General features: G+C 30.3%; 59 protein-coding genes (2 of these 59 running past the window's edge). 15 read left to right on the top strand and 44 right to left on the bottom strand.

The genetic code is table 11. From position 1 onward, the window contains the following. Positions 1-196, top strand: the 3' end of a protein-coding gene (locus HW276_RS03145) for a prolipoprotein diacylglyceryl transferase (RefSeq protein ID WP_178937380.1). The gene continues 590 nt to the left of window position 1, outside the view; 196 of the gene's 786 nt are visible here — the last part of the coding sequence; its start codon lies beyond the left edge, outside the window; it ends in the stop codon at positions 194-196. Between the two features lie 35 nt (positions 197-231). Here HW276_RS03145 and alr read toward each other — a convergent pair whose 3' ends face one another. From alr to HW276_RS03035, 22 genes are all read right to left on the bottom strand, one after another. Beyond that, positions 232-1392 carry an alanine racemase gene (gene alr / locus HW276_RS03140; protein WP_178937379.1) on the bottom strand — a complete coding sequence of 387 codons (1161 nt, stop codon included), beginning with the start codon at positions 1390-1392 and terminating at the stop codon, positions 232-234. A 16-nt stretch (positions 1393-1408) separates the two neighbouring features. Next, positions 1409-1930, bottom strand: a complete 522-nt coding sequence (locus tag HW276_RS03135; RefSeq protein ID WP_178937378.1) for a hypothetical protein — start codon at positions 1928-1930, stop codon at positions 1409-1411. A gap of 60 nt (positions 1931-1990) precedes the next feature. Next, positions 1991-2584: an XTP/dITP diphosphatase gene (locus HW276_RS03130; RefSeq protein WP_178937377.1), complete on the bottom strand. Its 594-nt coding sequence runs from the start codon at positions 2582-2584 to the stop codon at positions 1991-1993. 45 nt (positions 2585-2629) lie between these two features. Further along, a complete protein-coding gene (locus HW276_RS03125) occupies positions 2630-3376 on the bottom strand; it encodes a 1-acyl-sn-glycerol-3-phosphate acyltransferase (RefSeq protein WP_147003140.1) in 747 nt (248 codons plus the stop codon). Between the two features lie 46 nt (positions 3377-3422). Next, positions 3423-4049 (bottom strand): regulatory protein RecX, encoded by a 627-nt coding sequence (locus tag HW276_RS03120; protein WP_255460301.1) that lies wholly within the window; start codon positions 4047-4049, stop codon positions 3423-3425. After that, complete coding sequence (gene recA, locus HW276_RS03115) at positions 4021-5145, bottom strand: recombinase RecA (protein ID WP_178937376.1); 1125 nt, start codon at positions 5143-5145, stop codon at positions 4021-4023. The genes HW276_RS03120 and recA overlap by 29 nt, the downstream gene beginning before the upstream one ends. 122 nt (positions 5146-5267) lie before the next feature. Continuing rightward, on the bottom strand, positions 5268-5945 hold the full coding sequence (locus HW276_RS03110) for a thymidylate kinase (protein ID WP_178937375.1): 678 nt from the start codon (positions 5943-5945) through the stop codon (positions 5268-5270). A gap of 239 nt (positions 5946-6184) precedes the next feature. Next, positions 6185-6565, bottom strand: coding sequence for a type II toxin-antitoxin system PemK/MazF family toxin (locus HW276_RS03105; RefSeq protein WP_178937374.1), 381 nt, complete (start codon positions 6563-6565; stop codon positions 6185-6187). Continuing rightward, positions 6565-7056 carry a Panacea domain-containing protein gene (locus tag HW276_RS03100; protein WP_178937373.1) on the bottom strand — a complete coding sequence of 164 codons (492 nt, stop codon included), beginning with the start codon at positions 7054-7056 and terminating at the stop codon, positions 6565-6567. Before HW276_RS03100 ends, HW276_RS03105 begins: the two co-directional genes overlap by 1 nt. 201 nt (positions 7057-7257) lie before the next feature. Next, positions 7258-8526, bottom strand: a complete 1269-nt coding sequence (gene murA / locus HW276_RS03095; protein WP_147003132.1) for a UDP-N-acetylglucosamine 1-carboxyvinyltransferase — start codon at positions 8524-8526, stop codon at positions 7258-7260. Then, on the bottom strand, positions 8519-9118 hold the full coding sequence (locus HW276_RS03090) for a DUF1694 domain-containing protein (protein WP_147003131.1): 600 nt from the start codon (positions 9116-9118) through the stop codon (positions 8519-8521). The genes murA and HW276_RS03090 overlap by 8 nt, the downstream gene beginning before the upstream one ends. Before the next feature lie 142 nt (positions 9119-9260). Continuing rightward, the gene (locus HW276_RS03085) at positions 9261-9680 is read right to left on the bottom strand and encodes a phospholipid phosphatase (RefSeq protein WP_178937372.1); all 420 of its coding nucleotides are present in this window, start codon (positions 9678-9680) and stop codon (positions 9261-9263) included. A gap of 4 nt (positions 9681-9684) precedes the next feature. After that, positions 9685-10635, bottom strand: a complete 951-nt coding sequence (locus HW276_RS03080; RefSeq protein ID WP_178937371.1) for a tyrosine-type recombinase/integrase — start codon at positions 10633-10635, stop codon at positions 9685-9687. Further along, positions 10611-12290 carry a DNA repair protein RecN gene (gene recN / locus HW276_RS03075; protein WP_178937370.1) on the bottom strand — a complete coding sequence of 560 codons (1680 nt, stop codon included), beginning with the start codon at positions 12288-12290 and terminating at the stop codon, positions 10611-10613. Before recN ends, HW276_RS03080 begins: the two co-directional genes overlap by 25 nt. Before the next feature lie 240 nt (positions 12291-12530). Further along, positions 12531-13361 (bottom strand): NAD(+)/NADH kinase, encoded by an 831-nt coding sequence (locus HW276_RS03070; protein ID WP_147003127.1) that lies wholly within the window; start codon positions 13359-13361, stop codon positions 12531-12533. 442 nt (positions 13362-13803) lie between these two features. Then, entirely contained in the window at positions 13804-14259 is a 456-nt protein-coding gene (locus tag HW276_RS03065; protein WP_178937369.1) for a hypothetical protein, read from the bottom strand. A 54-nt stretch (positions 14260-14313) separates the two neighbouring features. Further along, a complete protein-coding gene (locus HW276_RS03060; RefSeq protein ID WP_315345327.1) occupies positions 14314-14694 on the bottom strand; it encodes a DUF956 family protein in 381 nt (126 codons plus the stop codon). A 41-nt stretch (positions 14695-14735) separates the two neighbouring features. Then, the gene (locus tag HW276_RS03055) at positions 14736-15980 is read right to left on the bottom strand and encodes an RNA-guided endonuclease TnpB family protein (protein ID WP_178937367.1); all 1245 of its coding nucleotides are present in this window, start codon (positions 15978-15980) and stop codon (positions 14736-14738) included. A gap of 232 nt (positions 15981-16212) precedes the next feature. Then, complete coding sequence (locus HW276_RS03050) at positions 16213-16398, bottom strand: hypothetical protein (RefSeq protein WP_178937366.1); 186 nt, start codon at positions 16396-16398, stop codon at positions 16213-16215. Between the two features lie 614 nt (positions 16399-17012). Further along, on the bottom strand, positions 17013-17927 hold the full coding sequence (locus HW276_RS03045; RefSeq protein WP_147003124.1) for a PTS system mannose/fructose/sorbose family transporter subunit IID: 915 nt from the start codon (positions 17925-17927) through the stop codon (positions 17013-17015). Positions 17928-17945: 18 nt separating this feature from the next. Further along, the gene (locus HW276_RS03040; protein WP_147003123.1) at positions 17946-18770 is read right to left on the bottom strand and encodes a PTS mannose/fructose/sorbose transporter subunit IIC; all 825 of its coding nucleotides are present in this window, start codon (positions 18768-18770) and stop codon (positions 17946-17948) included. Between the two features lie 15 nt (positions 18771-18785). After that, positions 18786-19775, bottom strand: a complete 990-nt coding sequence (locus HW276_RS03035; protein WP_178937365.1) for a PTS sugar transporter subunit IIB — start codon at positions 19773-19775, stop codon at positions 18786-18788. A gap of 441 nt (positions 19776-20216) precedes the next feature. Between HW276_RS03035 and HW276_RS03030 the strand changes: the two genes are divergently transcribed. The 12 genes from HW276_RS03030 (at position 20217) to cbiB (ending at position 32597) form a co-directional block, all read left to right on the top strand. Next, entirely contained in the window at positions 20217-20783 is a 567-nt protein-coding gene (locus HW276_RS03030; protein WP_147003121.1) for a LemA family protein, read from the top strand. 22 nt (positions 20784-20805) lie between these two features. Continuing rightward, positions 20806-21837, top strand: coding sequence for a DUF2207 domain-containing protein (locus HW276_RS03025; RefSeq protein ID WP_178937364.1), 1032 nt, complete (start codon positions 20806-20808; stop codon positions 21835-21837). A gap of 103 nt (positions 21838-21940) precedes the next feature. Further along, positions 21941-23077 (top strand): cysteine desulfurase family protein, encoded by a 1137-nt coding sequence (locus tag HW276_RS03020; protein WP_147003119.1) that lies wholly within the window; start codon positions 21941-21943, stop codon positions 23075-23077. Positions 23078-23092: 15 nt separating this feature from the next. After that, positions 23093-23884 carry a Cof-type HAD-IIB family hydrolase gene (locus tag HW276_RS03015; protein ID WP_178937363.1) on the top strand — a complete coding sequence of 264 codons (792 nt, stop codon included), beginning with the start codon at positions 23093-23095 and terminating at the stop codon, positions 23882-23884. Positions 23885-23955: 71 nt separating this feature from the next. After that, entirely contained in the window at positions 23956-27531 is a 3576-nt protein-coding gene (gene dnaE / locus HW276_RS03010) for a DNA polymerase III subunit alpha (protein ID WP_178937362.1), read from the top strand. A 41-nt stretch (positions 27532-27572) separates the two neighbouring features. Then, a complete protein-coding gene (locus tag HW276_RS03005; protein WP_178937361.1) occupies positions 27573-28343 on the top strand; it encodes a hypothetical protein in 771 nt (256 codons plus the stop codon). Between the two features lie 92 nt (positions 28344-28435). Continuing rightward, on the top strand, positions 28436-28990 hold the full coding sequence (gene rsmD / locus HW276_RS03000) for a 16S rRNA (guanine(966)-N(2))-methyltransferase RsmD (RefSeq protein ID WP_178937360.1): 555 nt from the start codon (positions 28436-28438) through the stop codon (positions 28988-28990). Between the two features lie 50 nt (positions 28991-29040). After that, positions 29041-29262 carry an exodeoxyribonuclease VII small subunit gene (xseB, locus tag HW276_RS02995; protein WP_010128471.1) on the top strand — a complete coding sequence of 74 codons (222 nt, stop codon included), beginning with the start codon at positions 29041-29043 and terminating at the stop codon, positions 29260-29262. A gap of 12 nt (positions 29263-29274) precedes the next feature. Next, entirely contained in the window at positions 29275-30162 is an 888-nt protein-coding gene (locus HW276_RS02990; RefSeq protein WP_178937359.1) for a polyprenyl synthetase family protein, read from the top strand. A gap of 43 nt (positions 30163-30205) precedes the next feature. Continuing rightward, the gene (locus tag HW276_RS02985) at positions 30206-31009 is read left to right on the top strand and encodes a polyphenol oxidase family protein (protein ID WP_178937358.1); all 804 of its coding nucleotides are present in this window, start codon (positions 30206-30208) and stop codon (positions 31007-31009) included. Positions 31010-31030: 21 nt separating this feature from the next. Next, entirely contained in the window at positions 31031-31588 is a 558-nt protein-coding gene (locus HW276_RS02980; RefSeq protein ID WP_178937357.1) for a hypothetical protein, read from the top strand. Between the two features lie 67 nt (positions 31589-31655). Next, positions 31656-32597 carry an adenosylcobinamide-phosphate synthase CbiB gene (gene cbiB, locus HW276_RS02975; RefSeq protein ID WP_178937356.1) on the top strand — a complete coding sequence of 314 codons (942 nt, stop codon included), beginning with the start codon at positions 31656-31658 and terminating at the stop codon, positions 32595-32597. A gap of 62 nt (positions 32598-32659) precedes the next feature. On the opposite strand, the gene speB is transcribed toward cbiB, so the two are convergent. From speB to HW276_RS02910, 14 genes are all read right to left on the bottom strand, one after another. Beyond that, on the bottom strand, positions 32660-33520 hold the full coding sequence (gene speB, locus HW276_RS02970; protein WP_178938510.1) for an agmatinase: 861 nt from the start codon (positions 33518-33520) through the stop codon (positions 32660-32662). A 41-nt stretch (positions 33521-33561) separates the two neighbouring features. Then, a complete protein-coding gene (locus tag HW276_RS02965) occupies positions 33562-34809 on the bottom strand; it encodes an RNA-guided endonuclease TnpB family protein (RefSeq protein WP_178937355.1) in 1248 nt (415 codons plus the stop codon). Between the two features lie 440 nt (positions 34810-35249). Beyond that, the gene (locus HW276_RS02960; RefSeq protein WP_080680096.1) at positions 35250-35366 is read right to left on the bottom strand and encodes a MarR family transcriptional regulator; all 117 of its coding nucleotides are present in this window, start codon (positions 35364-35366) and stop codon (positions 35250-35252) included. 154 nt (positions 35367-35520) lie between these two features. Further along, positions 35521-36366, bottom strand: coding sequence for a polyamine aminopropyltransferase (gene speE, locus HW276_RS02955; RefSeq protein ID WP_178937354.1), 846 nt, complete (start codon positions 36364-36366; stop codon positions 35521-35523). 65 nt (positions 36367-36431) lie between these two features. Beyond that, the gene (locus HW276_RS02950) at positions 36432-36962 is read right to left on the bottom strand and encodes a glycoside hydrolase family 108 protein (RefSeq protein ID WP_178937353.1); all 531 of its coding nucleotides are present in this window, start codon (positions 36960-36962) and stop codon (positions 36432-36434) included. Between the two features lie 154 nt (positions 36963-37116). Then, positions 37117-38580 (bottom strand): aminotransferase class I/II-fold pyridoxal phosphate-dependent enzyme, encoded by a 1464-nt coding sequence (locus tag HW276_RS02945; protein ID WP_178937352.1) that lies wholly within the window; start codon positions 38578-38580, stop codon positions 37117-37119. A gap of 53 nt (positions 38581-38633) precedes the next feature. Then, positions 38634-39527: an adenosylmethionine decarboxylase gene (gene speD / locus HW276_RS02940; protein ID WP_147003097.1), complete on the bottom strand. Its 894-nt coding sequence runs from the start codon at positions 39525-39527 to the stop codon at positions 38634-38636. Between the two features lie 230 nt (positions 39528-39757). Continuing rightward, the gene (locus tag HW276_RS02935) at positions 39758-41002 is read right to left on the bottom strand and encodes an RNA-guided endonuclease TnpB family protein (protein WP_178937351.1); all 1245 of its coding nucleotides are present in this window, start codon (positions 41000-41002) and stop codon (positions 39758-39760) included. 221 nt (positions 41003-41223) lie between these two features. Then, positions 41224-41349, bottom strand: coding sequence for a hypothetical protein (locus HW276_RS11725; protein ID WP_255460299.1), 126 nt, complete (start codon positions 41347-41349; stop codon positions 41224-41226). An 84-nt stretch (positions 41350-41433) separates the two neighbouring features. Continuing rightward, positions 41434-41550 carry a MarR family transcriptional regulator gene (locus HW276_RS02930; RefSeq protein ID WP_178937350.1) on the bottom strand — a complete coding sequence of 39 codons (117 nt, stop codon included), beginning with the start codon at positions 41548-41550 and terminating at the stop codon, positions 41434-41436. A gap of 140 nt (positions 41551-41690) precedes the next feature. Then, positions 41691-42566 carry a hypothetical protein gene (locus HW276_RS02925; protein WP_178937349.1) on the bottom strand — a complete coding sequence of 292 codons (876 nt, stop codon included), beginning with the start codon at positions 42564-42566 and terminating at the stop codon, positions 41691-41693. Between the two features lie 12 nt (positions 42567-42578). Then, on the bottom strand, positions 42579-43142 hold the full coding sequence (locus tag HW276_RS02920; RefSeq protein ID WP_178937348.1) for a hypothetical protein: 564 nt from the start codon (positions 43140-43142) through the stop codon (positions 42579-42581). 275 nt (positions 43143-43417) lie between these two features. Beyond that, the gene (locus HW276_RS02915; protein ID WP_147003090.1) at positions 43418-44383 is read right to left on the bottom strand and encodes an AEC family transporter; all 966 of its coding nucleotides are present in this window, start codon (positions 44381-44383) and stop codon (positions 43418-43420) included. A 69-nt stretch (positions 44384-44452) separates the two neighbouring features. Then, positions 44453-44575 (bottom strand): hypothetical protein, encoded by a 123-nt coding sequence (locus HW276_RS02910; protein WP_255460298.1) that lies wholly within the window; start codon positions 44573-44575, stop codon positions 44453-44455. A 298-nt stretch (positions 44576-44873) separates the two neighbouring features. Between HW276_RS02910 and HW276_RS02905 the strand changes: the two genes are divergently transcribed. Continuing rightward, entirely contained in the window at positions 44874-46193 is a 1320-nt protein-coding gene (locus HW276_RS02905) for an MATE family efflux transporter (protein WP_178937347.1), read from the top strand. A gap of 83 nt (positions 46194-46276) precedes the next feature. Then, a complete protein-coding gene (locus HW276_RS02900; RefSeq protein ID WP_018498149.1) occupies positions 46277-46588 on the top strand; it encodes a helix-turn-helix domain-containing protein in 312 nt (103 codons plus the stop codon). Positions 46589-46712: 124 nt separating this feature from the next. Here the strand turns inward: HW276_RS02900 and HW276_RS02895 are convergent, their stop codons facing one another. From HW276_RS02895 to HW276_RS02860, 8 genes are all read right to left on the bottom strand, one after another. After that, the gene (locus HW276_RS02895; protein WP_178937346.1) at positions 46713-48473 is read right to left on the bottom strand and encodes a hypothetical protein; all 1761 of its coding nucleotides are present in this window, start codon (positions 48471-48473) and stop codon (positions 46713-46715) included. A gap of 122 nt (positions 48474-48595) precedes the next feature. Then, a complete protein-coding gene (locus HW276_RS02890) occupies positions 48596-50455 on the bottom strand; it encodes a hypothetical protein (protein WP_178937345.1) in 1860 nt (619 codons plus the stop codon). A gap of 360 nt (positions 50456-50815) precedes the next feature. Further along, positions 50816-52465 carry an Hsp70 family protein gene (locus HW276_RS02885; protein WP_178937344.1) on the bottom strand — a complete coding sequence of 550 codons (1650 nt, stop codon included), beginning with the start codon at positions 52463-52465 and terminating at the stop codon, positions 50816-50818. Between the two features lies 1 nt (position 52466). Continuing rightward, the gene (locus tag HW276_RS02880; RefSeq protein WP_178937343.1) at positions 52467-53264 is read right to left on the bottom strand and encodes a hypothetical protein; all 798 of its coding nucleotides are present in this window, start codon (positions 53262-53264) and stop codon (positions 52467-52469) included. Between the two features lie 13 nt (positions 53265-53277). Then, on the bottom strand, positions 53278-53874 hold the full coding sequence (locus HW276_RS11960; protein WP_178937342.1) for a lysozyme inhibitor LprI family protein: 597 nt from the start codon (positions 53872-53874) through the stop codon (positions 53278-53280). 400 nt (positions 53875-54274) lie between these two features. Continuing rightward, the gene (locus tag HW276_RS02870; protein WP_178937341.1) at positions 54275-54994 is read right to left on the bottom strand and encodes an amino acid ABC transporter ATP-binding protein; all 720 of its coding nucleotides are present in this window, start codon (positions 54992-54994) and stop codon (positions 54275-54277) included. Further along, entirely contained in the window at positions 54991-56523 is a 1533-nt protein-coding gene (locus HW276_RS11715) for an ABC transporter substrate-binding protein/permease (protein ID WP_178937340.1), read from the bottom strand. The genes HW276_RS02870 and HW276_RS11715 overlap by 4 nt, the downstream gene beginning before the upstream one ends. A gap of 499 nt (positions 56524-57022) precedes the next feature. Next, positions 57023-57671 carry the 3' portion of a 2,3-butanediol dehydrogenase gene (locus HW276_RS02860; protein ID WP_026231251.1) on the bottom strand. It continues 392 nt past the right edge of the window, so the window shows 649 of its 1041 coding nt (coding positions 393-1041); the start codon falls outside the window, past its right edge; its stop codon occupies positions 57023-57025.

Genomic DNA, 57671 nt, shown 5'->3' with positions numbered 1-57671 from the left:
TAAAGGAAAGCATGCTTTTGAACTGTATATTGTGCTTTATGGAATAATAAGATTTATTTTAGAATTTTTTAGATATGATAGTTATAGAGGGATTATTTCAGGTTTTTCAACATCACAATATATTAGCATTTTTTTAATCCTGTCAGTTTTGTTTTTTCTTCTTTACAAGAAAAAGCAGATTAAAAAAACTTTTTAAAAAAAATAAAAACAGTAAAAAGATTTAATTCCAAATCAGCTTACTGTTTTTTTTATTCCTCCAAATTTTGTTAAAACATCATCCTGTATTGTCCCCGCCCATCTTGCTACTTGCCTCAACGTTATTTTCTCAACAATTCCATTCTCAGCATTTTCTTGGCTTCCAATAATCACAACTTCATCATTCATTTTTACATTTTCTATATTAGTCAAGTCAACAAAAATCATATCCATGCAAATTTCCCCAATAATCTTGGCTTTTTGCCCATTTACTAAAACATATGCTTCCCCTGAATTTTCAATCTGCTTTTGAAGTCCGTGAGCATAGCCTATTGCGACAATTCCTATTTTAGAATCATGCTTCACAATTCCTTTACTTCCATAGGAAACCTTGTCATTTTTCTTGACATTTCTAATATTTATGATTTTTGACTTTACTGTTATTACATCCAAAAGGCTCATATCAGTTGACAAAGGCTCCATTCCATAAAGTGCCATTCCAATTCTTGCAAAGTCATAGTTGTATTTTTTGCCATATTTGAAAAGAAGCGGGCTTGCTTGAAGATGGCTGTATTTGTACCTTACATTATTTTGAGAAAATATTTTCAGGATTTTTTCATATTTTTCAACTTGCTTTTCTGTTTCAGACTGATTTTCTGCATCGGAAATATGCGAAAAAATCGAGATTATCTCTAATCTATTTTTTGATTTATTATTCAAATTGTATTTTTTTACTATTTTAACCAATTCCAAAATCTCATTTTCATCAAATCCAAGCCGATTCATTCCACTATTTACTTTTATATGGATTTTCAATGTCATATTTTCAAAAAATTCATCCAAGATTTTTAAATAATCAAGTAACTGCGAAAAGTTAAAAACCGTTAATTCAATGTTATTTCTTATTGCATATCCTACATTTTCAGGCTTTACATAATTAAGAGACATAACTTTTATTTTGCTATTCTGATTCTTTAATTTTAAGTTTTCGAGCAGTTTCTGGATTTTTACCGCCTCTTCAATATATGCCACTGCAAAATAATCACATTTATTCTCCAGAAGTATTGGCAGGATGTTCTCAATTCCTAGGCCGTAGGCATTATCTTTGATTACGCAAATAAGATTTTTATTAATGGAACGGACTATTTTCAGATTTTTTTCCAAATTTGATTTATTTATTTCCAGATTTACCAACATTATATTTCTATTCCCTTTAAACTGTAAAGATTACTGGAGCAACGATTCCTAAAACTATAACTAATCTTAAAAGCAAGATTTTACGATAAAGTTTTTGATATTTTATTTCAGGAATTCCTTTATCCTTTAGGAAAAATCCTATTGCTGTGATTTTATTAGATGTATCGCTTCTGCTATATCGGTTTACATAAGGTTCAAATAAAATTTCCTGTCCATCTACTGTAAAATGTATTCTTGGTGTTCCCACATATTTATCCATATACCCCGAAACATTTTTTTTATCTAAATTCTCCTTGTTTAGCGAAAGTTCTCCCTTTTCCAGTTTTAGCCTGTCGATTCGCAAAAAAATAAACAAAATCCAGACAACAATGGCAGCAACTGGCAAAAATGCCACAACAACCTGCATATGATAAGTCTTCTCTATAATCGAAAATACCGCTCCATACACAACTGACAATACCGCCATTAATATCAGAATTTTACCCACTCCCTTGTGAATCAGTCCATTCAGTTCAATTTTTTCATCAGTAAGTTCCATAACAAGCTCCTTTCCAGCTTTTTTCTAAATAATTTAAAAATTTGTAATACCTTGAAAATACTATTTTTCTTTAAGAAGTCCTGAATCAATCAGTTTTCTAAATGCCCTAGCCCTATGACTAACCTTTTTTCTTTCCTCATCATCAGCTTCTCCAAATGATTTTTTCAGCTCATACGAATAAAATAACGGATTATACCCAAATCCATTGCTTCCTCTCAGCTCAAACAAAATTTCTCCATTTACTTCGCCACGAAACGAATGAATTTCCCCATTTGGAAAAGCAATACTCACAACAGATACAAAATGTGCTTGCCTATCTTTTTTCTTTACATCCTTCATCACTTCAAGCAATTTTTCATTTCTCTCTCTATCGCTCGCATTTTCCCCAGCAAACCGTGCCGAATACACTCCAGGCCCTCCATCCAGACAATCCACACAAAGCCCCGAATCATCAGAAATTGTCACAATTCCAGTATAATCAGTTATTTCCTTAGCCTTTTTCCTAGAATTTTCCTCAAAAGTATCTCCATCTTCCACAACATCAGGAATATCCATCCCATCCAGAATAGTCACAACTTCCAAATCCATTTCCTCAGTCAATTTTTCAAAATCTTTTATTTTCCCTTTATTTTTAGTTGCCAAAAATACCTTCATAACTTCACCTTCCTTCCTTTAAACTTCAATTACACTTTTATTTTCTTAAAGATTTTTTTCTTTTGCATAATTATCCTTTATAATTTTATTTACAACATTATGCACATCTTTTTTTTCTTCCCTTGACATATTTTTCAAGTCAACTGGTTTATCTACAATAATTTTTATATTTTTATTTGGCGTTATTTTCAAACTTTTACGGCTTTGAACCTCATAAGTCCCCACTATTGCAATCGGCAAAATCCTAGCATTTGTATCAGTCGCAAGCTTAAAACTTCCCTTTTTAAATTCTCCAATTGTTCCATCCTTGCTTCTGCTTCCTTCAGGAAAAATCACATAGGAATGTCCTTTTTTTATTTTGCTTATCGCATCCTTCATATCCTTCATCCCTTGCCTAGCATTCTTCCTGTCCAGAAAAATACAGTCAAACGAACGCATCCATCGCCCAATAGCAGGCCATTTTTTCATTTCCTTCTTAGCAATAAACGAAAAGTCAAGCGGCAAATACCCAAGCAATGCCGGAATGTCAACATTACTCTGATGATTTGAAATTAATATGACAGCTTCATTATTTTCTCGTATTTTCCTTACTTCCTCTTCACTTCCATTTTTATAAATAACATTTACTTTACTTCCAGAACCCCATATTAAATTCTTCCCCCAATTTTTTGCTACCCTGCACACATATCTGTATCTTTTTTCACCCCTATTAAATATTAGATACCAAATATGAAAAATACTTCCATAAATAAAAGTACCCACAAGTACAAGATGATAAAATATGGTTCTCATATAATTTTCCTCCTTTACTATTATTTTTTTGTATAACTGCAATTCACTATTCATAATTTCCCTTATATTCCTTCAATTTCTTAAAAATCTTGTCAAGAGAAAATCCCTGTCTTGCTAAATACTGTATAAGTTTCTGCTCTTCCTTTATTTTTTTTTCATCCCGCTCATTATTTACATTAACTTTTTTACCTTTTTTTTCAATTAGTTTTTCTAATTTTACATCTTCAATATTTTCTTCCTTTTCCTCATCCAAAGTCAAATACGCCTTTTCAACTACATCTTTACTGATTCCCTTTTGAAAAAGATTATAGGAAATACGGTTTTTCCCATACGTTCTACTTTCAATATAAGACATTGCATAATCCAAGTCATTTAAATACCCAAATTCCTCCAGTTTTTCTATTGCCCGTAAAATAGCTGCCTTATTTCTATATTTTTCCTCTAATTTTAGCCGCACTTCCTTTTTTGTCCTGTCCTTTAATGAAATTAGAAAAATCCCCTTTTCAAGAGAGGCTTCATAAGAAACCTCATCATAAAACCTCTCAATATCATCATTTACCTTCAAATCATATCTTTGCCTTATAAGCGGACTTACATCCATAATTTCCCCAGTATCAAGATATATTTTATTCCGATAAATTCTATTAATTTTCATTGCCTTCCATTTCGCCATTTTCATCATTTTGAATTCGGTCATTTTCTATATTTTCAGGGTTTTCCTGTTCATTCTCTTTGTTTTTAGGACGAATGGCTTCCAGCACATCTCTTTCCAGTCTTTCGTAAAGCTCCTTATTTTCCTTTAGCATATTTTCCACATTTACACGACCTTGTCCTAATCTCTCTTCTCCATAACTGAACCAAGCACCAGCCTTTGAAGCGATTCCTAAATTTATCGCTGCATCCAGCACTTCTCCAATTCTAGAAATTCCCTGTCCATACATAACATTAAATCTAGCTTCTTTAAATGGCGGAGCAACTTTATTTTTAGTAACTTTTACCAGAACTTCATTTCCAATAACATCGTCCCCTTGCTTCACAGAACCTACTCTTTTCACTTCCATTCTAACTGTTGAGAAGAATTTTAATGCACGTCCTCCTGAAGTTGTTGTCTGTGGACCTGGAGTAAATGAAAATCCTCCAATTTTTTCTCTTATTTGGTTAATAAAAATCATAACCGTATCAGATTTTGCAATGCTTCCTGTCAATTTTCTAAGCGCTTTTGACATAAGTCTTGCCTGAAGTCCCATTTGCTGATCTCCCATTTCCCCTTCAATTTCAGCTTTCGGAACAAGCGCCGCAACTGAATCCACAACAATTACATCCATCGCCCCGCTTCTTACAAGCATGTCTGAAATTTCAAGTGCCTGCTCCCCAGTATCAGGCTGTGAAATTAAAAGTTCATCAATATTTACTCCAAGAGCCTTTGCATAAACTGGATCAAGAGCATGTTCCGCATCAATAAATGCCACAGTTCCTCCAGCCTTTTGTGCTTCTGCAATAATATGAAGCGCAAGAGTAGTTTTCCCCGAAGACTCTGCTCCATAAATCTCAATAATTCTCCCTCTTGGAACTCCACCAACCCCAAGTGCTATATCCAAATTCAAGCTTCCTGTAGAAATAGCCCTGATATTCATTTTTTGATTTTCACCAAGTTTCATTATAGCACCTTCACCATAATCTTTCTCGATTTGCTTCAGTGCCAAATTAAGCATCTTCTCTCTTTCACTTAATTTTTTATCATCTTTTTCTTCTGCTTTTTTTCTAGCCATCATACCCTCTCCTTATTTTAACATTTTTGCTTCGAGTATTATTATACCATAATTTAATTGCTTTTTATATGTTTTTGTTATTTAAAAAATATTTATTTTATTAAATTTCAATTTCTAATAAATTATATGCTCTTCAATATTATTTCCAGCATCTCATTATTTATATCCTCTATTCCCCTCAATTCATTCTCATTTACACAAGAAATTACATTCCATCCATATTTTACTGAAAGCCCCTTCGCCACTTCATAAGCATTTTTCAAATAATTTTTATCTCTCTCATGAATATCCTTTTCCTTCTTCCCAGTTATCTTATTTTCCCTGTCTTCCATAAGCTTCTGGCTAATTTCAAAAGGAATATCCAAAAAAAATACAACATCTGGCTTCGGTATCCCAATTTTCCCCCACTCTAAATCTGTAAGCCAATCTAAATATTTTTCTCTTTCTGCTTTATCCTGAATTTTCGGAACTTGATGAATCATATTTGAAATTGTATATCTGTCACTAATCACAATCCCTCCATCCTCATAAAACTTTTCCCATTCAGTCTTAAACGAAGCAAACCTGTCAACCGAATAAAGCACCGAAGCCGCATAGGCATTAACGCTTTCCACAGTTTCCCCAAATTCACCTGCAAGATACATTTTTACAGGCTCTGAAGCCTTGCTTTCATAATTTGGGAAAGATATTTTTTTTACTTTCCCTTCTCCTTTTATTTCCTTCAATTTTTTACACAGCAATTCTGTCTGCGTCTGCTTCCCGCTTCCATCTGTTCCCTCTACAATTATTAATTTTCCCATCTTATCAATTTCCTTTATCTTTTTCTAGTAAATATAAAAAATAAGAAAAAAGCTCTCATAAATTCAAGAGCCTTCAACTTCTCAAATTTTATTTATTTGAGCTCATTTTTAAAGTAATTTTGCTATATTTATCATATGTTTATTTTACCATAAATGACTTTAAAAGACAATGCAATTGAAAATTTTTATAACAAAAAATCACAGTTAATCTCTCAACCATGATTTTTTTATTATATTTTCTACTCCAGCAATCCTTCCATTATTTCATTATGAAATTGCTCTACTTTTTCTACTATTCTTAAAAATAATTCTTCATAATCTGATTTTAAATCACCTATTATAATGCTTGAATCTATTTGTTGTATCGGTATTGAAACCATTCTGTGAGTTCTAATATAAGATATTCTTGTCAGATTTATTTTAGAAAACTTTGCAGGATCTATTTCAATATCGTATGTTGGATTCACGTTTATTCTATTCGGAATTGTTGAAATAGGCAAAACTACATAATCATCATTTTCAGGACTTTTTAATACTAATGCTGGTCTTGATTTAATAGAAATTCTCTGTAATTTTGCATCGTAATACTGAGTCAAACATCTAACAATTTTGCCTACCATTAAACCACCGCTTCATAGTCTTCAAATTCATCATAGTACATATCCCATGCATAATCGTAAGGTCTTACTTTTTTTGCATCTTCTTGGATATCTTCATTTTTAATTTTTACTCTTCCATTCTCTTCTTTTTTCAATCCTTTACGTGAATTAAGCCAAGAAATTTCTCTATGTATCAATGCACTTAATTTCCACGAAGCCAAAGCTCCATACTCATGAATTATATTATTTATTATGTACTTACTTTCACTTTTTATTTCTTCTATATCTGCATTCATTCCATCTTCAGTAAAAACAGTTCTAACTTCCCTAGAAACAGGTCCATACTTCCATCCTTCAAATACTTCAGCAAAAAGAGGTTTATTCAAAATAGCAAATGTTTCTCTTTGAGAAAAATATAATAATTTCTGTAATTTCATTTCATCAATAATCTCTCCTGCTACTCTTTTATATTCACTAAAAATATATTGAGCAACATCTATTATTCTTTCCATATTTGCCATCTCCTTTTGTTACTCTCTGATAATAAAATTATACCTTTTTTATTTTAAAAATTCAATATTTTTCTTATTATTTAATTCTATTTTTATCAGTTTATTCAAAAAGAACTGCACTTCCCATCTTGTTTATTTTCAAGATTTTAGATACAGTTCAAAAAAGCTTTTTAATTTTTTTAAAAAATACTCACAGACTCACTAAATATCCAATTTAATTCTTTCGATTTGAGCCCCGACAGTATTTAATTTTAATTCCAATTTATCATATCCTCTGTCAATATGGTAAACTCTATTTACAACAGTCACGCCATCCGCTGCAAGTCCTGCAAGCACCAATGCCGCTCCAGCTCTTAAATCTGATGACATTACTTCTGCGCCTGTTAAAGGCAATCCTCCATTTATAAAGGCTACTCCATGTCTTATTGTAATATCTGCTCCCATTCTGTTAAATTCAGGCACGTGCATAAATCTGTTTTCAAATACAGTTTCCTCCATTGAGCTTCCGCCATTTACAAGCACTTGTAATAACATCATTTGAGGCTGCATATCTGTTGGAAAGCCTGGATGTGGTAATGTCTTTATTTTTGACGGTTTTAGATCTCTTGCTTTTCCTATTACGCTCAAAAGTTCTCCATCTTGCTTAAATTTTACTCCCATCGCTTCCAGTTCAGATTTAAATACTCCAAGATCTTCAAGTCTTGCATTTTGTATTTTCAAATCTCCTTCTGTAACTAATGAAGCAATTACATAAGTTCCAGCTTCAATTCTATCTGGCATAATCGAATACTCCACAGCATGAAGTTCTTCAACTCCTTCGATTTCAATATTTGGAGTTCCAAGTCCTGTAATTTTTGCTCCCATTTTATTCAAAAAGTTTCCTAAATCAACAATTTCAGGCTCTCTTGCCGCATTTGAAATAACAGTTTTTCCAGGTGTTTTTACTGCCGCCATCATTATATTTTGAGTAGCTCCTACGCTTGGAAATCCTAAAGGAATTTCAGCACCTCTCAATTTATCCGCTTTTGCATGTACATATCCATGAACTCTTGTAATATCCGCTCCTAACAGCTCAAATCCCTTTAAGTGCAAATCTACAGGTCTTGAACCAATCGCACACCCTCCAGGAAGCGACACAACCGCTTCATCTAAATTTGCAATCATAGGTCCCATTACAAGAAATGAAGCTCTCATTTGTTTTACAATTTCATAACTTGCTTCAGTTCTTTTAAATCCGTTATTTATTATTTTATAAGTATTCTCATCTAACTTTTCTGTTTCCATTCCCAAATCTTCAAGCAGTCTCATTGTTACTCTAATATCTCTCAAATTCGGCACATTTCTTAAAATATATTCTCCCTTTGCAACAAGCGTCGCTATAATTATTGGAAGTGCGGCATTTTTAGCGCCACTTACTTTAATTACCCCATTTAATGGAGTTTTTCCTTTTATTCTAAATCCATCAACCACGTTTTTTTCCTCCTAATTTTTGACATATCGGACATTTTGAACCAAATAATTTGTCCATAAAAGTCAATTCCTTATAATTTTTTGCATATTCAGGCATTTCTTCTTTTATTATATTTAAATGAAAATCACAAATTGGACTTTCCATAGCTTCATAATATATATCTGGCAAATGTTTCAAATGACACATTTCCAGTTTTGAAGTTACAACAATTTCATCTCCAGCTTCATGCTCAATAGCATCCTTTGCCACGACGACAAGTGCAATATCTCCAGAACAAACTAGACTATCTATCATTTTATATGGTATTTTTTTCTTTTTAGCTATTTCAATATATTTTTTTATATCTTCAAACTCAGCATGACGTGAAATAACCATTTTTGCCACATCTTTATTTTCCAAAGCCTCTTCTATTTCATAATAAATCCCCTTTTCCTTTATTTCCTCAAAAGTAAGAGCCTTTATAATTCTTTCCTTATATTCTCCAAGAAATAAACTTTTTTCAACTTGCGCATTAACTGCTCTATCTGTAACATCTTCTACACTTTTCATAACATCTGTTCCATTATTTCTATTAACACTATTAGTTTTCATTTTTTATTTCTCCAATTCATCTAAAACATTAATTTACAATATTTTTTCATTATACTACTTTTTTATACATTTCTCAACTGTTTTTTAAACTTTTATTTATTTTTAATAATCTTTATTTTAAGCATCCTTTCAGCAGTAACTTTTAAAAAAGCAGCATTGACAGCACAAAAACAACTTTAAATATTAAAAATATATTCACAAATCTTATTATTTTAGGAATCTCTTCCCTTCCTTCATCTTTTCTTATTGAAAAAATCAAAAGCGAAAATAATACAATATATGCAATCGCACCTAGCAACGAAATATTTCCTGTAAATAAATAGATAACTTCCAGAAAAAGAAAGGCATATACTTTAAAAGTTGTTCTCTTACTTGTAAAAAACATATTTATCAGATTGTAGTTAGCATACATATATAGCAGAATCAGCATAATGATTCCCAGATATTCTGTTATTATTCCTATTTCTGTCAATATGAAAAATACAAAATATGCTATAACCGTAGCCATAAGTATTTTCAATTTTTCATCCTTCTGCTTTCTTAATTCACTTTTTTCCTTCATTTCTCTAGTCATCTCCCAGTTTTATATTATTATATATCTTTTTTAATTTGGATTTTTCAACATGTGTACAAGTTTCCATTGTCGTAATGCTTGCATAGCCAAATATCTCCTGAACTATCTGTGTATCAGCATTATCTCCAAGCAAAATCTCAGCAAGCGAATATCTAAAAATATGCGGATAAACATTTTTTTCAATCCCAGCATTCTTTGCAATATTTTTTAAATCCTTCCAGAATTTTTCCCTTCGTGCATTTGGAAAAATCTTAAAACTGTCATTTGCATTTTTTAATTTTGGTCTATAAACATCCAAATAGTTTTTTATTTCATTTTCAAGGCTGTCATAAATCGGCACTATTCGGTATTTTGAATCTTTCCCAAGCACTTTAATAAATTCATACTTCTTATTTTCCAGATCTTTTATTTCCAAATTTAAAATTTCCGATATTCTAGCACCTGTAGCAATCAAAAATTTAATAATAAGCCTATTTTGCATTCCCTCAGGCATATTCGGACAACTATCAACAATTTTTTTTATCTCTTCCAATGTCAATATTTCAGGTGATCTATACTCCCGTTTTAAAGATCTAACCATCCCCGCCGGATCTTTTTCCACTGCCCTGTTCAAATAACAGAACTTATAAAAAGCCTTTATTGCTGAAACCTTGCTTAACACTGAATTTTTTTTCAGTTTTCCACTTATATATTCAATATAGCCAAAAACATCCTGCTCTTCAATTTCATTATAATTTTTCTCAGAAAACAGGAAAAACTGTACCAGATCACGATTATATCCATTAGCCGTGCTTCGAGAACTTCCCTTTTCATATTCTAAAAAATCAAGAAATTTTCTAATTTGCATTTTATTTTCAAGAGATATGTCTTCTTTTACTTTCTTTTTCCGCTTTTCCTTATTTTTTACTTTCAGATTATCTATACCAATACTTTCTTGTCCCATAGTCCCATTATCTCCTTGGCATGATTAATAGATGCCTCTGTAATATTGTCTCCTGAAATGATTCTTGCAATTTCCCTTATTCTTTCTTCAGTGTTCAATTCGTGAACTTTCGTTTCTGTAAAGTTATTTTCTATTTCCTTCTTAATGAAAAACTGCTGCTGTGCCTTTCCTGCAATTTGCGGAGAATGTGTTACACATATAATTTGAGTATTTTTTGAAAGTTCTCTTAATTTTTCTGCCACTCTTCTCACAGTTTCACCCGAAATTCCAGTATCAATTTCATCAAAAATAAGCACAGAAATATTATCAACTGCTGAAAATACAGTTTTTAAAGCCAGCATTATACGTGAAATTTCTCCTCCTGAAGCTATTTTAGCAAGTGGCTTAAATGTTTCCCCCACATTTGCTGCAATCATAAATTCTGCATTATCCATCCCGTATATTGTTATTTCCTGAGTTTTTGTAATTTCCACTTTAAATTTTGCATTTTCCATATTCAGGTCATCCAACTGAACATCAACTGTATTCTGTAAATTTTCTGCAATTTTTTCACGAATTTCACTAAGCCTTTCACTGTCTTGAAAATATTGACCTACAAGCTCACTTTTTTCTTTTTTCAAGTTTTCCAGCTCTTCACTTTCAAAATTAACCAATGACAGATCCTTTTCAATCTTGTCCCTATATTCAAGTATTTCAGTAATTGTTGAGCCATATTTTAATTTCAGCTTATTTATATTGTCAATTCTTTCAACAATTTTTTCCAACTTTTTATCATCAATTTCAACATCTCCAACAAAATTATCCACAGAATACGATATTTCCTCAACTTCATACAAAACAGACTCAATTTTATCATAAAGCTCGCTATACGATTCTGACAAATCTGAAAGCTGCTCCAAATTTCTCTTAGCCCTTCCAAGTGCCGTTAAGATTGAAAATTCCCCTTCCTTCAGAAATTGAGATGTTTCCTCCAGCTTTTCACTGATTTTTCCAGCATTAAATAATATCTTGTATTCCTCTTCCAACTCATTATCTTCATTTTCCTTCAATTCAAGGCTATTGATTTCATTAAGCTGAAATTCCAGAATATCCTTTTTTTCTGCAATTTTTGATTTTTCCTTTTCAATATTTCCTATTTGCAAATTTAATTTTTTTATTTTATTTACACTTTCACGTATCTTTTTAGAAAGCATTTTCCCTTCATCATCTAAGAATCTATCCAAAAGATGTAAATGATAATCACTGTTCAAAAGAAATTGATGCTCATGCTGCCCAACTAAATCAATAATATTCACCATAAGTTCCTTTAATCTCGATAAAGTCATCCGTGAGCCATTTACTGTAATCTTAGATTTCGCATTCCTGTCAAAATACCGTGTTATAATTAGCTCATCATCTTCGATTTCAAATCCAAGCTCATCCAGTCTTTTCTTCTGATTTTCATTCAGCTCAAAAACCCCTTCTGCAAAAAGGCCTTGTGCGCCGTTTCTAATCATATCAGTATGACTTCTTTCACCAATTAACAGCGATATTCCATTTAGGATAATTGACTTTCCAGCTCCAGTTTCTCCAGTCAATGCAATAAACTTGTCATTAAATTCCAAATCCAGATTTTTTATTATCGCTAAATTATTTAATCTTAATTCCCTTAGCATTTCTTCCCTTTCACCATTTTATTTTGACAATAGGTTAAGATCCCATTGTTTCATCAATATCTGTTTTTTTCATAATTTTAAAATATATGTAATTTACGAATCAGTCTAATAAAAAAACAAAATAATATATTTTTAATTATATACTCGAACTCACTCAAAATTAAACTAGTAAAAATCATATAAATTTAGAACTTAAGTAAAATAGTCATAATTTTTAAGTTCGATTTTAAATCATTTTTACTATAAAACAGAATCGCCCCATTTTAATTTTTGCCGTAAAATACTGTAATAATCGCTATTCATAGGTTTTATTATTTTAACTTTCTTGTCTGATATTCTCGCAGATACTAAATCACCTTTTTGAATTTGAAACCATTGATTCCCGTCAATATTCAAATGAACTGCATCATCTCTGGAAGTCGCTTTAAAACTAAGCACTTCACATCCGTTTACAATTATTGGCCGTGCTGTCAGACTTTGCGGAGCAAGTGGCGTGATTGTCAAAGCATTTAGTCCTGGATGGACGATTGAACCTCCAGCTGAAAGTGAATAGGCAGTAGAACCTGTAGGAGTCGCAACTATTATTCCATCAGCTCTATATTTATTTACAAAAATATCATTTGAATAAACTTCAACCTGTATCAGATGAGCCTCATGTCCGCCTTTTGTAATTACAAGTTCATTTAATCCATAAAAAATATTATCTTCATATCTGACTTCAAGAAATGATCTTTCTTCCAACTTGTAATTCCCATTTTCATAATCCTGCAGTATTTTCACAGCATCCTGTGGCTTAATCTCGGCAAGATACCCAAGAGATCCCATATTTATCGCAAGCACAGGAATATTCCCCCTGATGGCCTCCTTTGCCGAAATAAGCATCGTTCCATCTCCCCCAAGTGAAATTATAAGATCAGCCTGTTCCACTCCAAAAACTTCCTGAATATTTTTTTCCTTCAGATAATTATAAAAACTCTTCAGTAATTCTTCATTTCCATATCCACTTTTTATAATTCTTACTTTTTCTACTTTGTTTTTTTTATTTACATTACCGTTTTCCAATTTTTCCATAACAAATACCTCTTAAAAATAAAATTTCAAAATATTTTTTTCCTTTGTAAAGTATTGTATCATTTTTAAAAAGTTTTTTCCATAAATTTTACAAATATTTTTTGAAAATTCCTTTCTTAATATCGTTAAATCCATTTAAAAACGATACAGTTTTAGAATTTAATAAAATAAATATTCTGAAGCGATGCTCTTGACTTCTTGTGAAATAAAAAACTAAGTTGCCGAACACATCTAACGAAACAAAATATTTTAACAATTTTCTAATAAATTCAAGATTTGTATAAAAAAACTTCCTAATAACTTATATTTTCCAAATAATAAATAACAAGGGAATAAAATCCCTTGTTAAAAAACATTTGCCTTACCAATAATTTAATATTAAATCCCATTAAAAAAATCCACAATTTAAACTGGAAATAGCGAAAACTTTTAGGCAAATCTATCAGTCAAAATAATAATATTCGCCTTTTTTATAGTTTCTATCTGAAGATTTATAAAAATAAAGTTTCCCTATAAGAAAAGCATTTTTCCCATTTTTCATTTCATTCAGCATTCTTTGAGAAATATCTTTCCCCATAATATGGATAGTCTTTCTTTCAGTTCCTTTTGGAATTTTGGGATTATCCCATTCTATTTTTTTATTGGAATATGCATCAATGCAAGTTGCATAAATATTTACATGGTCAAGTCCAGAACTTTTGTAGAAAGCTCTATATGTCGACACAAAACATTGCTGATTTGAAAGATATTCCATTTTCCCGTTTCTCATATCGCTTTCCACAGTTTCAGGCAATTCTTCAAATGGCACTTTTTTTGCAAATACCATACTTTCAGAAAAGACATTAAATGAAATTAAAAAGACAAAACAAACAAATAAAAATTTAAAAATCTTTTTCATAACTACTCTCCTTTTTTAGCCTTCACCCTCATAACTAATTTTTTATACAATAAATTATTTCTTTCTTTTAAACCATTCAAACACTTTTTTCAGCGATAATACAGGTTTATTTCTCACAATTTTTTCATTTCCCAGAAAATCCCGCATAGTTTTCAGCGTTTTCCCAGCATTTTTCACAACAAAATTGTACGATCCTGCACTTTTAGTGTCAATAAAAAATCCACGAATATACTTATCTTTAAAGAACAACTGCGCCCTTACTCTCACAATTTCCTCCCACGGAATCTGAATATAATCCTCAGGATTTCTAGAATTGTAAAATTCAAAGGCTTTATCACCTACAAGCACATCGCCATTTTTATTTCCAATCATTCCAGACAGGGAATTTGCCTTTGTCCTGAACCTCCCACGACCAAAGTCACAGGGTTCTAAAATCCTTAAAAATATTTAAAAATTTTCTAAGAAGTTTGATAGCTTTACACTACCCTTATTCTTTTAGGTATGTTCAGTTCACCTCTATTGTATAGGATACTTAAATCCACAACTTTACTTTTTCTTAATATATTTAATGCTCCATTACAATCCGCATTTATGAGTTTACCTGTGCTTGTTTGATATAGTCCTCTTTTTATCCTTTTTCCACTGAATTTATATTCTTGCGGATTCTCTTTATCATATATTGGGATTTCATCTCCATCAAAGAAACTTGCTTTTGATGTATAACTCTCTTCTTGCAGCTTAAATTCTATTCCATATAGTTTACATAGATATATTAGTTTATCTCTTAATTTCCCATATGGTATATTTACAAAGTTTTGATTATTTATACTTCCTATATTTGAATTTCTTTGAAAATCTTCATTATATCCTAAAACTATTTTTCCTATATCATTATTAAGACAATAATTTATAATTATTCTTGCTGCTTTTGAAAGATAATCATTTATGCGATTATTTCTCTTTCTAACTATTCTTTTTTGTCTTAATGTTGTGCGGGAGGTCTTTTGCTTATCTTTTATACTTTGTAATTTTGCATTTGTCTTATTATAGTATTGATTAATTGATTTTAATTTTCTACCATCTATTATGAATGAAGCTCCAGTATTTGTAACACAAGTACAAAGATTATCTATACCTAAATCTATTCCTAGTGTATTTTCTCTATTTAATTCCCTTTGAACTTCTTTTACTTCATAAGTATATTGAATTTCAAAGTACCTAGAATGTTGTTTTGGTATTATTCTAATCTCTTTTATCTTCTTGTCTTTTAATACTGGTGGCAGCTTAATTTTAACTTCCTGATGAGTTTTCTTAAACGAATTTGAATAAGGAACTATCAGAATATCGTCTTTTAATCTAACAAAACCTATAACAAGAGTTGTAAATCCATCTTTAGCAAGATATTTAGGTAATTTTATTTTACCATTATATTGATCATTCTTAACAAGTTTTAAAAGTCCAAAAAATGATTTAAAACTTCCGTCTACTTCTTTTAGAATTTGCTGAGCCATATTAGAATTTAATTTCTTATAGTTCTCACTATTTTTAAGTATTTTATAGTTTTCGTTATAACTTAAATACTTTTTCTTATTAAAATAATACTGTCTAATATTATATATTGCTTCATTAGTTAAGTTCTTGGCTATATGAGATAAATATTTTAAATTCCTAAACTCATTTTTACTAAGATGTTTTACCTGTTGTCTTAATGTTAAATACATATATAATCACCTCCTTTTCATCAGAGATATTATACCATGTATTCTACATTTTATCTGTCAAAAAAGTAATATTTTTTATTTATTTTTAAATATTTTTAAAGTTTTTAAAACCCCACAACAGTGGGAAGTATTGTTCACATAAATACGCTACCATTTATGCAGTTCTCTTATGAACTTCTTGTTATCTCTAACAAGCACAGACTATATCTTATCCATATCCTATTTCAAGGACTTAGGCGAAACCACTTCCAATACCTATCGCTTGTATTGTACTCCCCTCACGAGGGATAGTCGTTGAACTTTCCTTTTCAGGCTTAGCTGCTGATTGTCTATTATCATAATGTTTAGGATTTAACCTTGCACCATCTAGTATATTTTTTCTGCTTTCGCCACCTTCACACTTATACCATGTTTTCACTTAGATATTATGTTGTGGTTATACTAGCTTTAAGAGTTCCCAGCAATTCAGTTTCTTTGTTGCACGGTTTTGCTCCATGTCTACATACAAGTTTCCCTATATGCTTACTAAAATTTTCGTGTAATTCATCTCACGACTAAAGTCGCGAGTATTCTTGCACTATTTAATAAATAATACTTTTGTATTTAATGAAATAGCCAATTTTATTCCTCATTTCTTTATAGTTTTTATTTTTATTCCAAATTATTAAAAAAGTTGGATTTTTAGTTCCAACTTTTTTCTTATACGTAAACTTTCAATGTGAACTACTCACGACTAAAAGTCGAGAACTTCATAAGATAACTGAAAAAGTAAGTTATCTTCTAAGAAGTTTGATTTTAAAATCCTTATTCTTTTTGGCTAGTCCACAATAGCCGCTACTAGATAAGACATTATGTCTACACCGCTACTTTTTATCTGTATATTTATATTTTAAACCCAAATATATTATACTCTAAAATTAGTAATATTGTAAATTTTAAAGCAACATTTTCAATGTTGGTGTTATTCATCTCATGGCTAAAGCAACGAGTGTTCTAACACACTTAATAAAATCAAATTTTTAATAATCTTTATTAGAATATTCCAACTACATGTCCTACAATTCCAACTAGGAATAATCCAAAGATAATTAAGATTGGACTGACTTTTTTCTTAAGTAGCCACATACATAGGAAAGTCAATAATAATGCTGCTAATCCTGGCACTAATTTATCTAGGTTATCCTGCAAAGTTGTTATTTGTGTATCTGAAAGCGATAATTTATTTCCAAAATCTGCAAGAATTTTTTGTAATTGAGGACCAGTTACTGAACCATTTGGAAATTTTATATAAGCTCCGTCAGCTAGTGGAACTCGTGATATAACTCTTGGGAATTTAATTGTAATCCAACGTTGAACTAAGATACCCATAATAAACATACCTAAGATAGACGCACCTTTAGTTATAGTTTGAAGCAATCCACCTGATAAATCCTTTGTAATTTCTGAACCTTTTTGGTAACCAAATTCTTGAGTATACCATAAGAAAGAAATACGAATTACATTCCATATAATGAAAAAGAATAATGGTGCGATAACTGAACCGCTTGTTGCAAGTGAAGCTGCAATTGCTCCTAAAATTGGACGTACTGTGAACCAGAATACTGGATCTCCTATTCCTGCAAGTGGTCCCATCATTCCAACTTTTACCCCTTGAATAGCTGCATCATCAATTGAAGCTCCATTAGCTCTTTCTTCTTCCAAGGCAAGAGTTACTCCTAAAATCGGTGCTGCAATATATGGGTGAGTATTAAAAAATTCCAAGTGTCTTTTTAAAGCTGCTGCTGCGTCATCTTTATTTGGATATAATTTTTTCAATGCTGGGATTAATGAATAAGCCCAACCACCATTCTGCATACGTTCATAATTCCAAGAACCTTGTAAAAATTGAGAACGAAGCATTACGCTACGACGGTCAGCTTTTGATAGTTTTATTTTATTTTCTGCCATTTCTTATTCCTCCTTAGATTAATAGTCATTTAAGATGTCGCCTAGTGGATCTCCTGAAGCTGATGAACCTCCATCTCCTCCACCATTGTTACCACCGCCACCATTACTTGTAACATTTAAGTAAATGATAGCTGCACAGACACCTATAATTCCTGTAGCAATTAGTGTAAGTTCATTTAATGGCGCAATTGCAAATCCTAAGAAGAAGAAAGGCCATACTTCTTTATTTGCCATAAGGTTGATAACCATTGCATAACCTACTGCTACTACAAATCCACCACCAATAGTCATTCCATCAGTAAACCATTTTGGCAATGAATTAAGAGCTTGCTGAATAACGTGAGAAGGTATAAATAACAACAATAAGGCAGGGATAGCAATACGTAAACCTTGACATGCAAGTGCAACCATGTGCCATAATTCTACACCTTTAAAATTACCTTTTTCAGCTTCTCTATCTGCTTGGTGAACAATAACTACTGATAAAGTACGAACAACCATAGTCAAAACTAATCCTGCTGTGGCAAGCGCAATCGCTGTACCAATTGCCACATTCTGACCTGCAGCATCAAATTTTCCTGCTTTAACAAAAATAATTGCTGAAGCTACTGAAGCAAGTGCGGCATCTGGAGCAACTGCTGCCCCTACATTTGCCCAACCTAGAGCCATTAACTGCAATGCTCCACCTAACATAATACATTCTTTCATGTGTCCTGTCGCAAGACCAACTAATGAACATGCAATAATTGGCTGATGGAATTGGAATTGGTCAAGGATACCTTCCATTCCTGCCAAAAATGCGATAATTAATATTAAAATAATTGCTAAAATATTAAAATCCATAACATCCTCCTAAAATTAAAGTTTTAATCCTTCATTTGCTTTTTCTGAAATTAATTTGAACAAGTCTGCCCGTTTATCTGCGGCAACTTTTCTAACATCAAATTTTACACCTAGATCTCTAAGTTTCTTATAGGTATCAACATCATTCTGATCCATTGAAAGTACATTATTAACCATAACTTTTCCAACAGAGTGAGCCATTGATCCTACATTCAGTTCTTTAATGTCAACACCTCTTTCAATTACATAAAGTGCATCTTGAGGATTTTCAAACAGCAATAACGCTTTTGTATTTCCAAATCTTGGATCTTTTGAAACTTCCACCAATTTATCAAGCGGAATAACGTGCGCACGTACACCTGGAGGCGCCGCCTGTTCAATTAATTTTTTACGTAATTCATCCTTTGAAACCGTATCTGAAACAACAATTATTCTGTTTGGATTTGTTGCCTTTGTCCAGCTTGTTGCAACTTGCCCGTGCAGCAAACGTGTGTCAATACGTGCCAGTACGAATTTGATTTTCCCATCTCCGATAACTGTTCCTGGTGGAATTGCACCTTTTGGCATATCATCTTGCGCTGCAGCTTTTGGAGCTTCTTCTTTTGGCTGAAGATCTTCAGGACGTACCCTAACTTGATCTTTTCCTTCTGGAACAATTGCTTCTGCCACTTCATGAGCTGTTTCCATATCTTCTCTTTCTGACAAAGCGGCTAAAAGCATTGGCAAATTAAGCCCTGCAACAATAGCTCTCTTTTCAGGATCCTCTTCAAAAAAACGGTTAGATTGATTAAATGGACTTCCTCCCCATAAATCAACTAAAAATAGAACTTCTTCTGTTCCTAGTTTTGCAATGGCATCTTGAATTTTTTTATATAAGTCATCTGGACCTTCACTTGGCATAAAAACAACTGATTCAAGCAACTCAGCTTCACCCAGAATCATTGAAGCCGACTGTTTTATACCAGCAGCAAATTCACCGTGACTTGCAACGATAATTCCTACCATTTTAAACCTCCTTCTACAAAATATATTTTTGCATTCACATAAAAAGTTTTTTAATAATTTTATAATTTCTAAAATTTTCTAAAAACTAAAAAGTGAATAGCCTTATATTTTAAGTGTACCACATTTTTTTGCATTTTCAAGTATTTTAAAAAAATTTTATAAAATAAATTAATAAATGTTAAATTTCAATATTTTTTTTAGTAAATCATAATACTAAATCTTATCAAGAAATAAGTCAATACTCTATTTATCCAATAATAGCAAATTTTTTTCCTGGATATGAAATAAAAATCTATAATAAATTCACTATCTAAAAAAATAATATAAATTTATTCAAAACAGAAATTTTTTAGAAATAATATTAATATTCTGACATATTGAAAGATTTTTTTTTTAATGATATAATTTAATAACTAAAAATAAAAGAGCAGGAGATTAATTATGAATATTTTATTAATTGCCATAGGCAGTTTGATAGTATTAGCAATAATAGCAGCGGTAATCTATAACAGGTATGTTAAACTGAAAAATTTGAATGAGGAAGGTTTTCATGAGATAGGTATTTGCTTACAGAAAAGGCTGGATCTGATACCTGGTCTTATTAATGTTGTAAAAGGGTATGCATTACATGAAAAGGAAACATTAGAAAATGTTATTAAACTTAGAAGCCAAATGGAAATAATTGATAAAAAAAATATTGACAATATTGAAAAAATAAAAAAAATTGAGAATGAGACAGAAAAAACATTAAAATCAATAATGATATTACAGGAAAATTATCCAGATTTAAAGGCTAATGAAAATTTTTTGAAATTGCAGACTCAATTGATGCAAATAGAAACTGAAATCCAAAGATCGAGAAGGTACTATAATGGAACAGCTAGAGATAGAAATACTTTCGTAGAAACTTTTCCAAATAATTTTATTGGAAAAATTTTGGGGTTTAAAAAGTCAAAATTTCTCGAAATAACAGATAAAGCAGAAAAAACTCCAGAAATTAAATTTTAATGTTTACAATAAAGGATTTACTATGATTATTATTATAATTGAAATTATTTTAGTTATACTTATTGGTATATATTCTGTTTCAACGTGGTATTTTTTTGGAAAAGATCCAAAAAGGAAAACTATTATTCCTGAATTTTCTGAACCAGAAAATATTTCGTCAATGTTTGTTGCATATATCAATGGAGAGAGAGATTCAAAAGAAATATTGAAAATAGGACTGTTATCGTTATTATTGAAAAATTATATTTTTTTAGATGATAAAAATGAAGGAAATAAAATATATGTTTTGAACCAGAAAAATAAGGATAATCTGAAACTGCGAAGCGAAACTTTATTTGAGGAAGAAAATAATTTGCTGGATATTCTTTCTGAAAATAATCTATTTGAAAATAAACTTGAAATTATTGGATATAAAAATCGTATTATACATTTTTTTGAAAAGAAATATAATAGAATGATTTATAAAAATAATTATCTATATTTTATTCCATTTATTTTAGGAACTGCAATTTCCATAGCTTTTACATTATCAGAGCTAATGCATATAAATATAGCAAATTCAATTATTATTACGACTTTTATATTTATATGGCTAAAATATGTATTTGGAATGTCAGGGAGAATATTAAAATTTTTGTATATCACGGTAACTGTAGGTGGAATTATTGGTATTATATTGTATACAGATATATTTTATGGATTAATTTTATTAATTTTAGGAGCAATGTTTTTTATTTATAGGAAAGTTATAGGGAAATACACGTTTTCAGGTAAGCGAAAGCTGGAGTACATTGAAGGACTAAAAATGTATTTTAAAACTGCTGAAAAAAATAAAATGAATGAATTTGAAACAGAAGAAGAAAAACTTAATTACTTCAATCAAATATTTCCTTATATTGTTGCACTTAAAGTGGAAAATGAAAAAATAGGAATTTTTAAGGATTCTTTGGATTTTTTAAATATAATGGGAAGTTATGCTGAGGCTCAATATTATGTTAATGAATATGTAGATACGAAATTTCCAATTTTTAGAAAAAAACGTATTTTTTGGTAAGGCAAGTGAATAATTAGAAAATTAAAATATATTTTAAAATTACAATTACAATTGCAAATTTTTATAAATCATAAAAAAAATAAAAAGGAGAAAAAATTTAACAATGAAAATAGTATATTTAGATAATGCGGCGACTACTAAAATGTCCGATAAAGTTATAAATGAAATGACAAAATCATTTAGTGAAAATTATGGAAATCCATCATCTGTACATGCTTTGGGGCAACGTGCAAAGTCAGCTGTGGAAAAAGCAAGACATATAGTTTCTCAAAATTTGGAAGTGGAAACGACTGAGATTGTGTTTACTTCTGGCGGGGCTGAAGGGAACAATCTTGCTATTCGTGGATTTTTGAAGGCAAATGAAGATAAGGGGAAGCATATTGTAACTTCTAAAATAGAACATTCGACAATTTTAAAGGACTTTGAACAGCTGGAAAAGGAAGGATATGAAGTTTCTTATATTGGAACTGATGAAAATGGAGTTGTCAATATTGAAGAATTAAAGCAGGAATTAAGGGAAGATACGGCTATTGTTTCGATAATGTTTGTAAATAATGAAACTGGGGTTATTCAACCGATTAAGGAAATAGGAGAGATTTTAGCGGAAAAAAATATATTTTTTCATACGGATGCGGTTCAAGCAATGGGAAAAATAAAAATTTTGCCAAAAGATTTGAAAATAGGGGCTTTGACAGGAACTGCACATAAATTTTACGGGCCTAAGGGGACAGGATTTGTGTTTGTTGATAAAAAGTATTCGATTGAAAAGGAAATCTGGGGCGGTTCACAGGAAAGAAACCGAAGGGCTGGAACGGAAAATGTTCATGGAATTTTGGGACTTGGAGTTGCACTTGAAGAAGTATATGAAAATTTGAAGGAAATAGAAGAAAAAGAAGAAAAATTACAAAATTATTTAGAAACAAAATTAAAAAGTGAAATTGGGAAACTTGGAAAAAAAATAAAAATAAATGGAGAAAAAGCAAATAGAATAAAAACTACAACAAATGTCTACATAGAAGGAACAGATATTCAAATGCTTCTGGTAGCACTTGATTTGAGGGGAATTTGCGTAAGCGGCGGATCTGCATGCATGTCAGGGTCGCTGGAAAGTTCGCATGTTTTGAAGGCTATGGGGCTTACTGATGAGGAGTTGAAAGGTTCGTTTAGAATTAGTATTGGAAAGGATACGACTATTGAGGAAATAGATTATTTTGTAGAAAATTTAGCGGAAATAGTTTAAAGAAAGGAAGTTAAAATGGATAATATAAAAGCAATATTTATGGACTTAGATGGAACTGTGCTGACAAGCGGGCATAAAGTTTCAAAAAATTTGATTAAGAAACTGAGGGAACTGGAAGGGAAGGGAGTGAAAACATTTGTTGCAACTGGGAGAACATTTTCTTCATCAAAGCCTTTTGTGGAAATGCTGGGAATTAAAAATCCAGTAATTAATTATAATGGGGGAAGGGTTGTAAATCCCTTGAATAGTGAGGTTATTTTTGAAAAGCCTGTTGAGGCGCAGGATGTGGAGGAACTTATCAAAGTTTCAAGAGAAAAGGGAATACATCTGAATTTATATATGGATGACAAGCTGTATATTGAACATGAAACTGAAGAAGGGGAAAAATATTCAGAAAGTGTAGAAATTCCATATTATGTGAGAAATTTTGATGAATTCATCGGTAAATCTTCTACAAAGGCATTATTTATCGCAGAAAATTCGATTTTACTGGAATTAAAAAAGGAATTGGAAGAAAAATTGCCACATCTTAATTTTGTATTTTCAAAGCCGCATTATTTAGAATGTTTGAACAAGGAAGTGAATAAAGGGCTGGCAATAAAGGAACTGCTGAAAAAATATGAGATTTCTCCAGAAGAAACAATGGCATTTGGAGATCAGTGGAATGACCTGGAAATGCTGAAATTTGTGAAATATGGGTATCTTATGGGAAATGCAGAAGAAGAATTGAAAGAGAAATTTTCAGATGACAGAATTACTTTGTCAAATGATGAAGATGGAATTTATGAAGTGATAAAGGGACTTTGAGATATTAAAGCGGAAGGTTTAAAAAGGGAAATATTTTTTTAATAAGTTAAAAAAGAAATTAGGTAGAAATTATGGGAAATAAATTTGTACATTTAAAATTGCATACGGAGTATTCATTGCTTGAAGGCGTTGGAAAAATTGATGAATATGTCAAAAGAGCTGGCGAACTTGGGATTAATGCTCTTGCGATTACGGATACTTCGATGTTTGGGGCAATTGAATTTTTTAAGAAATGTAAAAATGCTGGAATAAAGCCGATTATTGGACTTGAGATTTTTCTAGATGGACTGGAGAAAGTTGGAGAATATTCGCTGACTTTACTTGCTAAAAACCAGAATGGATATAAGAATTTGTCTAAGCTGTCTTCGCTTTCATATAGCAGATTTACACGGAAGCGGAATAAAATTAAGTATGATGAATTGAAAAAATATTCGGATGACTTGTATATTTTGTCAGGTGGAGTAAATAGTGAAGCTGTAAAGGGAATTTTGGATTTGGAAAACACTCAGGTTAGAAAAGTTATTGAAAAATTGAGCAAAGATTTTGGGGATAATTTTTTTATTGAAGTGCCTGCTGCGGGAAGGCTGGAAAAGGCTAGGAGAATGTTATTTGACATTGTACGTAAAAATCAATCTGAAAATTTTGTCATTACTAACGATATTTATTATCCGAATAAAGAGGATACTGTTTTGCAGAAAATTGTGGAATCAATAAAGGAAGGAAGTAAAATTGAAGGGGGGAAATCGGAAAATAATGAAATTTTGTATGATGATCTGTATTTAAAGTCTGGGGATGAAATAAAAAAAAAATTTGAAAATAAAGAATATAGCGAGTTTTATGAAACTGGGATAGGAAATATTGAAAAAATTGTGGAAAACTGCAATGTTGATTTCGAATTTCATCATTTTAAGTTTCCAAAATATTCATTGCCTGAAAATGTGAGTGAAAGGGAGTTTTTACGAAACCTTGTATTTGAGGGGATTTTTCAGAAGTATTTGAAGAAATCTATTTCAAACGCTGAGAAATTGCGATTAGATAAAGAATTTGAAGTAATAAAAAAAGAATTTGCTAAAGATGAAATTGCTGGGCAGAAATTAAAAGAAATAAAAATTCGGGAAGAACTGTTAAAAAATAATTTAGAGAATGTTTTGGAGCGGGCAGAATATGAATTGGAAATTATTGATAAAATGGGATATAACGGGTATTTTATCATTGTCTGGGATTTTATAAAATTTTCACGGGAAAATGGAATTTATGTGGGGCCTGGACGGGGTTCTGCAGCTGGGAGCATTGTTTCCTATGCCTTAAATATTACAGAAATCGATCCGCTTAAATATAATCTGATTTTTGAACGGTTTTTGAATCCAGAGCGTATTTCAATGCCTGATATTGATATAGATTTTGACCAGGAACAGCGGGAAATTGTCATAGGTTATGTTGTAAATAAATACGGGACAGAATATGTGGCACATATAATTACTTTTGGAACGTTGAAGGCTAGGCTTGCTATTCGTGATGTTGGGCGTGTGTTAAATGTTTCACTTGCAAAGGTTGACAAAATTGCTAAAATGATACCCTTTAATACAGAACTTAAAGAGGCTTTGAATAATATTCCTGAATTTAAAAAAATGTATGAAACTGATGAGGAAATAAAAAAAGTGATTGACTATTCGCTCAAATTGGAAGGAAAAGTGCGGCATGCCTCTGTCCATGCGGCTGGAGTCGTTATTTCCAAAGATGTGTTAAGTGATGAGATACCAACTTACTCAGATGGGAAAACTAAGATTGTTTCGACACAGTATCAGATGAAGGAACTGGAAGAACTGGGAATTTTAAAAATGGATTTTCTTGGTTTAAAGAATTTGACAATTTTGAGAAAAACTGTAGAAAATATAAACCTTGAAAAAAAACGGAAGGGTCAGAAAGATAAAGTTATTTTAAATGATATTCCATTAAATGATGAAAAGACTTATGAACTGCTGACAAAGGCTGATACAATGGGAGTTTTCCAATGTGAATCGGCTGGAATTAGAAGCCTTATGAAAAAAATGAAAATCGAAAAATTTGAGGATATAATCGCATTGCTTGCACTTTATCGTCCTGGGCCTTTACGAAGCGGAATGGTAGATGACTTTATAAATGTAAAAAATAATAAAACTGAAATAAAATATATTGACAATTCTCTAAAATATATACTTGAGGAAACTTACGGAATAATTTTGTATCAGGAGCAAGTTATGAAAATCGTGAGCGAAATGGCAAATTACTCGCTTGGGGAAGCTGATGAGCTGCGGCGGGCAATTGGAAAGAAAATACCTGAACTAATGAAAAAAAATCGGGAAAAATTTGTAAAAAATGCTCAAAAAAAGGGAGTTCTGATAAAAAAAGCAAATGAAATCTATGATTTGGTAGAAAAATTTGGAGGTTATGGATTTAATAAGTCACATTCAGCGGCTTATGCTTTGATTGTTTACTGGACGGCTTATTTTAAGGCTAATTATCCATTGGAATTTTTTGCGGCGATAATGACGACAGAAGTGCACAATCTAGATAGATTTGTTGTTTTTGTAAATGAAGCCAGGGAAAAGGGGATTAATGTATTTTTACCAGATGTGAATTTATCTGATTATGATTTTAAAATTGAAGAAAGTTTTGAAAATAATAATGATGAAATAAAAAAGATCGGAATTAGATTTGGACTATTTGCGGTAAAAGGTATTGGAGCGGCTTTAATTAATGAAATAAAAAAAGAAAGGAAAAATGGAAAATTTACTTCTTATGAAGATTTTGTTTATCGGATGAAGCAAAACGGGATTACGAAAAAACAGCTGGAATCACTTATTTTATCAGGGGCCTTGGATAAGTTAAATGGGAATAGATTTGAAAAATATAAGTCTATCGATGAAATTTTAGAATATAGCCAGAAAAAATATGAATCTGAAGAGGATCTGCAAATGATCTTATTTAGTGGCGAAAAGGAATTTAAAGGTAAATTTGAAATGGAAAAGGCTGATGAATTTCCTCAAAAAATTTTGCTTGAAAATGAAAAGGAGTATCTTGGAATTTATGTTTCAAGCCATCCGTTAAATGAGAAAAAAAGACTGATAAATATAATTTCCCATAGCAAAATATCTGAAATTTATCAAAAAAATCTAAAAAGAGTCAGAATTATTGGGATAGTAAAAAATATAAAAAAATTTGTGACACGAAACGGGCGAGAGCCAATGGTAAAATTTGAAATGGAAGATTTTCAAAAAAGTATCGAGGTTATTTGTTTTCCAAGAGAATATATAACTTTTGGATATAAAATTACAGAAGGTCAAATTATGGTGCTAGAAGGATCTGTAAATTCAGATCAAGGAAAAAATTCGATTATTTTAAGCAGTATTTGCAATATTGAAAATCTGGAAGAAAATAAGAATTTGAAATTGTATATTTTGATTGATGAGGAAACGAAGGGGAAAAATCAGGAGTTAAAACAGCTTATTTTTAAAAATAAAGGTGATAATCAAGTGTTTTTAGCATTTAGAACTGATGAAAAAAAGGAAGTTGTAAAATTGCCTGAAAAATATAATGTGAATTTGTCGCTGAAATTTGTTAGAAAAGTTGGGAAATTGGTGGGAGCCGAAAGAGTGAAATTGAGATAATTTCAAATTTTTAAAAATAATTAATAAATAAGGAGTGAAATATGTTTTTGGCAAACAATAAAAAATTGAAAAGGTTTTTTCAGGCGATAGCCATAATGGCGGTATTTTTTACAATAAATATTGCAGCATTTTCTGAAAAATCAGAATTTTTGGCAATTGGAAATCTTAAAATTGTAAGGCAGGAACCGCTTGTCATAAAAAGGGAGGATTTGAATATTACGATTGAGAAAAACAAGGCAATTAAAGTTGAGAGTGTTTATACATTTGAAAATATTGGGAATTATGATGTGAAATCTACGTTTATGTTTTGGCTTGATACGAATATTGAGAGAAATGGGAAAGAGGATTTTAGTAATAAAAACACGAATAATCGTGGGAAATTTTTGAAAAATGTAAAATTTTTGACAGATTATAAAAAGGCACAGAATTTAAGGGCAGTTATAAAATTTGATGAAAATATTTATGAAAATCAAGTTTCAGATGACATTCAACGTGAATGGTTTGCCATTTCAAAGTCTATTCCATCAATGAAGGAAGGAAAAGTGGCTGTTTATTATGATTTGGTAAATACAAAATTTTCGAGAAATAAGGATTTTGTGTATAGTTTTGAGTTAGTCGACAATTTCTTTAATAAAAATAAGGCGGAAATATTGTATGTAAATGTTTACAATAAGTCGGATCTGAAAATTGACAAAATAAATTTTAAAGACTACGAATTTAAAAATGTCAGCAAAGATCATTCAAAGGAGCATTATGAACTGCTTGAAGGCGGAGTAAATCTGGATGGGAAAATTGCTATAAAATTCAAGTAGATAAGAGTTGGTAATTTTATCAGAAATGTAGTAAAATATGTAAAGATTAATTTAATTTGATTTAAAAGAATGAAAATTGGAAAGAGGAAAAAATGAGAATTATAGCAGGAACATTGAAAAATAGGCGGATAAAATCAAGGGAAGGAAGAGAAACTAGACCAACTTTGGAAAGAATAAAAGAGGCGATTTTTAGCATAATTGGAGAAAAAGTTGCAGGCGCAAAATTTTTGGACTTTTATTCTGGAACTGGGAATGTCACTTTTGAGGCACTTAGCCGTGGGGCAGAAAGAGCGATTATGATTGAGGAGGATAAGGACGCTCTTAGAGTAATTATTGAAAATGTAAATCATTTAGGTATGGAGAATAAATGCCGTGCTTATAAGAATGATGTTTTTCGTGCGGCGGAAATTTTGGCAAGAAAAAATGAAAAATTTGATATAATCTTTTTAGATCCTCCCTACAAGGAAAATATTTCAACAAAAACGATTGAAAAAATTTCGGAAGAAAATCTTTTGGAAAAAGATGGAATTATAATTTCAGAACACAGCACATACGAGAAAATGGCAGATAAAATTGGAAATTTTGTAAAATATGATGAAAGAGATTACAATAAGAAAGTAGTTAGTTTTTATAAGTTTGAGGATTAAATAAAATAACTTAATATCTAATAAAGAAAAATATAAAGGAGAAAATAAAAATGGCAGCAAAAAAGCAAAGTTATGAGGAAAATATTACACAAATTGATGAAATTTTGGAAAAATTGGAAAGCGAGGAATTGTCGCTGGATGATTCGATTTCAGAATACGAAAAGGCAATTAAGCTTATTAAGGAGTCGGAAAAGCTGCTTGAGGCTGGAGAAGGGAAAGTTATGAAAGTACTGGAAAAAAATGGGAAAGTGGAAATGGAAGAATTTGAATGATTGGGAGATAAAATGTTACAGAAATATTTAAAAGAAAAAAAGAAGACTGTTGAAGACAATCTGATGGAATTACTTGGGAATTATAGGGATAAATATCCTGAAAAATTGGCAAAGGCTATGGAATATGCGGTTATGAATGGCGGAAAAAGAATTCGTCCTATTTTGATGTATATGATTTGTGATTTATTTGATGAAAATAAAAAAAGTTATGATAAAATCAAGGAAATTGCTGTTGCACTTGAGTTTATACATTGCTATTCGCTTGTTCACGATGATTTGCCAGCGATGGATAATGATGATTACAGACGTGGTAAATTGACTGTTCATAAAAAATATAATGAGGCAATCGGGGTTCTTGTGGGAGATGTGCTTTTGACGGAGGCATTTGGAGTAGTCGCAAGCGCTAAAAATCTGGAAGACAAAAGCAAAGTTCAGATTATTTCAAAATTGTCTGAATATGCAGGATTTTTTGGAATGGTTGGAGGACAGTTTGTAGATATAGAATCTGAACATAAGAAAGTGGAAATTGACACGTTAAAATATATTCATGCACATAAGACTGGGAAACTGCTGACTGCTGCGATTGAACTTCCAATGATTGCTTTAAATATTGAAAATGAAAAATATCAAAAAATGGTGGAATATTCAAAATTATTAGGAATTGCCTTTCAAATTAAGGATGATATTTTAGATATTGAAGGGAATTTTGAGGAAATTGGAAAAAAATCTAATGATGTTGAAAATGAAAAAACCACTTATCCTAGCATTTTTGGGTTGGATGAGAGCAAAAGGCTACTTCAGGAATATTTAGAAAAAGCAAGAAAAATTATTTCTGATGACTTTAATGGAAATCAGCTGTTTTTGGAATTGACAGATTATTTTGGGAATAGAAAAAAATAAATGGTTAAATAAATTGAAAATTATAATTTAAACGGGAGAAAAGATGTTTATTGAAAAGGAAAATTACTTTTATATTGAAGAATTTGAAAAATATGGGATAACGGCAGTTTATACAAAAAAAAATGCTGGAAATATGTCTGATTATTGTCCAATTAAAAATCAGGAAGAAGGAATACAGAAAAAAAATCGGGAAAAGTTATTAAAGGAATTAGGTTTGTCAAATAAACAGGAAGTTATGGCTTTTCAGACTCATTCTAACAATGTAAAAATTATTGATGAAAATACAGAAAAGTATTATTATGAAAAGCAAGATGATATTGATGGATTTTTGACAAAAAGGAAGGATATTGCGATTTTTACATTTTATGCGGATTGTTTGCCGATTTTTGTATATGATAAGGAAAATCAGGTTATTGGAGTTTGGCATTCGGGATGGCCTGGAACGTTTAAGGAAATGATGAAATCTGGACTTTCGGAAATGGAAAAAAATTATGGAACAAAAGTTGAAAATGTGATAATGGGACTAGGAATTGGAATGCAGCGAAAATTTTATGAAGTTGGAATGGAATTTTATGAGAATTTTGCAAATAAATTTGGAAAAGAAAGTAAACTGGTGCAAAAATCGTTTGAATGGAATGAAAATACTGAAAAATATCACTTTGACAATACAAAATTTAATGAAATAATGGCTTTATCACTTGGAATAAAACCAGAAAATCTGATAGTTTCCTATGAAGATACGTATGGTAAAATTGATAAAATGGGAAATATAAGTGATAAATTTCATTCTCATAGACGGGAAGGGAAAAGTGCTGGAAGGGCTACGGCAATGATTAGTTTTAAATAAAAAAAGGGAGGAGACAAATTTATGAAAAAATTTTTATTTTTATTATTTTTAATGATAGAAGCAATAGGATTTTCAGTTAATTGCAATTGGTATACAGGGAATACAGAATCTGCAAGCAAAATGGTAGAACTGGTTAAAAATACAAAATTAACAGATAAAATTTATTGTGATGTAGAAAAAAATAAAATGGTATATGAAACAGAGGATAAAAATAATGATAGTTTTATGGAAGTAGGGTTAATTTATAACAAAGGAAGCAAAAAGGAGCTTACCTATATTGAAATTGCTAATTATTTGGATGAATTTGAAAAGGATGTAATTAAATTATATCCCTGGAAAAATTTGACAGAGTTAGAATATAGTAATTCTCCAGAATATTATAAATACAGAATGTATATTTACAGTCCTGAAAATAAGGATGAATTTATGATTTATATGATTCTTTATGATACAATAAATGGTGTATGGAAGCGTTTTTATAGTAAAGATTTTTGGAATAAAAATGATGAGAATGCTATTGAAATGATAGAAATTATGGAAAAAGTGGGAGCAAGGGCAACAGATGATATAGTTTATTAAAAAAGTGATTTTTAAGTAAAATAGTTTATAGAAGAGTTACACAATAATGAATAATAGGAGATAAATAATGAATTTTCTAGTAAAAATATGGATTTCATTCATTTTAGATTTAATTTTTGGAGATCCAGAGAAAATTACACATCCAGTTCAAATTATTGGGAAAATGATTACATTTTTGGAAAAAAGATTATATGGAAAAAAAGGAAGTTTTATTGGTGGGACAATTTTAAATATTTTAGTAGTTGCAAGTACGTTTTTTGCTATGTATTTTCTAGTAAAATTAACAAAAATTAACAAAGTATTTGAAATAATTGAAATTTATTTGATGTATACGGTGTTTTCTGTAAAATCATTGGCTCGTGAAGGGAAAAGAGTTTATAGGATTGTAAAGCTTGGAAATCTAAAAGTGGCAAGAGAAAAGTTATCTTACCTTGTTTCAAGAGATACTGAAAAAATGGATAAATTAATGATTATTAGAAGTACGATGGAAACTATTTCGGAAAATATGGTGGATGGAGTGATTGCACCAATGTTTTATATGTTTTTAGGTGGACTCCCGCTAGTAATGACTTATAAGGCAATAAATACTCTTGATTCAATGGTTGGATATAAAAATGAAAGATATGCGAGATTTGGCATGTTTTCAGCAAAATTAGACGATGTGGCAAATTTTATTCCTGCCAGAATTTCTGGAATTTTCATAACGATGGCAAGTTATATTTTAAGATATAATTATAAAAATGCCTGGAAAATATTCAAAAGAGATAGAAAAAATCATGCAAGTCCAAATTCTGCTCATCCAGAAAGCGCTGTAGCTGGAGCACTGGGAGTTCAGTTTGGTGGAAAAGTTTCCTATTTTGGAAAAGAAGTAAAAAAGCCGACAATTGGAGATAAATTAAAAGAATTTAGATTAGATGATATAAAAAAAAATATATTATTAATGTATATGACAAGTTTTGTCTCAATCTGCTGTTTTTCTACAATTTATTTAGTTTATTTAATGTTATAAATTTTAAATTACATTTAAGTTTTGTGTACACAAGGGGTTAAAACCCCTTGCTAAATCAAAAACTATTTATAAATAAATAACAAGATTTCTCTTAATAATTTACAAGCTAATGCTGTAGATTGCCCAGATTGATCATATACAGGCGACAGTTCATTCATATCAAGTCCAACAATATTTAACTGAGAAATTTTTTCTATCGCCTTATGAAGTTCCACAAAAGTGACTCCGCCCGCTTCAGGCGTTCCAGTTCCTGGAAACTCAGATGGATCAAGTACATCTAGATCCAATGTAAAGTATACTGGTTTCCCTTTCAATTTTTCCAAAACTTCATCAAGTCCATCAAAATTAAATTTTGTCGTGTGAAGATGTTCCTTTGCAAACTTCCATTCATCTCTTTCTCCACTTCTTATTCCAAATTGAAAAATCTTACCATCTCCAACAATATCCCAGCATCTTCTAATTACAGAAGCATGCGAATAATACTGCCCTAAATATTCATCTCGCAAGTCAGTATGCGCATCAAACTGTATAATATGCAAATCTGGATATTTCTCAGCAACCGCCTTCACAGAGCCCAATGTTACTGAATGTTCTCCACCAATCATAAACGGAATTTTCCCATCCTTCAAAATTTTTGCCGTTTCATCTTGAATATCATGTAGCGTACTTTCCGAATTTCCAAACGAAAGCTCCAAATCTCCCCCATCAAAAACATTTATATCTTCCAAATCCTTATCCTGATAAGGACTATAAGTTTCTATCCCAAAACTCTCATTTCTCATAACCGCCGAAGCAAACCTAGTCCCTGGCCTAAATGAAGTTGTGCTGTCAAACGGTGCTCCAAAAATAACTATTTTACTCTCCTTATACTCATTATCGCAGCCTCTGAACCTCCCATGACTAAAGTCGCAGGGTTCTAAAATCTTTAAAAATATTCAAAAATTTTCTAAGAAGTTTGATAGTCTTATGCTATCCTTATTCTTTTAGGTGTGTCCAGCTCACCTCTATTGTATAGGATACCTAAATCCACAACTTTACTTTTCCTTAATATGTTTAATGCTCCATTACAATCTGCATTTATGAGTTTACCTTTGCTTGTTTGATATAGTCCTCTTTTTATTCTTTTTCCACTAAATATATATTCTTTTTGATTTTCTTTATCATATATTGGGATTTCATCTCCATCAAAGAAACTTGCTTTTGATGTATAACTCTCTTCTTGCAGTTTAAATTCTATTCCATATAGTTTACATAGATATATTAATTTATATCTTAATTTCCCATATGGTATATTTACAAAGTTTTGATTATTTATACTTCCAATATTTGATTTTCTTTGAAAATCTTCATTATATCCTAGAACTATTCTTCCTATATCATTATTAAGACAATAATTTATTATTATTTTTGCTGCTTTTGAAAGATAATCTTCTATACGATTATTTCTCTTTCTAGCTATTCGCTTTTGTCTTAATGTTGTCCGCTTAATCTTTTGCTTATCCTTTATACTTTGTAATTTTGCATTTATCTTGTTATAGTATTGATTTATTGACTTTAATTTTCTACCATCTATTATGAATGAAGTTCCAGTATTTGTAACACAAGTACAAAGATTATCTATACCTAAATCAATTCCTAGTGCATTTTCTTTATTTAATTCCCTTTGAACTTCTTCTACCTTATATATGTATTGAATTTCAAAGTACCTAGAATGTTGTTTAGGTATTATTCTAATCTCTTTTATCTTCTTGCCTTTTAATACTGGTGGTAGTTTTATTGCGATTTCCTTATGTGTCTTTCTAAATGAATTTGAATAAGGAACTATCAGCATATCATCTTTTAATCTTACAAAACCTATAACAAGTGTTGTAAAACCATCTTTAGCAAGATATTTAGGTAATTTTATTTTCTTATTATCATATTGTCCATTCTTAGCAAGTTTTAAAAGTCCAAAAAATGATTTGAAACTTCCGTCTACTTCTTTCAGAATTTGTTGAGCCATATTAGAATTTAACTTCTTGTAGTTCTCACTATTTTTAAGCATTTTATAGTTTTCACTATAACTTAAATACTTTTTCTTATTAAAATAATACTGTCTAATATTATATATAGCCTCATTAGTTAAGTTCTTGGCTATATGAGATAAATATTTTAAATTTCTAAACTCATTTTTACTAAGATGTTTTACTTGTTGTTTTAAAGTTAAATACATAGATATCACCTCCTTTTCATCAGAGATATTATATCATGTATTCTACATTTTATCCGTTTATTTTTAAATATTTTTAAAGTTTTTAAAACCCCACAACAGTGGGAAGCGTCGTTCACATAAGTACGCTACTACTTATGCAGTTCTCATGGCATATATACTCCTTAATAAATTAAGGAGATTAGCCTTGAACTTCTTGTTATCTCTAACAAGCACAGACTATATCTTATCCATAGTGTATTTTAGCACCTTAGGCGAAACCACTTCCAATACCAATCGCTTGTATTGTACTCCCCTCACGAGGGATAGTCGTTGAGCTTTCCTTTTCAGGCTTAGCTGCTGATTGTCTATTATCATAATGTTTAGGATTTAACCTTGCACCATCTAGTATATTTTTTCTGCTTTCGCTACCTTCACACTTATACCATATTTTAACGAAGGTATTATGTTGTGGTTATACTAGCTTTAAGAGTTCCCAGCAGTTCAGTTTCTTTGTTGCACGGTTTTGCTCCGTGTCTACATACAAGTTTCCCTATATGCTTACTAAAATTTTCGTGCAATTCATCTCATGACTAAAGTCGCGAGTGTTCTTGCACTATTTAATAAACGTATGTACATTCTTACTTTTCATAATCAATTCTCCTTCTTATTTTTTTTGCTTTTTGCCAAGAAATCTTGACCCGTTAAATTTTTATATTTTTTTCTTTTTTGATTCTAATCATTTATCAATTCTTTCACATAATTTGGCAATGCAAACGCTCCTTTATGCAATTCCGTATTATAATATCTAGTTTTTATCCCAAACTTATTCCATTCATCAGCCTTCAAGTCTTTTACAGGATTATATTTTTTTGAAGCAAATCCAAATAGCCAATGTCCTGACGGATATGTCGGTATATGCAGCTGATAAACTGTTGCAAACGGAAAAACTGCCCTTAACTGTTTATTTGCTCTTGCTGTTGCTTTAGCATCCGCCTCATAATAGGGACTTTCATGCTGATTTACAAGAATTCCGTCATCTTTTAGCGCATTAAAGCAGTTTCCATAAAATTCCCTCGTAAATAAATCTTCTCCAGGCCCAAACGGATCTGTCGAATCCACAATTACAATATCGTATTCATTTGTTTTAGAACGTACAAATTTCAATCCATCCTCATAATAAATGTGAACTCTTTCATCATCCAATTTATTCGCCGTCTTAGGCAAATATTCACGACAGACATCAACAACCATCTTATCAATTTCCACCATATCAATTCTCTCGATATGTTCATACTTTACAAGCTCACGGACAGTTCCGCCATCTCCAGCGCCAATTACCAATATTTTCTTAGCTTTAGGATTTACTGCCATCGGAACATGTGTTATCATCTCATGGTAAATAAACTCATCCTTTTCTGTCAGCATCATAAATCCATCCAGCGTCAAAAACCGCCCAAATTCCTGCGACTCAAAAATATCAATCCGCTGAAAATCACTTTTCACACTGACTAACTGCTTATCAACCTTTATAGAAAACCGAACATTTTTTGTATGCTCTTCTGTATACCATAATTCCATCTGCTACACTCCTTTCAATTTATATTATCTACTTTTTATAATTTTATTCTATTTTTTACACTAAATTAAACATTTTTCAAATAATTTTCCTTAGTTTTAACTCTATTTAGCCATCCAGCTAAAAAATCATTTTGAGTTGGATTACTTTTGACAAGGGACTTATAGTATTCACGTTGTAAATTATGATAAACCGTTAAAAATTTAGCTGGATTAACTTCATTTAAATATTTTAGCGTCATAGGCCCAACTGCTCCATCTACACTAATTACATTTTTACCATAAACCTTGTTCACAGCCTCCTGAGCCTTTTTAATTCCATATCTCCCAGCATTTACTGAAAAATCAAATATACTAAGCGCTATTTTATCATTTTTTACCTTATCTAATTTTTTTGCCTTATAATATTTTTCCTCATAAATTTTTTCAGCCATTGCCTTCGTAAAATCCTTCATACTTCCCTTATAGCCACATTCTCTAGCCTTCTCTTTAGTAATTCCATATTTTGTTTCTCCGCCTTTATCATTTCTGTCATTAGAATAACCGCCTTCAACTAGCAAAATGTAATTAAAAAATTTCAAAAATCTGCTATCAGCCATTTTTATTTCCTTCTTTCATCAATTTCTCTATCTTAATACTAAATCCCACTTAAAAACAGGAGTTTTATTTTATATCATTTAATAAAAAAAGATCTTAATTCTAATTAGCCTGCTATTTAACAGGAAATAATAATTATTTTTATGTCTAGAATTCTCACTCCAAAACAACATTTATCTTTTCAACATGCATATCTTCAGTTCCCGTAAGCAAACATCCCTTTTCCTTCGCATATTCAATATAATTTATAATTTCCTCCGTAATTCTCTCTCCTGGCGCTAAAATCGGTATACCAGGCGGATAAGCCATAACAAATTCACCACTTATTTTCCCAGCACTGTCTTTTATAGGAATCATTTCCTTTTCTGAGTAAAAGGCTTTTTGTGGCGGAAGCACAACATCAGGATTTATATATTCATGATCGAACATTCCCGTTGAATCTTTTGAGTAAAGCCTCTTAATTTCGGCAAGTGATGAAATTAGCCGTTCTATTTCCAATCCTCTATCTCCGGCTGAAATTATTGCCAAAATATTTCCCAAATCTCCAAATTCAATTTGAATTTCATAATCATCCCGCAGAATATCATATACTTCAATTCCAGCTAGCCCTATATCCTTTGTATATACAGACAATTTTGTCGTATCAAAGTCATAAACCGAATCTCCGTCAATTAATTCCTTCCCATAGGCATAATATCCGCCCAGTTTATTAATTTCACTTCTAGCATATTCTGCAAATCTAACTGTCTTTTCAAAAAGTTCTCTTCCGTTTATCGCCAAATTTTTTCTTGCTACATCAAGTGAAGTCATAAGTAAATATGAGGCGCTTGTAGTTTGAGTTAAATTTATAACTTGCCGCACATAATCGGCATTTATTCGCTCACCACTTAATAAAATTGAACTTTGCGTTAAAGAACCACCTGTCTTATGCATACTAATCGCTGCCATATCTGCACCAGCCGCCATCCCTGAAATGGGCAAGTTTTCATCAAAGGAAAAATGTGCTCCGTGCGCTTCATCAACCAGCACAAGCATATTATTCTCATGCGCTAATTTCACAATAGATTTTAAATCCGAGCAAATTCCATAATAAGTTGGATTATTTACTAAAATTGCCTTAGCATCAGGATTTTCACTAATTGCCTTTTTTACATCGTTAATCGACATTCCAAGCGATATTCCCAATTTTTTATTAAGTCCAGGATTAATATAAACTGGAATTGCTCCACAGATTACCATCGCATTAATAGCGCTTCTATGAACATTTCTCGGAATAATAATTTTATCCCCGGCCTTACAAGTCGCCATAATCATAGCCTGTACCGCCCCAGTAGTTCCGCTCACCATAAAATAAGCCTCTTTCGCTCCAAAAGCCTCCGCCGCTATTTCCTGCGCCTCTTTAATAACTGAAGTCGGATGGCATAAATTATCCAGCGGCTTCATCGAATTAACATCCATCTGCATTGCTTCCAGCCCAATAAAATCCCTAAACTCCTTATTTCCACGACCTCCTTTATGTCCAGGCACATCAAATCTCACAACCCTGTTGGAAAGATGATTTTTCAATGCATCAAAAAGAACAGTCTTATTCTGTCTATCTTTATCAATATTTTTGCCCATTTTTTCAACTCCTTCCATATTTTTTGAATACATGATTCAAGTATAAAATAATTTTAATAAATATTCATTCCGCTATAAATTTCAATCATTTCCTTTCTAAGTCTATCTGTAATTTCCAGTCTTTTTTTCGGTGCAATTTCATAAACATCCTGATTAAAAAGATAGTTTTGCAATTCGATTTCCTTTATAAGCATTTTTGTATGAAAAATGTTTGACTGATAAACATTTACATCAATTGCATCGTAAATTTTTAACTTTTCAGGCTCAATATAATCCTGAATAGAAGTTATGTTATGATCTGTAAAAAATTTCTTTCCTGAAATATCCCTTGTAAAACCTCGTATTCTGTAATCAATTGTGATTATATCAGAATCAAAGCTGTCTATTAGATAATTTAGCGTATTTAATGGTGAAATTTCTCCGCAAGTTGCAATGTCAATATCTACCCTGAACGTGGAAATTGAATTATCTGGATGGTATTCTGGAAAAGTATGCACTGTTATATGGCTTTTATCCAAATGAGCATGAACTGTATCAGTATCCTGGCTTGCATTTTCTCCTTCTTCTTTACTATTTTTATTTTTCTCAATTTTTTCAGTTTCCCTATCTTTCCCAATTTCCTCAAAGAATGGTTTTCCTCTATTACAAGACTTGTCAATATTTTCAGGATTTATTCTTTCCTCTGCAATTAAAACATTTACAGATGCCCCTTGCGGCTCATAATCCTGCTTTGAAATGTTTAGAACTTGTGCTCCTATCATTTCTGCCACACGAATAAGTATTTTTGTAAGCCTCTCTGAATTATACTGTTCATCAATGTATGCAATATAATCCTTTTGCTCTCTTTCTGTTTCGGCATAACAAATATCATAAATATTAAAACTTAACGTTTTAGTTAAATTATTAAATCCATACAGCTTAATTTTATTTCTTTCCAACTCATTCATCACTTCCTCTCTTATTCTCTCATAAATTTCCTTTGCAACAATACAAGAAAACTAGTTATAATGTCAAAAAATCCATATATTCCCCTATATTCTGTTTACAATTTGTAATATATTTTTCCGCCAAATTATAACATTTATACACAATTTTTACAATTAAAATTCTGAACCTCCCACGACTAAAGTCGCAGGGTTCTAAAATCTTTAAAAATTTTCTAAGAAGTTTGATAGCTTTACACTACCCTTATTCTTTTAGGTGTGTTCAGCTCACCTCTATTGTATAGGACACTTAAGTCCACAACTTTACTTTTTCTTAGAATATTTAATGCTCCATTACAATCTGCATTTATGAGTTTACCTGCACTTGTTTGATATAGTCCTCTTTTTATTCTTTTCCCACTGAATATATATTCTTGTGGATTTTCTTTATCATATATTGGAATTTCATCTCCATCAAAGAAACTTGCTTTCGATGTATAACTCTCTTCTTGTAGTTTAAATTCTATTCCATATAGTTTACATAGATATATTAATTTATCTCTTAATTTCCCATATGGTATATTTACAAAGTTTTGATTATTTATGCTTCCTATATTTGAATTTCTTTGAAAATCTTCATTATATCCTAGAACTAATTTTCCTATATCATTATTAAGACAATAATTTACAATTGTTCTTGCTGCTTTTGAAAGATAATCATTTATACGATTATTTCTCTTTCTAGTTATTCTCTTTTGCCTTAATGTTGTGCGGGAGGTCTTTTGCTTATCTTTTATACTTTGTAATTTTGCATTTATCTTATTATAGTATTGATTAATAGATTTTAATTTTCTACCATCTATTATGAATGAAGCTCCAGTATTTGTAACACAAGTACATAGATTGTCTATACCTAAATCAATTCCTAGTGCATTTTCTTTATTTAATTCCCTTTGAACTTCTTCTACCTTATATATGTATTGAATTTCAAAGTACCTAGAATGTTGTTTAGGTATTATTCTAATCTCTTTTATCTTCTTGCCTTTTAATACTGGTGGTAGTTTTATTGCGATTTCCTTATGTGTCTTTCTAAATGAATTTGAATAAGGAACTATCAGCATACCATCTTTTAATCTAACAAATCCTATAACAAGAGTTGTAAATCCATCTTTAGCAAGATAATTAGGTAATTTTACTTTACCCTTATATTGACCATTCTTAGCAAGTTTTAAAAGTCCAAAGAATGATTTGAAGTTTCCGTCTACTTCTTTTAGAATTTGTTGAGCCATATTAGAATTTAATTTCTTATAGTTCTCACTATTTTTAAGCATTTTATAGTTTTCGTTATAACTTAAATACTTTTTCTTATTAAAATAGTATTGTCTAATATTATATATAGCTTCATTAGTTAAGTTCTTGGCTATATGAGATAAATATTTTAAATTCCTAAACTCTTTTTTACTAAGATGTTTTACTTGTTGTTTTAATGTTAAATACATAGATATCACCTCCTTTTCATCAGAGATATTATACCATGTATTCTACATTTTATCTGTCAAAAAAGTAATATTTTTTATTTATTTTTAAAGTTTTTAAAACCCCACAACAGTGGGAAGCGTCGTTCACATAAGTGCGCTACTACTTATGTAGTTCTCTTATGAACTTCTTGTTATCTCTAACAAGCACAGACTATATCTTATCCATAGTGTATTTTGGCACCTTAGGCGAAACCACTTCCAATACCAATCACTTGTATTGTCCCCTCACGAGGGATAGTCGTTGAACTTTCCTTTTCAGGCTTAGCTGCTGATTGTCTATTATATTCCTTTCTATACGTACGGCTCAATGTTTAGGATTTAACCTTGCATCATCTAGTATATTTTTTCCGCTTTCACTACCTTCACACTTATACCATATTCTCAATTAGGTATTATGTTGTGGTCATACTAGCTTTAAGAGTTCCCAGCAATCCAGTTTCTTTGTTGCACGGTTCTGCTCCGTGTCTACATACAAGTTTCCCTATATGCTTACTAAAATTTTCGTGCAATTCATCTCATGACTAAAGTTGCGATTGTTCTTGCACTATTTAATAAAATGATTTTCCCTTTACAACTAAAAAAAATCACAGTTAAATTAATAACTGTGAATTTAGATTTTAAGACAACTTATTTTTTATATCTATTAACTTTATAAAACCATCCTATACTTAACTATTCTATTCTCGCATCCCATTACATAAATCTCATTTTCAATCACGCAAATTTTTACAATTCTTTCCTTTAATATTTTTTCCTGCATTAAAATATTAAATTTCACATCTGTAATTATTAATTCTCCATTTTCAAGTCCGATAAAATATTTTTTTTCAAACTCTTCAATGTATGTTATTTTTCTATCTGAAATTTTTATTGAATTATAAAGTTCCTGATCCAGAATATTCCATATTTCAACCTCGCCATCTTCTGTTCCTGCAAAGTACTGAAGTCCAACTATTTTTGAATAGGCATGATTATTTTCTGTCTTTACTTCAAATATTTTTTTTAATCTGTTTTCAAAAATACTTATTGTATTTATTTGCTTATGATCTTCCCTAAATTTTATTATAACATTTTCTCCACTTGTGAATATTTTATAACTCCCATTTTTTCTGCATTTTGAAAGTTTTGTGAAAATTAATTCTCTTGTATCGACATCATAGGAAAAAAGAATATTATCTTTAATATAGACAATCCTTCCGCTTGTTATAAAATTCATAACTTGAATTATATCTCCCATGTCAAATACAAGTTCTACTATTCTTTTTTTATTTCCATCACATTTATATACTTTCCCGCTTGGAGTAGAAACAAAAAATATACTGGAAACAAATAATTGATTTTTTTCCTTTATATATTTTATAATTTCACAATTTTTTACTTTCCCTCCACTTTCCTTCTCAAATTTTCCCTTGTTAAAGTATATTAATTTTTCTCCCGTTGTTATAATTCTCTTATTTACAGGTTCAACGCCAAAATCATTTATTTTGGTCTTATAGTTTATGTCTTCTTCTAAAATTAATTTCATAGATCCCCTTAATTAATACACTATATCTTCTGTTGGAAGATAACCGGCATTTTTCAAAACCCGTTGCATATTTTCACTTGTTTTTGAAAAAATTTCATTGTTATAATAAATTTTCCAATCTCCATCAGGCTTTGCTGTATCATAAATATATTTAAACAGCATATAGGTATCTCCCCTCTTGGCATCATAAACATATAGTCTGTAAGTATAATATCTCGGTTTGTTTTTTTCATCCTTTTCTGGTATATTTGTTGGAAGCAATTTTAAAATATCAGACTGAAAATCAGCCAATATATTAAAAATATTTTCATAAGTCAATTCTTTTTTTTCTCTTAAATTATAAAGCAGTCCAATTTCTATATTTCCTATTCCAACATAATATGTCATATAATCATTTTCAACATCACAATAAATATCTCCCTTTAATTGTGAATGATTTATCAAATCAATTTCTTTAGATACGTAGATATTTGGATTCTTAATCCATTTACATAAACTTTTACTTTTACTTGCATTTGTATTTGAAAATGAAATTCCTGACACTAATAAAGCAAGCAATACTATTAATTTTTTCACTTTTCCTCCTAAAACTGCAATTATTATACTAAAATTTTTTTAAAATTAAACTCAAAGATTACAATTACTCTATTCAAACTTTATTTTTTATTCTAACTAATTTAAATATAAATATTAAATATTTGAACATATCTCAAGTATCAAGTATATATTAAAAGTTTATCATATTTCTTTGTTAATTTCAAGATTAATAATTATGAGCGATAAAATCGAGTTTAATTAATACTTTAATCACTAAAAAAGAAAATCAAATTAATGATTTTCTAAATTTTAAATTAAATATGAATTATATTAAGTATACTCATAAGAATCGGTACAACTAATATAAATAAAATCGTACTTGTAGTAACGACATTCGTAGAATATCCAATATCTCCGTCAGTTTCATTTACTAAAATAGGCAATGCTGCAAATACTGGCGCTGCCGACTGAATTACAAAAGTTTTTATTTCCAGGTCATTCAAATGTACATAATGTCCTGCAATTTTCAAAAGCACAATCATGACAATTGAAGAAAATACAAATCTCCCAAGCAAAGCCAAATTTGTATCCAAATCAAATCTAATACTATGAAGCCCTGCATCCGCCAATACAATCCCAATATACAGCAAAGCAAGCGGTGTCACAATACTTCCAAGATACTTAGTAGTTTCCACAATCGGCGTCATAACTTTTATTCCCGAAAGAAGCACAACGAATGCGATAACAAAAGCAATAAGCGGTGGTGACAATAACTTTTTCAGGTTAAATCCGCCTTTCCCATCTCCACTTCCTGCATCCATTGGATCATTTGCCAAAAGCATATATCCCAAAGTCCATATTGACACTGTATTAGTAATGTAATACATCAAATAATACTTTGAAGCCGCTTCCCCAAAAAGAGCCATATTCAAAGGAAGTCCAATAAATATCGTATTTGCATTGACTACAGCATTATAGAATACTCCACGTCTTCCATCTCGCATTTTCACTATCTTTATAACTACAAAGGCTGCAACATATCCAATAATCACTGAAGCAAATGTAAAAATTAAACGGTTTGACACTTCCTTCAGGGCATCCATATTTAAATATTTTAAAACTGAATAAAATATTGAACAAGGCAAGGCCACATTTGTTATAAGTTTTGACACATTTTCACTAAATGTATGATGAAACCAGTGTCTTTTTTTCAAAATATATCCAATTGCAATCATAACAATGATGGGAAAAATACTTCCCAGCGATTTCAAAAAAATCATTTTTTAATTCCTTTCTCTTTATTAAATTTATTAAAAAAGCCAAATTCACAAACTAAACAAGGCAAGAACTTAAATTACTTCTTGCTTCAAATGTGCTACGAAGTCCTCCATCTGGAAATGATGAAGCATATCAGGATCGCCCTTTATCAAATTGCTTCCTGAAAATTTATAAATAAGCTCTTCATTTTCCATAAATCCTTACCTCTTTCTTTTCCATATCTTTCTTATGGCTCAGTTTTTCCACTCTCCACTTTTATAACTATAAGTTTATTATACAATGCTAGAAAATATAAGTCAAATAAAAATTTCTTTATCCTTTTTTTTCCTTTTTAAAAATAATAAAATAATACAATTTTTCACAACCGAAATCACAAGTATCTTTGAGCTAACTAATAAAAAACATACTTACAAAAAAGTACGTTATTCATATTAGATAAAATAAATGTTAAAATAACAATTAAGAAACATATAAAAATCAGGAGAAGATAAAATGAAAGACTTAACAAAAGGAAACGAATTAAAAACAATAATTTATTTTTCTTTGCCAATTTTAATAGGAAATTTATTTCAGCAGATTTACAATATTTCAGACACAATCATTGTGGGAAATTTTTTAGGAAAGGAAAGCCTTGCGGCTGTAGGCTCAAGTTATCAAATTAATGTACTTATAATAGCTGTTTCTATAGGTATTTCATTAGGGACAAGCATTCTAATTTCCCAATATTTTGGTGCAAAAGATATGAAAAATTTGAAAATCACGGCAAATACAGGATTTATTTTTTCCATAGTTTTATCTCTTATTGTTACAACATTAGGTTTTTTACTGTCAAATAATATTTTAATTTTAATTAATGTTCCGCAAAAATTGTTACTGGAGGCAAATATCTATTTAAAAATTATTTTTATTGGAGTTGTCCCAACTTTTGGCTACAATTCTCTTACAAATACGTTAAAAGGTGTGGGTGATTCAAAAACACCGACTTACATCTTAATTACTTCCGTAATTTTAAATATTATCTTAGATATATTTTTTGTAGCAGTACTAAACTCTGGAGTTGCTGGAGCTGCAATTGCAACTGTTATTTCACAGTTTATTTCCTTTTTTCTTTGCTTATTTTACATAAAATTTAAATATCCAAATTTAATTTTTAAAAAATATTATTTCAACTTAAATTTTAATATTTTAAAAGAAATACTGATTATTGGAATGCCAGCAATGTTACAGCAAGTTTTAATCAGCCTAGGATTTATTGTCATTCAAATTCTTGTAAATGGATTTGGAACAGACTGTATTGCAGCTTTTATTTCTGCTTCCCGAATTGATTCCTTCGCAGAATTGCCATCCATAAATTTAGGACAGGCGTTGATGACTTTTACAGCCCAAAATTATGGAGCCAAAAAAATAGATAGAATAATTAAAGGTGGAAAAGATAGCCTAATTTTAGGAATCTCATTTTCCATCATAATCTCAATTATTATTTTTATTTTTCCAGCATTCTTTATTTCAATATTTAACCGAAATCCCGAAGTGATTTTTATAGGAAATCAATATTTACGTATAATTTCAGCATTTTATGTAATTTTCTGCACAATGCAAATACTAAATGGATTGCTACTAGGCTACGGAAAATCCTTAGTTCCACTAATAGCATCTATTACTTCATTTTGTATGTTTCAAGTGCCTCTAGCCATTTTATTTTCCAAAACATCGTTAGGCTATAACGGAATTTGGATTGCCGCACCGATAGGCTGGACAGGAGGACTGCTAATTCGAGTGTGGTATTTTATAAAAATTTCTAAAAAAATATAGAAAAAATAAAAGAATTGTAGTAAAATCAAGATTATTTGGTGTTTTTTAAAATTTCAAATAATTTCATTGAAAGGAAAATTTATATGGAAGAAAAAATTTACACTTGTCCGTTGGAATTAACTCAAAAAATATTATCAAAAAAATGGACAGTCATCATATTATGGCTTTTAAGACACGGAAAAGTCAGAACAAAAGATTTCAAAAATCAAATAAAAGGCAGTAACGAAAAAATGATTATCGAGCACCTGAACTATTTAATTGAAGAAAAACTCATCGAAAAAAGGGAATATGATGTTTACCCAAAAAAGACAGAATATGTTCTTACAGAAAAAGGAAAAGATTTGCTGCCTATTTTGGAACTTATGCAAAGTTATGGAGAAAAATATTATGTTTAAGAATTTCTATTTTTATTTAAAAATAAGGGGTTTTAAACTGACCCCTTGCTAAATAATAATTATAATTAAATTTGAGGAAGAATAATTTACATAAAATTCCTATTCTTACTTTTCCCAATTAATTTTAAATTGTTCCTGCATAGTGATTCCATCTTTCTGTTATTTCATTAGATTTAAAACTAGCAGCTTTATATTTATTATTATTAGTATTCCATTTCGTTCCTCTATAATTACATCCTGCATTCATTTCCAAATCATCATCATTCCCATTATAAAGATCAAAAATTTGTCTAATTTGACTAATTTCTTTTAAGTAATATTTATATGCATCATCAACTTCTGTATAAGTTACCTCTCTAAAACTTTTATCAGTTCCTGGCATTATCCCTCTATCGACTTTCTCTATTTCATTAACCAAACTGCAATAATCTTTATAAGCATTATTCACTTCAGGATTACTATAAAAATTCACTCCATCTACATAAAGTTTATCTAACCATGGAGTGGTAGTATCTTCAAAAGTTGAAGTTTTTGAATCATCCTTTAAATATGTATATCCATTTATTGTTTCATGATCACCATAAATTTTTCCTGATAAATTTTTCACTGTCAAAGATACCATAACTGCCATTATTATAAAAAGTATTACTCCAATAACTATTAATATAACATTAATCCCGCTATCACTATTAGTAGCAGTATTTCCGTTTTGACTATTATAATAATTATTACCGCTATTATTTCTGTTTTGACTATTATTACCGTAATTATTATTATTAGAATTTGCTCCAGCTTTTTCATTCATTCTTTTTCTTAGCATCTCTATCCGTGGATTTCCTGGCCAATAATTCCTTGCCTCATCCAAATATTTTACAGCCTCATTAAATCTAAAGTTTTCTATAGCATTTAAAGCCCTGTCACAAGCAGCTTCACTTAATCTTTTCGCATCATTATTATCATTTTCATGCGCTTTTTGTGATCCACTTGAACTGTTTGTAATATTATAAGATATTTTATTTGCTTCACAAAATCCTATAAATACATTTTTAGCTTCCTTTTCACTGCTCAGTATATTTTTTATATTATTAAAATTGTCACTCTTCTCAGTTGAAATTTGCTTATCAGTTATTTCATAAATAGACTTTATTTCTTCCAATTCTTTTTTTACTTCTATATATTTCAAATATTTAAGATATTCATCATATTCATTCCTTTTAGCACCGTTTCCAAATATCTTTTCACATTCAGTAAATAACTTTTTCTTAGCCGAAGTTTCATTATCAGATTTTATTAATTTTTTTCTTTTTTCTTTAATAGCCCCAATAATTCCTCTTGTATCCAATCTTCCAGCATTTATATTTTCAGAATCAAGAAACTCATACAAATTCTTCTTATCCAATATTTTCAAATTTTGCTCAACTGTTAAAAATTCATATTTTCTATTAATACATTCACAATAATTTTTGTATATTTTTTCATCATACAATTCTATCTTGCCATTTTCTTCGATTCGTTTTTTAATCAAATCTTCTTTTCTTTTAATCCTAGCTGCTATCTCTTGTATTTTTTCTGATGTAATTATACTTCCCTCAAAAAATCTCAAAAATTTATCTATTGGCTCAAACAGCTTATTTTGCGCATCTTTAATCAATTCTTTTCTCTTTGCGCTATTAAGCATCTCGCTTTCTATAATACCATGTTTCAAAAGTTCACCATAATTTTTATATTTTGTACCATTTAACGGATCAGTTTCTTTTCTTAACCATTCCTTCCTTTTTTCCTCTATTCTAACTTTTATTTTCTCCTCATTTTCTTCAGCAGCTGGATAATATTCCAGTTCCAGTATTTCATACCAGTTGTATTCAATTTTATTTCTGTCTGCCATCTCTTTTTCTCCTTTAATTTATTACTAAATATTTATCTAAAATATTTTTTCTAATTAAAGTATACTCAAATTTCTTTAAATACTATCTATTCAAATAAAATTACGAACACTTTCATTTAATATTAATTCCCATAATTATTATAATAATCATCTATTTCCTTTCTCTCAAATTCTCTTGCCTTGTACTTGGAATTTGCCGTATTCCAACGAGTTCCTTTATAAAAGCATCCAGATTCCGGCTCTATCACACTGTCATTCCTATTATTTAACAAGAAAACGACTTGTCTCATTTGTGCTATTTTCTGTAAATATTCCTTGTATGCATCGTCAACTTCTGTGTATGTAGCCTGTCTAAATGGAGTATTTGTTCCTGGAACAATTCCATCATCTACTTTTACAATTTCATTTACTGCATTGCAATATTCTGTTTTAATATTTTCATAAGCAGATGAGCTATCACTTACACCCATCATTCCTTCTTCATATCCAAGATCTCTTTTTGAAAATGTTGAACCTTTTCCATCATCCTTTAAATAAGTATATCCATTTTTTGTTTCGTGATCAGGATCTACAGGCTGTGTATTTTCGTAAGTTGTTTCTGGAGTTGAATCAGGCCCGTCTGAAAAATTATTTGCATCCTGAGTTGTTCTTTTTAATGGATGATTATTATTAGAAAAATTTGGTGATAAATTTTTCGCTGTTAAAAATATCATAACTGCCATTATTATAAAAAGTATTACTCCGATAACTATTAATATAACATTAGTCCCGCTATTGCCATTAGTAGCAGCATTTCCATTTTGACTGTTGTAATAATTATTACTGTTATTATTTCTGTTTTGACTATTATTACCGTAATTATTATTAGAATTTGCTCCAGCTTTTTCATTCATTCTTTTTCTTATCATCTCTATCCGTGGATTTCCTGGCCAATAATTCCTTGCCTCATTCAAACATTTTACAGCTTCATTAAATCTAAAATTCTCTATGGCATTCAAAGCCCTTTCACAAGCAGCTTCACTTAATTTTTTTAATTCATTATTATCATTTTTATATGTATTTTGCGGTCTATTTGTATCATTTGAACTATTTGAGATATTATAAGGTATCTTATTTGCTTCACAAAATCCCATAAATATATTTTTAGCTTCCTTTTCACTATTCAATATATTTTTTATATTATTAAAATTATCATTTTCCTTATTCGATACTTGTTTATCAGTAACTTCATAGATAGTTTTTATTTCTTCCAGTTCCTTTTTTACATTTATATATTTTAAATATTTCAAATATTCATCGTATTCTTTCCTTTTTTCTACATCTCCAAATATCTTTTCACATTCAGTAAATAATTTTTTCTTGGCAGAAGTTTCATTATCAGATTTAATCAAATCTTTTCTCTTTTCTTTGATATTCTCAATAATTCCTCTTGCATCCAACCTATTCACATTTATATTTTCAGAATTTAAAAACTCATATAAATCTTTCTTATCCAGTATTTTTAAATTTTGCTCAACTGTTAAAAATTCATATTTTCTGTTAATATATTCGCAATAGTTTTTATAAATTTTTTCATCATACAATTCTATTTTACCATTTTCTTCAATTCGCTTTTTAATCAAATTTTCTTTTCTTTTAGTCTTTTCAGCTATCTCTTTTATCTTTTGCGACGTAATTATACTTCCTTCAAAATACTTCAAAAATTTATCTATTGGCTCAAACAGCTTATTTTGCGCATCTCTGATCAATTCTTTTCTTTTTGCGCTATTAAGCATCTCGCTTTCTATAACACCATGTTTTAAAAGTTCACCATAATTCTTATATTTTGTACCATTTAACGGATCTGTTTCTTTTCTTAGCCATTCTTTTCTTTTTTCTTCTATTTTAGCCTTTATTTTCTCCTCATTCTCTTCAGGAACCGGATAATACTCCAAGCCAAGTATTTCATACCAGTTATATTCAATTCTATTTCTATCTGCCATTTCTTTTCTCCCATGATTTCTTGAAAATATTTTTCCCAATTAAAATATACTCAAACTTCTCTAAATTACATTTATAATTTTTCAAAAAATATAAAACAGAATTAATAAAAGAAATTTGAGTAATTTTAATTACGTTTAGTTGTAACTTATAAATTTAACTTATTCAAAAACTATATATTTAAAGTTTATCAAAAAATTTTCTAAAGCAAGGGAGTATTGAACTTTTATAAAAAGATTCTGATTATTGAATATTTTTTTTAATAATATTCAAAAACTACTTCTATTTTCAGAAACAAAAGACCCTTTACCAAATTTTTTAAAATTATAAAATTATTGAATAAGCCATTAATTAACTGGAACTTATAGAACTACTATTCCTTGTGAACGTCGTTTTATTTTTTCCAATTCTTCTTCTGACATTACACCTTTTGTTTCCATTCTTACATTTACTTCTCTATTTCCAGTTTTGTCTACTCCCTTAACATCCAAGATTCCTTCTTTATTTAATTTCAGAGTAACTTCAACCGGTGCCCCTTGTGAAAGTCCTGCAGGAAGTTCTAATACTGCTTCCCCAATTTTTAAATCATCATCAACATTAAAATATTCATCCATATAATCATTTTCATAAATCTCTATATTTGCTGTACTCTGATTATTGACATTAGTTCCAAAAATTTGAGAAACAGTTACAAATCCATTATTCATAGGCTCATTTTTTACTATCATATTATAACATTTTTCTTCATTATTATGAATTATCTTTAATGCAAAACTTTTTGTTGTAGCTATTACAATTTGTCTGGCAGCTCCGCCAATGCTCATCATCTCAGGCGATACTGACAAATCTTCCTTATAATCGCTTGCATTTAATTCCTTTTCATCTCCATTAACCGATACTTTTACTTCTTCATTAGAATTAAAATCTTGTCCTGCAAGACTCTTTTGATTATTTACATAAACATTTACAGCATGAATAGCAGCTCCTTTAGCCACAGCTTCATCTGGCTCAAGAATTTTTATTTCAGATTCTTTAAAGTTTTCTGTCAACATGCTTTTTACTTGCGGCATTCTTGTAGAACCACCAACTAAAAGTATTTCATCAATTTTTTGGTATCCTTTATTTTTAGCCACCTCAATAGCTTCCTTCGTTTTATTTAAAGTTTCATAAAGCAATGTAGAAGTTATTTCATCAAATTTTTCTCTTGTTACAGAAATTTTTGATCTTTTCCCATTTACTTCCAGCATATCACTAGCTTGATTTTTTGAAGTCAGCTGTTTTTTCATCTTTTCAGCCTTTAATCTCAAATCTTGTATTGCATATTCATCAAATTCAACTTCAGCTCCAACATTTTCTGTAAATTGATTAGCCAAATATCTTATTAAAACTTCATCCCAGTTTCTTCCACCTAAATCATGATCTCCATCTGAGCAAATAACTTCAATTTTATCAGAACTTATTCTCATAATTGTAACATCAAATGTTCCTCCACCAAGGTCATATATCAAAATTGTCTTTTCATTTTGCTCCTTTGCACATCCGTAATACAATGCTGCTGCTGTAGGTTCACTTATAATTTCCAACACATTTAATCCTGCTATTATTCCCGCATTTTTGGTTGCTGTTCGTTCTGCTGTACCAAAATAGGCTGGACAAGTTATTACTACATCTTTAACTTCCACTCCTAGCTGTTCTGAAGCATCTTTTGCTAATTTTCTCAAAATATATGATGATATTTCCTCTGGTGTCTTATCTTCATAATTATATCTAATTGCAAAGTCCGTTTTTCCCATCAATGTTTTTACCAACATAGAAGTTGTGTCTGGATTCAAAACCGCTTCAGCCTTTGCATCATTTCCAACAATTACATTATCCCCTTCAAAAGCGACTACAGAAGGAGTTATATTTTCACCTTCATTATTTTTTATTACTTCTGCCCTTGCAGTATCATCTACACGAGCTATACATGAATAAGTTGTTCCCAAATCAATTCCAAATACATATTTTGACATTTTATTCTCCCTTCAAATCTTCTTCTGGTTTTTTATAAATATTTACTTCAACTTTTTCTGGTGAAATAATTTTATCTTTATATTTATAACCGCTGCTCAAAACATTTTCTATTTTTCCATGCAGCTGTTCATAAGGTGTTTCAATTTTCTTTATTATTTTTTGTTTTTTTACATCCACATAACTGTCATTTTCTATATTAGTTTCATAAATCTCTATATCATTGTTTTCCAAGATAATTTCCACTTCTTCAATATAACTTTGAAGTATTTCTGATTTTTCCTCTTCTGACATCACACCAAAACTCTTCAAATTTTTCTTCATACTTTCTCTCAAACTTACCAAACTCATCACAACAGGTTTTATGAGCTGAAAATACATATCATTTTTATATTCCTGAAGTTCCTTGTAAAGTCTATCTGTCGTCTTTTTTTCAAATTCAATACTTTGAATCTTTTTCAAAAATAAATCATTTAGCACTTCAACTTTTCCATCAATATCTTCAATGTTTCTCAAAATCTTTTCTAATTTATTTTCATCATTTTTACTATCATCGTTCTTATCTGCTTCTTCTTGTTCAGCAGTTTCTGATTCTAATTCTTCTCCGTTTTCTTCCTTTTCGACTTTTTCTTCTACAGGTTTATCCACTTCATCACTTTTAATTTCTTCCGCCTGTCCAGGTTCATTTTCCAGTTTCATTTCTTCTTCTGAATTGTCTGTTTTTTCTAACTCATCCTTTTCTTCAGATTCTCTTTTCCTCTCCGATTTACCTTTTTCATCTGAATTCCAAAAAAATTTCATCTCTATCACTCCATTAATTCAATCTATCGTATTTTTCTGCCAATTCTATTGCCCTAGCCTTTATCGTATCAATTTCCCTGTTCTCAATTTCTATATTTGCCGAACAGTCATCAGATGCCTCGCTTCTTATTCCATCTATTGTTCTTTCCCGTTCCTTTATCCAAGCTATTTCTTCATTTTTAAGGGATTTCTTTTGTGAATCTGGATAGCTTGCCATTAACATTTTATATATTTGATTTAATTCATTATCCCATTTATTATGTAAAGATACACGATAGCCTACATATTCATCACAAGAAGAAGTATTATCAGGCGTATAACTATTTAATTCATTTTCAACTGATGCCATTCTATTTATCATTGCTTTTTCATACATAGTTTTCGGTCTACTTTGAGTATTGTTATATGAGTCCTTTTTTTGACTGTTAGCAACTTCTGGTTTTACCGACTTTATTGAAATCATATTTGGATCTTGCACTATATTTGGCTTTTGTTCCCTTTCTTTTTCCAATCTCGCCATTTTACTTTGAGTAGAAAAAATATAGAATCCGATACTAAAAATTGTCCCTGTTATTAAAACAATTAAAACTGCTATCAGAATATTTCTCACCCTATTATTATTCCCCTGTTCCATTTCAGATGTCCTTTCCTATTTAATTTTTTTATTTTATATTTTCTTAAAAAAAGTTATATTAACATATATCTGCCATTTATTATTCTTAAAAAATACTTAGTAATATTGTACCCAAACTTTTCATAATTTTTATTTTGGATTTACCAATAATTAACTTTATTTATTTTATTCTTTTAAAAAAAATTAATAATAATATTAATTTAAAATGACAAAAATTATATTCTAATTACTTTATAACAATACAAAAATACATAAAAATGAAAACTATGTTTGATATTTGAAAAATTTTTTACCAAAATAACACATAATAATTTCTTTATTGATTAAGAAGCAATATTAATAAAAAATAAACTAATATTTATATAATAACATGCTCTTACAACACTTTTAAAAAATTCTGAGTTCTCTCATTTTTTGGATTCAAAAACACTTCTTCAGGTTTTCCCTGCTCCACAATTTCACCGTCAGCCATAAAAATGACTCTGTCACAAACTTCCCTTGCAAATCCCATTTCATGCGTCACAACAATCATTGTCATTCCTTCTTTAGCCAAATCCTTCATAACTTTCAAAACTTCTCCAACCATTTCAGGATCTAATGCACTTGTTGGCTCATCAAACAGTAATGCTTCCGGTTTCATAGCGAGAGCTCTTGCAATTGCCACTCTTTGTTTTTGCCCACCAGACAAACTTGATGGATAAACATCAGCTTTGTCTAAAAGTCCAACTTTTTCAAGCAGTTCTTTTCCCAATTTTATAGCTTCTAGCTTTGTCACTTTTTTTAGCGTTACTGGAGCTAAAATTATATTTTGCAAAACTGTTAAATGTGGAAATAAATTAAAATTTTGAAAAACCATTCCAACTTTTTCACGAAATTTGTCAATGTTCAAATTTTTATCCGCAAGGTCAAATTCGTCCACGCAAATATGTCCGCCAGATAATTCTTCAAGCCCATTTATACATCTTAAAAATGTACTTTTCCCCGAACCTGACGGTCCAATCACACTTATCGCTTCCCCTTTTTCTACATAAAGGCTTATATCTTTTAAAACAACATTATCTCCATACTGTTTTTTCAAATTTTCTACTTTAATCATACTTTTAACTTATCCTCCACTTTCTTGAACAATTTAGACAATAATTTAATTACTATATAGTAAATTGCCGCAACTATAAGCATCGTTTCAAATGTTTTAAAATTAGTTTTATAAGCAACTTGCCCTTCTTTCATCAAATCTGCCACTCCAATTACAACTAATAAGGAAGTATCTTTTAGTGAACTTATAAACTGATTTAAAATGGCAGGAATCATATTTTTAATAGCCTGTGGCAAAATTACTTTGGTCATCGACTTGTTAAAAGAAAGCCCCAAACTTCTAGCCGCTTCCATTTGTCCTTTGTCAATCGCCTGTATTCCGCCTCTAAAAATTTCAGCTAAAAATGCTCCAGCATTTAATGCAATTATAATTATTCCAGAAACTTCAGGAGACAACATTCCTGGCTCACTGCTCAAATGAAATATCAGTTTTAAAAGTTTTGGAAGTAATGGCACAACTCCGAAATAAAAGAATATTGTCTGAACCATAAGTGGCGTTCCTCTTATTAAATCAATATATTCTTTTCCTAAAAATTGCGAAATTTTTATCATTTTCGAGTGAAAACCTTTTTTATCTGTTGGTACAAAATTTAAATATCCTATCCCTAAACCAATCAATGTTGCAAAAAACAACGAAACAACTGTGATATAAATAGTAACTGCAAGTCCTCTTAAAAATTTTAGTCCGTAACCAGTCAAAATTCCCTTGTAGGAATCAATAACTCCAGCAATTCCGCCTTTTTCCACAGTTTTTCCACCTTTAGTGTATCTATCCACAATTTTTTGATATTCGCCATTTTGTCTTAAAGTCTTCAAACCTTTATTAAACTCTTCCAGCAACTCTTTGTGAGTCCCCTTTTTTACCATAAATCCATTTCCAACATTTGTCAACTTTCCAGTTCCAACTTTTAACTGCGTATCTGGATCTTGATTCAAAGTATATAAAACTACTGGCAAATCTTCAAATCCCGCATCAGCCTGTTTATTTTCAACCGCCTTTAACATTGAAACTGTATCATCATAAATTCTTACTTCAGATTTTCCCTTCAAATTTTCTTGAACATATCTTTCCCCCGCAGTTCCACTTTTAACCGCAAGTCTTTTTCCAACTAAATCTTTTCCAGTTTTTATCGTATTATTATCTTTATGAACTATCGCAACAATTCCTGTATCATAATACGGATCAGAAAAATCAACAACCTTTTTTCTCTCCTCGGTAATATTCGCTCCCGCAATCGCACCATCAATTTGTCCAGATTCCATCGCAGGAATAATTCCTCCAAAATCCATCGGCTGAATTTCCACTTCAAATCCTTGAGTTTTCGCCACCGCCTTCATCAAATCCACATCAATTCCCTTATCCACATTGTTCTCCTTAAAAGAAAACGGCGGATAAATCAAATCTACTGCAATAATATATTTTTTACCTGTCTTTGCATTTGGATTTTTCACTTCTTTTTTTCCACAAGCTGTAAAAAATATTAAAATTGTCAATACTAGCGACACTAAAACTAATGTCCTCTTTCTCATTTTTCCTCCTAACTCTCAAATTAAAATTTTTTCTAAAAATAATCAAATTTTTTTTCAATGCGTAAATTTTACTACAAAAAAAATATATTGTCAAAGAAAATAAAATTATATATTTTTATACTAGATATGTTCGATAACCTAAGTTTTTTTATCTATACAAGGGGTCAAGACCCCTTGCTTCAAAATATTTATTTTATTAAATTCTAAGTTTGTATAGTTATCGAACAGGTCTACTAAATCATATAAAAAATAGAACTTATATCCAATTTATTAATAACAGGAAAATTTTAAGCTACTATTAAATAGGAATTTAAAATATTTCTATTATTTAAACAAAAAAATCTGCTTTCCCTAATTTAGAAATTCTAAAAAATAAAAGCAGATTTATCTAATATTAATCTATATTTAAAAATAAAAAATTAATTTTATCAATATCAAGGAAAATAAAATTTCCCGCTAAACATTATTTATTTAAGTATAATTTGAGATTATTATCAAATTATTTTGGAGATACTAAAATCTTAACTTGGCTTTTTTCTTTAACTAATGCTTCAAACCCTTCATTTACAATATCTTCCAATTTAATTCTCTTTGTCACTAATAAATCTTTTGAGAAATATCCTTGTTTCATTAATTCCAATGTTTTAGGAAATACATCACGATATGCGATAACTCCTTTTATTGTTCTTTCTTGAATTACCACTTCATTAGGCTGAATTGATGCTTCTGTTTCCCAGATGCTTACAACCATTAACTCTCCATCTTTTTCCGCAGCTTCAAGTGACTGCTGCAATACAGCAGGAACTCCTGTCACTTCATAAGAAACATTTACTCCTCCATTTGTTCTTTCTTTTATAAATTCAACTGAATTTACTTTTGCAGGATCTACAATAATTGCTCCCAGTTTTTTAGCGATTTCCTGTCTTTCAGGTGAAACTTCCACAGCATAAATTTCTGTTGCTCCAGAAGCTCTTAAAGCATCAATAATAAGAAGCCCAATTGGTCCGCATCCAAATACCGCTGCTGTATCTCCTGTGTTAAATTTACTTTGTCTGACAGCATAAACTGCCACTGCCGCAGGTTCAGTTAATGCTCCTTGTTCATAATCAATTTCATCTGGCAATTTATGAGCCTGATCCTCATTTACA

It is taken from the genome of Leptotrichia sp. oral taxon 417 (assembly GCF_013394865.1).
GTDB lineage: Bacteria > Fusobacteriota > Fusobacteriia > Fusobacteriales > Leptotrichiaceae > Leptotrichia > Leptotrichia wadei_A.
Note: the sequence above shows the minus strand (reverse complement) of the source record. Positions and strands in the feature narration are given on the sequence as shown.

What these genes read in the sequence shown, in the direction of transcription:
- alr (WP_178937379.1), bottom strand. Translation starts at nt 1,392, where the DNA reads ATGTTGGTAAATCTGGAAATAAATAAATCAAATTTGGAAAAAAATCTG.
- HW276_RS03135 (WP_178937378.1), bottom strand. Translation starts at nt 1,930, where the DNA reads ATGGAACTTACTGATGAAAAAATTGAACTGAATGGACTGATTCACAAG.
- HW276_RS03130 (WP_178937377.1), bottom strand. Translation starts at nt 2,584, where the DNA reads ATGAAGGTATTTTTGGCAACTAAAAATAAAGGGAAAATAAAAGATTTT.
- HW276_RS03125 (WP_147003140.1), bottom strand. Translation starts at nt 3,376, where the DNA reads ATGAGAACCATATTTTATCATCTTGTACTTGTGGGTACTTTTATTTAT.
- HW276_RS03120 (WP_255460301.1), bottom strand. Translation starts at nt 4,049, where the DNA reads ATGGCGAAATGGAAGGCAATGAAAATTAATAGAATTTATCGGAATAAA.
- recA (WP_178937376.1), bottom strand. Translation starts at nt 5,145, where the DNA reads ATGGCTAGAAAAAAAGCAGAAGAAAAAGATGATAAAAAATTAAGTGAA.
- HW276_RS03110 (WP_178937375.1), bottom strand. Translation starts at nt 5,945, where the DNA reads ATGGGAAAATTAATAATTGTAGAGGGAACAGATGGAAGCGGGAAGCAG.
- HW276_RS03105 (WP_178937374.1), bottom strand. Translation starts at nt 6,565, where the DNA reads ATGGTAGGCAAAATTGTTAGATGTTTGACTCAGTATTACGATGCAAAA.
- HW276_RS03100 (WP_178937373.1), bottom strand. Translation starts at nt 7,056, where the DNA reads ATGGAAAGAATAATAGATGTTGCTCAATATATTTTTAGTGAATATAAA.
- HW276_RS03090 (WP_147003131.1), bottom strand. Translation starts at nt 9,118, where the DNA reads ATGAAAACTAATAGTGTTAATAGAAATAATGGAACAGATGTTATGAAA.
- HW276_RS03085 (WP_178937372.1), bottom strand. Translation starts at nt 9,680, where the DNA reads ATGAAGGAAAAAAGTGAATTAAGAAAGCAGAAGGATGAAAAATTGAAA.
- HW276_RS03080 (WP_178937371.1), bottom strand. Translation starts at nt 10,635, where the DNA reads ATGGGACAAGAAAGTATTGGTATAGATAATCTGAAAGTAAAAAATAAG.
- recN (WP_178937370.1), bottom strand. Translation starts at nt 12,290, where the DNA reads ATGCTAAGGGAATTAAGATTAAATAATTTAGCGATAATAAAAAATCTG.
- HW276_RS03070 (WP_147003127.1), bottom strand. Translation starts at nt 13,361, where the DNA reads ATGGAAAAATTGGAAAACGGTAATGTAAATAAAAAAAACAAAGTAGAA.
- HW276_RS03065 (WP_178937369.1), bottom strand. Translation starts at nt 14,259, where the DNA reads ATGAAAAAGATTTTTAAATTTTTATTTGTTTGTTTTGTCTTTTTAATT.
- HW276_RS03055 (WP_178937367.1), bottom strand. Translation starts at nt 15,980, where the DNA reads ATGTATTTAACATTAAGACAACAGGTAAAACATCTTAGTAAAAATGAG.
- HW276_RS03045 (WP_147003124.1), bottom strand. Translation starts at nt 17,927, where the DNA reads ATGGCAGAAAATAAAATAAAACTATCAAAAGCTGACCGTCGTAGCGTA.
- HW276_RS03040 (WP_147003123.1), bottom strand. Translation starts at nt 18,770, where the DNA reads ATGGATTTTAATATTTTAGCAATTATTTTAATATTAATTATCGCATTT.
- HW276_RS03035 (WP_178937365.1), bottom strand. Translation starts at nt 19,775, where the DNA reads ATGGTAGGAATTATCGTTGCAAGTCACGGTGAATTTGCTGCTGGTATA.
- HW276_RS03030 (WP_147003121.1), top strand. Translation starts at nt 20,217, where the DNA reads ATGAATATTTTATTAATTGCCATAGGCAGTTTGATAGTATTAGCAATA.
- HW276_RS03025 (WP_178937364.1), top strand. Translation starts at nt 20,806, where the DNA reads ATGATTATTATTATAATTGAAATTATTTTAGTTATACTTATTGGTATA.
- HW276_RS03020 (WP_147003119.1), top strand. Translation starts at nt 21,941, where the DNA reads ATGAAAATAGTATATTTAGATAATGCGGCGACTACTAAAATGTCCGAT.
- HW276_RS03015 (WP_178937363.1), top strand. Translation starts at nt 23,093, where the DNA reads ATGGATAATATAAAAGCAATATTTATGGACTTAGATGGAACTGTGCTG.
- dnaE (WP_178937362.1), top strand. Translation starts at nt 23,956, where the DNA reads ATGGGAAATAAATTTGTACATTTAAAATTGCATACGGAGTATTCATTG.
- HW276_RS03005 (WP_178937361.1), top strand. Translation starts at nt 27,573, where the DNA reads ATGTTTTTGGCAAACAATAAAAAATTGAAAAGGTTTTTTCAGGCGATA.
- rsmD (WP_178937360.1), top strand. Translation starts at nt 28,436, where the DNA reads ATGAGAATTATAGCAGGAACATTGAAAAATAGGCGGATAAAATCAAGG.
- xseB (WP_010128471.1), top strand. Translation starts at nt 29,041, where the DNA reads ATGGCAGCAAAAAAGCAAAGTTATGAGGAAAATATTACACAAATTGAT.
- HW276_RS02990 (WP_178937359.1), top strand. Translation starts at nt 29,275, where the DNA reads ATGTTACAGAAATATTTAAAAGAAAAAAAGAAGACTGTTGAAGACAAT.
- HW276_RS02985 (WP_178937358.1), top strand. Translation starts at nt 30,206, where the DNA reads ATGTTTATTGAAAAGGAAAATTACTTTTATATTGAAGAATTTGAAAAA.
- HW276_RS02980 (WP_178937357.1), top strand. Translation starts at nt 31,031, where the DNA reads ATGAAAAAATTTTTATTTTTATTATTTTTAATGATAGAAGCAATAGGA.
- cbiB (WP_178937356.1), top strand. Translation starts at nt 31,656, where the DNA reads ATGAATTTTCTAGTAAAAATATGGATTTCATTCATTTTAGATTTAATT.
- HW276_RS02965 (WP_178937355.1), bottom strand. Translation starts at nt 34,809, where the DNA reads ATGTATTTAACTTTAAAACAACAAGTAAAACATCTTAGTAAAAATGAG.
- speE (WP_178937354.1), bottom strand. Translation starts at nt 36,366, where the DNA reads ATGGAATTATGGTATACAGAAGAGCATACAAAAAATGTTCGGTTTTCT.
- HW276_RS02950 (WP_178937353.1), bottom strand. Translation starts at nt 36,962, where the DNA reads ATGGCTGATAGCAGATTTTTGAAATTTTTTAATTACATTTTGCTAGTT.
- HW276_RS02945 (WP_178937352.1), bottom strand. Translation starts at nt 38,580, where the DNA reads ATGGGCAAAAATATTGATAAAGATAGACAGAATAAGACTGTTCTTTTT.
- speD (WP_147003097.1), bottom strand. Translation starts at nt 39,527, where the DNA reads ATGAATGAGTTGGAAAGAAATAAAATTAAGCTGTATGGATTTAATAAT.
- HW276_RS02935 (WP_178937351.1), bottom strand. Translation starts at nt 41,002, where the DNA reads ATGTATTTAACATTAAAACAACAAGTAAAACATCTTAGTAAAAAAGAG.
- HW276_RS02925 (WP_178937349.1), bottom strand. Translation starts at nt 42,566, where the DNA reads ATGAAATTAATTTTAGAAGAAGACATAAACTATAAGACCAAAATAAAT.
- HW276_RS02915 (WP_147003090.1), bottom strand. Translation starts at nt 44,383, where the DNA reads ATGATTTTTTTGAAATCGCTGGGAAGTATTTTTCCCATCATTGTTATG.
- HW276_RS02910 (WP_255460298.1), bottom strand. Translation starts at nt 44,575, where the DNA reads ATGGAAAATGAAGAGCTTATTTATAAATTTTCAGGAAGCAATTTGATA.
- HW276_RS02905 (WP_178937347.1), top strand. Translation starts at nt 44,874, where the DNA reads ATGAAAGACTTAACAAAAGGAAACGAATTAAAAACAATAATTTATTTT.
- HW276_RS02900 (WP_018498149.1), top strand. Translation starts at nt 46,277, where the DNA reads ATGGAAGAAAAAATTTACACTTGTCCGTTGGAATTAACTCAAAAAATA.
- HW276_RS02895 (WP_178937346.1), bottom strand. Translation starts at nt 48,473, where the DNA reads ATGGCAGACAGAAATAAAATTGAATACAACTGGTATGAAATACTGGAA.
- HW276_RS02890 (WP_178937345.1), bottom strand. Translation starts at nt 50,455, where the DNA reads ATGGCAGATAGAAATAGAATTGAATATAACTGGTATGAAATACTTGGC.
- HW276_RS02885 (WP_178937344.1), bottom strand. Translation starts at nt 52,465, where the DNA reads ATGTCAAAATATGTATTTGGAATTGATTTGGGAACAACTTATTCATGT.
- HW276_RS02880 (WP_178937343.1), bottom strand. Translation starts at nt 53,264, where the DNA reads ATGAAATTTTTTTGGAATTCAGATGAAAAAGGTAAATCGGAGAGGAAA.
- HW276_RS02870 (WP_178937341.1), bottom strand. Translation starts at nt 54,994, where the DNA reads ATGATTAAAGTAGAAAATTTGAAAAAACAGTATGGAGATAATGTTGTT.
- HW276_RS11715 (WP_178937340.1), bottom strand. Translation starts at nt 56,523, where the DNA reads ATGAGAAAGAGGACATTAGTTTTAGTGTCGCTAGTATTGACAATTTTA.